Raw genomic sequence first — 55,309 nt, forward strand, 5'->3', positions numbered from 1 at the left:
AAAACAAACCCAAAAAAAAAAAAAAAACCTTTTTAATGATAAGGAGAAAAAAGAGATATAAAAATGGAAATTAGTAGGAAGAGTAAGATGTGTATAAGAGACAGGCTGCGGATCATCGGGGCGCTGCTCGCCCTGCTCGTCGTCGCGTTCGGCGCCGTCACCGCCTGGCAGACCAGTGAGCGGGCGGCCGCCGCCGACGACGTGCTGCACCGCAGCCAGCCGCTCTCCTCGGGCGCGGCCGACATCTACCGGTCGCTGGCGGACGCCAACACGGCCGCCTCCAGCGGGTTCCTCTCGGGCGGCCAGGAGACCGCGGCCTCCCGGGAGCGGTACGAGAAGGACATCAGGTCGGCCGCCTCCGGGCTGGTGACCGCCGCGGCGAACGCGGAGCCGGGCTCCGCCTCCGAGGCGACCATCGCCCGGCTGAACCGGCTGCTGCCCGAGTACAAGGGCCTGATCGAGCGGGCCCGGACCTACAACCGGCAGGGCTATCCGGTCGGCGGCGCCTATCTGCGGTACGCCAACGGCAAGATGCAGAAGGAGATGCTGCCGGCCGCGGAGGATCTCTACACCAAGGAGAACCAGCGGCTGGCCGCCGACTACGCGGACGCCACCCCCTTCCCGTGGCCGGCGATCGCGCTGGGCGTGCTCGCGCTCGCCGCGCTCGGCTGGGCCCAGCGCCGTATGTACCGCCGTACCAACCGGGTGCTGAACGAGGGCCTGGTGGCCGCCGCCACCGCCACCACCGTGGCCTTGCTGTGGCTGGTGGTGGGGCACGCGGTGGCCCGCTCGGAGCTGGACGGCTCCTACGACCACGGCGTCCGCTCGCTGACCGTCCTGCACGACGCCCGGATCGCCTCCCTGAAGGCGCGCGGGAACGAGAACCTGAGCCTGGTGGCGCGCGGCGCCGAGACGGTCACGGTCGACGGCGAGACGTACGACGCCTACTACTACGCCTTCGACAAGGACCTGGCCGTGCTCGGCAAGGGCCTGACCCAGGCGGACCGGCTCGCCGACGACCAGGGCGGCCGTACGCCGGTCAAGACGGCCCGGGGCGACATGGCGGTGTGGAAGCAGCGGCACACCGCGGCCCGCACCGAGGACGAGAACGGCAACTACGAACAGGCGCTGGACAAGGTGATCGGCGCCAAGGGCGCGACCGGCGAGTGCTTCGACGGCGTCGACAGCAGCATCGCCCGGGCCATCGCCTACGAGCAGGGCGAGTTCCAGCGGGCCGCCGGTGACGGGCGGGACGCCATGACCGGGCTGCCGGTCGGGGTGGCCGTCCTCGCGGTGCTGGCCGCGGCCGGGGCCGTGGCCGGTATCGGGCGCAGGCTTTCGGAGTACCGGTGACAGGGGGCAGGACGATGGACGCGACCCGTGCGCGGGCCTCCCTGAGAGGGTGGGGCGGGGTCGGCGCGATGGCGGTGCTGTGCGCGCTGGCGCTGGCGTTCGTGCTGCTGCTGCCGCGCACCCAGCGGGCGCCGGAGCAGCCGCAGCGGGCCGGCCAGGGTGTGGCGCACGGCGTCCAGGCCCGCGCCGGCGACTGCACGCCCGGCCAGGAGCAGAACCAGACCCTGGCGCCGTCGGGCGCCGACGGCCCGACCATCGAGGCGATCAAGGCGCGGACGGGCGCCAAGCGCAAGCTGGTCGTCGGTGTCGACCAGAACAGCTACCGCTGGGGCTACCGCAACCCGAACACCGAGGGCGCGGCGCTGGAGGGCTTCGACATCGACCTGGTGCACCGGATCGCACAGGACATCCTCGGCGATCCGGACGCCGTGCAGTTCAAGGCGATCCCGACCAGCCAGCGGATCCCGGCGATCCAGGACGGGCGCGTGGACATGGTCGTACGGACCATGACCATCACCTGCCTGCGGCTGGGCCAGGTCGCCTTCTCCGCCCCCTACTTCAAGACCGGGCAGCAGGTGCTGGCGCCCAAGTCCTCGTCGATCACCGGCTACAACGGCACCCTGGCGCACAAGAGGGTGTGCACGGCCGCCGGTTCGACGGCGTACACCAAGCTGTCCGAGGACCGGAAGACCGGTGTGCTGCCCGCCTCCACCGACATCTCCACCACCGTGCCGAACCAGCTGGACTGCCTGGTCCGGCTGCAACTCGGCGAGGTGGACGCGGTGGTGACCGACGGCGCGCTCGCGGCGAGCCAGGCGGCCCAGGACCCGACCGTCGAGCTGAAGGGCTCGGCGTTCACCACCGAGTACTACGGCGTGGCGATGAAGAAGGACGCCGACGATCTGGTACGCCGGGTCAATCGCATCCTGGTGGACTACCGCGCCGGTGGCTGGCAGGCGTCGTACGACAAATGGCTGTCGGCGACCCTGGGTAAGGACTCCTCGGCGTCCAGACCGCCCGCGCCGCGGTATCTGCGCGGCGGCTGACCCGCACCGACCGGAACACAAGCCAGAGCACATGAGCAGCGAGAGGTGATCGATGGGCGTCACGGACCCCGCCGGGCCGGTGATGGACCGGGACGAGGTGGACCGTGCGCTGGCGCGGCTCGGCCAGGAGCACGAGGCGATCGAGACCTCGCTGCTGGCGCTCCAGGACCACGCGGGCCGCAGACTGCTCGAAGGCGCCGCGCTGACCGGCGTCACCAAGGAACGCTGGCAGGCCACGGAGGAGCGGATCACCCGGCTGTGGGCGTACTTCGACGCCTACGCGGACGCGCTGCGCGCCGCCCGGGAGATCCGGGCCCGGCGCCGCTGGTCCAGCCGCGAGGACCTGGCGGAGCTGACCGAGCTGCTGCGCGGCACGGCCGTCACGGTGCCCGGCGGCGGTGCGGGCCGGCTGGCCGAGAGCTTCTCGCTGGCCGCGCTGGTCGACCGGATGAACGAGCTGTACGCGACCAGCCTGGACCTGGTGGTCGCCGCCGACGCGGTCTGGTCTGCGCTGCCCGCGCGGATCGATTTACTCGCCGCGGAACTCCAGCGCACCCGCGGGCTCGCGCACTCGGTCGGGGTGCGCCCCGGCGAGCACCCGGCCGGCGACGACCTGGAGCGGATCACCCGCACGCTGACCCGGCTGCGCGAGGAGGTCGTCTCCGACCCGCTCGCCTACTGGGTGCCGGCCGAGGGCAGTTCGGCGCCCGGCGGCGGCCGCCCGGACACCACGGTGTACGACCGTGAGGCGCGCGCCCTGGAGGAGGTGCGCCGGGAGATCGACGCCGTGCTGACCGTGCGCCAGGACGCGGAGCAGCGGCTGATCCGGCTGCGGGACGTCCTCTCGCGCGCGGACCGCACCCTCGCCGAGGCGCGGACCGCGCGCGGCGAGGTGCTGGCGAAGATCGCCGCGACCGAGGTGCCGGTGGTCAGCGGCCCGCCGACGGTGCTCCAGGAGCAGCTGGCGGCGGCGGCCGAGTACCGGCGGCAGGGCCAGTGGCACCGCCTGTCCCCGCTGCTGGAGTCGCTGGAGCGCAAGGCGGAGGAGGAACTGCTGCGGGCCCGCGAGCAGTTGACGGCGGTCACCGCGCCGCTCGCGGTCCGGGCCGAGCTGCGCGGCCGGCTCGACGCCTACCGGGCGAAGACCGCCCGGCACGGCCTCGCCGAGGACCCGCTGCTGGTGGAGCGGTACGACACCGCCCGCCGCATGCTGTGGAGCGCGCCCTGCGATCTGCGCGTGGCGGAACAGGCCGTGCTGCGCTACCAGCGGACCGCGGCCGAACTGATCGGCGCGGGCGCACCGGAGGACCGCGGGGAGGACCAGTCATGAGCCAGGCGGGGCAGTCCTGTCAGCGGCCGGGGTGCGAGGGGTCGTACGAGGACGTCGGCGGCGGCGAGCTGTACTGCGACACCTGTGGCCTCGCCCCGGTCGTCTCCGCGTCCGGGATGGTCGGCTCGGCGCCCACGGGGCTCACCCGGGGCTCGGCGCAGAGCGCCGGTTCCCGGGGTTCGGCGCGGACCTCGTCGCAGTCGTCGCGGTCGCGCCGCTCGGTGTCCGGGCGGCTGTCGCGCTCGCTGTCCGGCCGGTCCACCAGCCGTTCGGTGTCGGTGCGCAGTTCGGGTTCGTCGTCGGGGACGTCGACCCGCGGGCGGCTGGGCGCCGGACTGGTGCATGTGCCGCAGGTGCCGCGGCCCGACCCGCGCGCGATGGTGCTGGACAACCCGGAGGTGCCGGAGCGCAAGCGGTTCTGCTCGCGCTCGGACTGCGGGGCGCCGGTGGGCCGCTCCCGGGGCGACCGGCCGGGGCGCACGGAGGGCTTCTGCACCAAGTGCGGGCATCCGTACTCCTTCGTGCCCAAGCTGCGGGCCGGGGACATCGTGCACGGCCAGTACGAGGTGGCCGGCTGCCTCGCGCACGGCGGGCTCGGCTGGATATACCTGGCGGTGGACCGGGCCGTCTCCGACCGGTGGGTGGTGCTCAAGGGCCTGCTGGACACCGGCGACCAGGACGCGATGGCCGCCGCGATCTCCGAGCGGCGCTTCCTCGCGGAGATCGAGCACGCCAACATCGTGCGGATCTACAACTTCGTGGAGCACCTGGACCAGCGCACCGGCTCCCTGGACGGCTACATCGTCATGGAGTACGTCGGCGGCAAGTCCCTGAAGGAGATCGCCAACGCCCGCCGCGGCCCCGACGGCCGCCGGGACCCGCTGCCGGTGGAGCAGGCCTGCGCCTACGGCATCGAGGCCCTGGAGGCGCTCGGCCATCTGCACAGCCGCAACCTGCTGTACTGCGACTTCAAGGTCGACAACGCCATCCAGACCGAGGACCAGCTCAAGCTGATCGACATGGGCGCGGTGCGCCGCGTGGACGACGACGAGTCCGCGATCTACGGCACGGTCGGCTACCAGGCCCCGGAGGTCGCCGAGACCGGCCCGTCGGTGGCGTCCGACCTGTACACGGTGGGCCGTACCCTCGCCGTGCTCAGCTTCGACTTCCAGGGCTACACCCACGTGTACGCCGACTCGCTGCCCGACCCCGACACCATCGAGGTGTTCCGCCGGTACGAGTCCTTCTACCGGCTGCTGGTGCGGGCCACGGACCCGGACCCGGGCCGCCGGTTCGGCTCCGCGCAGGAGATGGCCGAGCAGCTGACGGGTGTGCTGCGCGAGGTGGTCGCGGTGCAGACCGGGCAGCCGCGGCCCGCGCTGTCCACGCTGTTCGGGCCCGAGGTGCGGGTCGTCGACACCGAGCTGTTCCCGCGGTTCGACGGCGAGGTGTCCCGGCTGGGCGCCCGGCCGGTGCGGAAGGCCGGTCCGGCCGCCGCGCCGTCCCCGCCGGCCGCCCTGGTCCGGCCGGTGGACACCGCGGCCGCTGCGCTGGCCCTGCCGGTGCCGCTGGTGGACCCCACGGACCCCAACGCGGGTTTCCTGGCCGGTCTGATGGCCTCCGCCCCGGCCGAGCTGGCCGCCGCGCTGGAGGCGGCGCCCGCCCGGACCGTGGAGACCCGGCTGCGGCAGTTCCGCGCCCGGCTGGAGAGCGGCGACCGGCACACCGCGCTGACCGGCCTGGCCGAGCTGGAGGAGGAGCGGCCCGAGGACTGGCGGGTCGTCTGGTACCGGGGGGTGGCCGCGCTGGTCACCGGCGACTTCGAGGGTGCCGCGCTGTCCTTCGACGCGGTCTACGACGCCTTCCCGGGCGAGACCGCGCCCAAGCTGGCGCTCGGCCTGTGCGCGGAGGTGCTGGGCCAGCTGGACAACGCGGCGGAGTACTACCGCCTGGTGTGGGCGACCGACCCGAGCCAGGTGAGCGCCGCGTTCGGCCTGGCCCGGGTGCAGCTCGCCGCCGGTGACCGGCCGGGCGCCGTACGGACGCTGGAGTCGGTGCCGGAGTCCTCCATCCACTACACGGCCGCCCGGGTGGCCGCCGTCCGGGCCCGGCTCAGAGGCCGTACGGCGAGCGCGGACGACCTGTCGTTCCTGGACGACCTGACGGCCGCGGCCGGGCAGGTGGAGGCGCTCCAGGCGTACGGCCTGGACCCGGCCCGGCGCGAGCAGTTGGCGGCGGAAGTCCTCGGCTGTGCGCTGGACTGGATACTCTCCGGTGGTCAGGCCGGCCGGCCCGCCGCCGGCGGCCGGGTGCTGCTGGGCAGCGGCCTGGACGAGCGGGGTCTGCGCTTCGGCCTGGAGCGCGCCTACCGCACGCTGGCCCGGCTGGCGCCCGGCGGCGAGGAGAGGATCGAACTGGTGGAACGGGCCAACCGTTACCGCCCCCGGACGTGGGTGTAGTTGATGTCGCAGATTCCCCCGCAGGCCGCACTGCCGAAGTGCCCGAGCTGCGCCGAGCCCGTGGAGTCGGGTGATCTCTTCTGCGGAGTGTGCGGGTACGACCTTTCGGTGGTGCCCGCCCCGCAGCAGGACCATCCGACCCTGGCCATCGGCAGCCCCCCGGCGCCCGAACCGGCCCCACCGGCGGGACCGGCGGGACCGGCCGGGCAGACCGGGCCGGCCGAGGCCGTCGGCGGTTCCGGGGTGCGGTTCGACCGGCCCGAGGAGCCCGAGGAGTACCCGCTCCAGGCTCCCGATCCACGTGCGGCGGAGGCCGCGGAGATCACGGGGACCGCGGAGGCCGCCGTACCGGCCGCGGAGCCCGCGCAGGTGTGCGTGGCCTGCCGGGCGGGCCGGGTGGACGACGACGGCTACTGCGAGAACTGCGGGCACGCCCAGCCCCGCGAACGCGACCACATGGAGCGGGAGTCCGGTCCGGTCGCCGCGGTCAGCGACCGGGGTCTGCGCCACCACCGCAACGAGGACGCCTTCACCGTCGGCCACACCGCGCTGCCCGACGCCACCCCGGCCTCCTTCGCGATCGTCTGCGACGGCGTCTCCTCCGCGACCCGCCCCGACGAGGCGTCGGCGGCGGCCGCCCAGGCGGCGGGCGACACCCTGCTGGCCGCGCTGCCGCACGGCAGCCATCCCCAGCAGGCGATGCACGAGGCGATCGTGGCCGCCGCGCAGGCCGTCAACGCCCTGGCCGACGAGCCCGCGGGCGAGCACGAGCACGCCCCGCACCAGAACGCCCCGGCCTGCACGATCGTCGGCGCGGTCGTCGCCGCCGGGCTGCTGGTCGTCGGCTGGGTCGGCGACAGCCGCGCCTACTGGGTGCCCGCCGACCGCTCGGCGCCGGCCGCCCGGCTCACCGAGGACGACTCCTGGGCCGCGCAGATGGTCGCCGCCGGACTGATGAGCGAGGCCGAGGCGTACGCCGACGAGCGCGCCCACGCGATCACCGGCTGGCTCGGCGCGGACGCCTACGAACTCGACCCGCACACCGCCGCCTTCAAGCCGGACCGGCCCGGAGTCGTGGTGGTGTGCACCGACGGCCTGTGGAACTACGCCGAGACGGCCGAGGAGATGTGCGAGGCCGTCCCGGCGGACGCGGCCGTGCGCCCGCTGCACAGCGCCCGGGTGCTGGTCGGGCACGCCCTGGACGGCGGGGGCCACGACAACGTAACAGTGGCGGTCCTGCCGTTCCCCGCGCCGCCGCAGGGGGCAGGATCGGCCTGAGGCCGCCTTCGGGCGACGGGGAGGCCGCACCGGACCGGAGGGGACCGGTCCACTCGACAGCCATGGGTTCAGAGGGGGAGCAGGACAGGCATGGCCAATCTCGTGAAGTCACATGTGCCGCAGTTCTCGATGGACGTCTACCAGAACGAGTACCTGCCGGAGGGCGGGCGCGAGGTCAACGCGATCGTCACGGTGACCGCGACCGGCGGCGGGACCATCGGCAGCGCCGTCGGCGCGCCCGTGCACCCGGCCGGGCAGCGGCCCTCCGCCGCCGTGGCGATCATGGTGGACTGCTCGGGCTCGATGGACTACCCGCCGGACAAGATGCGCAACGCCCGGGACGCCACGGCCGCCGCCGTCGACACCCTGCGCGACGGCACCCACTTCGCGGTGATCGGCGGCACCCATGTGGCCAAGGAGGTGTATCCGGGCGGCGGCCGGCTCGCGGTCGCCGACGCCGTCACCCGCGCCCAGGCCAAGGACGCGCTGCGCCGGCTCGGCGCGGGCGGCGGTACGGCCATCGGCACCTGGCTGCGGCTCGCCGACCGGCTGCTGTCGTCGGTGGACGTCACCATCCGGCACGGCATCCTGCTCACCGACGGCCGCAACGAGCACGAGTCGCCGGAGGACCTGCGGGCCGCGCTCGACGCCTGTGCCGGGCGGTTCACCTGTGACGCGCGGGGCGTGGGCACCGACTGGGAAGTGAAAGAAGTCACAGGGATCGCCTCCGCGCTGCTCGGCACCGCCGACATCGTCGCCGATCCCGCGGGCCTGGCCGCCGACTTCACGGGGATGATGGAGACGGCGATGGGCAAGGAGGTCGCCGACGTCGTCCTGCGGGTGTGGACACCGGTCGGCACGACCATCAGATTCGTCAAGCAAGTCGCGCCCGCGGTCGAGGACTTGACCGGCCGGCGCACCGAGGCGGGTCCGCGCGCCGGGGACTACCCCACCGGGTCCTGGGGCGACGAGTCCCGCGACTACCACCTGTGCGTACAGGTGCCCCCGGCCGGCCTCGGCCAGGAGATGCTGGCCGCGCGGGTCTCGCTGGTCGTCCCACAAGCGGACGGAACGGTACAGAACCTCGGCGCGCAGGGCCTGGTACGGGCGGTGTGGACCGACGACATGACGGCCTCCACCGCCATCAACCCCCAAGTCGCCCACTACACCGGTCAGGCCGAACTGGCACAGGTCATCCAGCAAGGGCTCGATCTCCGCAAAGCGGGCGATTTCGATGGGGCAACGGCCAAACTGGGGCGGGCGGTTCAGCTGGCCAACGTCTCGGGGAACGCGGATACTGCGAAACTGCTTGCGAAGGTGGTGGACGTGGTCGACGCCGCGACAGGTACTGTGCGGTTGAAGACGAGGGTCGCCGAGGCCGACGAGATGACGCTGGAGACCCGGTCCACCAAGACTGTTCGTGTGAAGAAGTGACCCTGTACCGACCTGTACCGACCCTGGAAGCGTAGGAGAAGGGGAAGCGCCGACATGCCGACCTGCCCGAACGGACACCAGTCGGGTTCCGACGACTGGTGCGAGGTCTGCGGTCACCGCATGGCCGGTGCCGTACCTCCGCCCCCGCCGCCGCCCCCGCCCGCCGGCGGGTACGGCTTCCCGCCGCCCGCGGGCGGCGCCGGTGCGCCGGGTGGCGGACGGCCGCCGGTGTCCGCCGTACCCGACCCGGAGCCGGAGCTGTGCCCGCAGTGCCGTACGCCCCGCGAGGGCGGCGCGCCCTTCTGCGAGGAGTGCCGGTGGAACTTCCTGACCAACACGGCCACGTCCTACACCCCGGCCGCCCCGCGCCCGCCGCAGCCCCGCTTCCAGCCGCCGAGCGCGACGTACGGCGGCGGTGACGGGTACGAGTACCAGGGCTCGCGGCCCTCGCAGGTGAACCGGCCGGCCGAGCCGATCCCGTCCTTCGGCAGCGAGCCCTCGGGCCCGACGCCGTTCCGCGGCCCGCAGACCTCACCGGGCCCGGGCAGCGCCCCGCCCTTCGGCGGCCCGCCTGCCTCCGGCTTCGGAGCGGGCGGCGGTCAAGGTGGCCAGGGTGGTCCCGGTGGCCAGGGTGGTCCGGGTGGCTTCGGGGGCGGCCCGCAGGGTGGTCCGGGTGCGCCCGGTGCGCCCGCTGCTCCGGGGAGTCCGTCCGGCACCGGCGGCTTCGGCGGCGGACCCGGGCAGCCGAACCAGCGGCCCGGTCAGGGACCCGCCGGCCCCGGTGGGCCTGGCGGTCCGGGTGGGCCTGGTGGTCCTGGTGGCTTCGGCGGCCCCGGTCGTCCGGGTGGCCCCGGTGGTCCCGGTGGCTTCGGCGGTCCTTCCGCGCCTCCGTCCGGCGGCCCGCAGCCCTCGGGCCCGCAGCCTTCCGGCCCCGCGCCTTCCGGGCCGGCGCCTTCCGGGCCGGCGCCTTCCGGCCCGCCGCCCTTCGGCCGTGAGGCCGGTCCGTCCGGCTTCGGCGCCGACCCCTCGCGTCCGGTTCCGCCGCCGCCCGCTCCGGCCCCGCCCGCCGGGGGCCCCGGCACCGGTCCCGGCGGCGGCCCGCAGGCGTTCCGGCCGGCCGGCCCGCCGGCCCCGCCCGCGTTCCCGGAGACCGGCCGTCCGCCGGCCGGGGGTCCGTCGGGTCCCGGCGGTCCGTCCGGTGGCCCCTCCTTCGGGGGCGGTGACGACGACTGGGTGATCCCCCCGCCGTCCTCCACCGGCCCGGCCGGCGGTCCGCAGCGCGGTCCCGGCGGCGGTTACGGCTACCCGCCGCCCGGCGGCAACCAGGCACCGGCCGCCCCCGGCTTCCCGCAGGCACCGCAGGCTCCGCAGCAGCGGGGCCCGTGGACCGCCACCATCGGCCCGGACCGCGAGTACTTCATGGCGATGATGCAGCGCTCCGGCCCCGAGGCCGCGGGCCTGAACCTGCCCGCGTACTCGCCCGAGCAGCAGCGCACGCTCACCGGCGACCAGATCACCATCGGCCGCCGCCGGCACTCCACCGGCGACACCCCCGACATCGACCTGTCGGTGCCGCCGGAGGACCCGGGCGTCTCGCACCAGCACGCGGTGCTCGTGCAGCAGCCGGACGGCAGCTGGGCGGTCGTCGACCAGAACTCGACGAACGGCACCACGGTCAACATGTCCGAAGAACCGATCCAGCCGTTCGTGCCGGTGCCGTTGCAGGACGGCGACCGGGTACACGTGGGCGCCTGGACGACGATCACCGTCCGCCGCGGCTGACGGCGGCGCCGGACACGTCTCACGGGAGGGGCCAGCGATACGGCCCCTCCGGGTCGTCCAGCCACGCCCAGGCGTGCGCGCCGGCGACCGTGACGCCGTACCTCTCCCGGTCCGGGCGGCCCTCGCGCTCCCACAGCGCGTAGGCCTCCCGCGGATCGAGGGCGCCCCGGGTCAGCGCGAGCAGGAAGCGGAACGGCTCCTGCTCGCGGGCCGGGGCCGGCAGGCCGCGCAGCGGCACCGGGTCCGGCTCGGGCCGGCCCCCGCCGCGCAGCGGTACGAAATAGGCGGCCGTGGGCAGGAACCTGCCCTCGGCGTGCTCCCGGTCCCGCACCGTCAGCACCAGCAGCCCGGTCGCCAGCGGCGTCAGCACCCGCGCGCCGGGACGGCACTGGGCGAGCCAGGGGCGCGGCACCGTGGGCAGTTCACAGGTGGCGATGATCCGGTCGAAGGGGGCGCGCTCGGGTACCCCGCGCGCTCCGTCGCCGGTGACCACGACCGGGTGGCAGCCCGCGGCGGCCAGGTGCTGCCGGGCCGACTCGGTGATCTCCGGTTCGAGTTCGACGGAGGTGACGAGGTCGTCGTCGCCGAGCCGGTGCGCGAGCAGGGCCGCGTTGTAGCCGGTGCCGGCACCCACCTCCAGGACCCGGTCGCCGTCCTCGACGCGCAGCTCGACCAGCATCCGCGCCATCAGGGAGGGCTGGCTGCTGGAGGAGAGCAGCTCGCCGTCGCGCAGCCGGGTGGCCAGCGGTACGTCCTCGTAGGCGCCCTTCAGCCAGCGCTCGCGGGCCTCGGGCTCGGGACTCTCGCCCCAGCGGCGCTCGTAGCCGCGCGCCCCGGCCACGTAGTAGTACGGCACGAACAGGTGCCGGGGGACGGCCGCGAACGCCTCCCGCCACACCGGGTCCCCGGCCCATGCCCCGTCGGCGTCGATCTCCCGCACCAGCGCGGCCCGCGCCGCGGCGGCCGGACCCTCGGTCTCGGCGTCGTAGGCACCCATGGCTCCACAGTAGGGGTGTCCGGTGGGCAGGGGTCCTAAGGCCGGAGTCCTCCGCCACCGCGTCTGAGACCATGGACGGGTGAATGAGATTCGGCGCGGCACGCTTCAGGAGCAGACCTTCTACGAGCAGGTCGGCGGGGAGGAGACCTTCCGTCGGCTGGTCCACCGTTTCTACGAGGGAGTCGCCGGGGATCCCCTCCTGCGGCCGATGTACCCGGAGGAGGACCTGGGCCCGGCCGAGGAGCGGCTGGCCCTGTTCCTGATGCAGTACTGGGGCGGTCCCACCACCTACAGCGACAACCGCGGCCATCCCCGGCTGCGGATGCGGCACGCCCCGTTCACGGTGGACCGCGCGGCGCACGACGCCTGGCTGCGGCACATGCGGGTGGCCGTGGAGGAGCTGGGGCTGTCCGAGGAGCACGAGCGGACGCTGTGGAACTACCTGACGTACGCTGCCGCGTCGATGGTCAACACCCCGGACTGAGGACGAAGCCGTTGCGCCGGGCTCAGCGGACGGTGACGGCCGGAGCCGGGCAAGGGGTGATGCCCGGGCTCAGCGGACGGTGAGGGCCGGGGGTGATGCCCGGGCTCAGCGGACGGTGACGCCCAGCGTGCCGAGCCCGGCCCGGCGTACGGCGACGGACCCGTAGGGGGTGCGCAGCCGCAGCCACGCGCCCGAGGTGAACAGCCCGGTGCCGGCCTCGGTCGTACCGGGCCGCAGGAAGCCCAGGGACTGGGCCGCGTGCACAGCCCGTACCGGAAGTCCGGTGGCCGCGATCTCCCGGGACCAGATGTCCCGCCCGATGGCGTCCAGCTCGGCCCGGGTCCGTGCCTCGGGCGCCAGCCCGGCGGTGCGCGAGCGGAACTCGCTCACCGCGGCGGAGACGGTCGCCCGCAGCACGTCCGGCGCGGGCAGGCCCGGCACCGGCCGCCAGCCGCCGCGCGGCGGCAGCACACCGGCCCACGGCGGCCCGGTGACCGCGCCCGGCACGGCCGCGGTGGCCGCCCGTTCGGACACGGACTCCAGGAACTCGCCGGCGGAGACGGTCATGTCGAGGGTGACGTCGAGACCGTCCTCGTACGGCTTCGCCAGCCGGACCGCGCGGACCGCCAGCACCTCGAAGGACGGGGGGCGGCCGAAGACGGCCAGTGCGGTGCCGGCCGCCTGGAGGCGCACCGCTGCTCCACGGTCGTAGTGGAGCAGCCGGGAGAGGAAGGCGGCGAGGTCCGCCGCCTCCGTCTCGTCGGCGAGGTGGAGCACCGTCATGCGGCGACGGCCTCCGACTCGTCGGCCTCGTCCATGTACCGCTCCAGGAACTCCCGCTCCTCGCCGGTGATCCGGCGCGGCCGCTGGGTCTCGAAGTCGAAGGGGACGACGACGGTGGAGGCCCGCACGTACACGACGTCCCCGTCCTTCACCTCGTACGAGACGGTGAAGGACGCGGCCCGGATCTGGGTGATCCACAGCTCCACGTCCACCGGCCGGGGCCGGTGGACGAGCTGCTGCTTGTAGTCGATCTCATGGCGGGCCACCACCGACCCCTGCCGGAAGTCCTTGTCCGGACCGGACAGGAAGTCGATCCGGGCCTCTTCCAGGTAGCGCAGGAAGACCGCGTTGTTGACATGGCCGTACGCGTCCATGTCCGACCAGCGCAGCGGGCAGGGATAGATATGGCGCAAGACCGATCAGCCCCGGGTCAGCTTCTTGTAGGTGGCGCGGTGCGGACGCGCGGCGTCCGGGCCCAGGCGCTCGATCTTGTTCTTCTCGTACGACTCGAAGTTGCCCTCGAACCAGAACCACTTCGACTCACCCTCGTAGGCGAGGATGTGCGTCGCGACCCGGTCCAGGAACCAGCGGTCGTGGGAGACGACCACGGCGCATCCGGGGAAGTCCAGCAGCGCGTTCTCCAGGCTGGACAGCGTCTCGACGTCGAGGTCGTTGGTCGGCTCGTCGAGGAGCAGCAGGTTGCCGCCCTGCTTCAGGGTCAGCGCCAGGTTGAGCCGGTTGCGCTCACCGCCGGACAGGACGCCGGCCGGCTTCTGCTGGTCCGGGCCCTTGAAGCCGAACGCGGACACGTACGCCCGGCTCGGCATCTCGACCTGGCCGACGTTGATGTAGTCGAGCCCGTCGGACACGACCTCCCACAGCGTCTTCTTCGGGTCGATGTTCTCGCGGCTCTGGTCGACGTACGAGATCTTGACGGTCTCGCCGACCTTGATGTCGCCGGAGTCCGGGGTCTCCAGACCCTGGATCATCTTGAACAGGGTGGTCTTGCCGGCGCCGTTCGGGCCGATGACGCCCACGATGCCGTTGCGCGGCAGCGTGAAGCTGAGGCCGTCGACGAGGACCTTCTCACCGAAGGCCTTGCTCAGCTTCTCGACCTCGACGACGACGTTGCCCAGGCGCGGGCCCGGCGGGATCTGGATCTCCTCGAAGTCCAGCTTCCGCATCTTCTCCGCCTCGGCGGCCATCTCCTCGTACCGCGCGAGACGGGCCTTGGACTTGGCCTGCCGCCCCTTGGCGTTGGAGCGCACCCACTCCAGCTCTTCCTTGAGCCGCTTCTGCCGCTTGGCGTCCTTCTGGCCCTCGACCTTGAGACGGGTGGCCTTGGTCTCCAGGTAGGTGGAGTAGTTGCCCTCGTAGGGGTACGCGCGGCCGCGGTCCAGCTCGAGGATCCACTGGGCGACGTTGTCCAGGAAGTACCGGTCGTGGGTGATGGCCACGACCGTGCCCGGGTACTTGGCCAGGTGCTGCTCCAGCCAGTTCACCGACTCGGCGTCGAGGTGGTTGGTGGGCTCGTCGAGCAGCAGCAGGTCGGGGGCCTCGAGCAGCAGCTTGCAGAGCGCGACGCGGCGCTTCTCACCACCGGAGAGGTTGGTGACCGGCCAGTCACCCGGGGGGCACCCGAGGGCGTCCATGGCCTGCTCCAGCTGGGCGTCGAGGTCCCAGGCGTTGGCGTGGTCCAGCTCCTCCTGGAGCTTGCCCATCTCGTCGAGCAGCGCGTCCGAGTAGTCGGTCGCCATCAGCTCGGCGATCTCGTTGAACCGGTCGAGCTTGCCCTTGATCCCGGCGACGCCGTCCTGGACGTTCTCCAGGACGGTCTTCTCCTCGTTCAGCGGAGGTTCCTGGAGCAGGATGCCCACGCTGTAGCCCGGCGACAGGAACGCGTCACCGTTCGACGGCTGCTGGAGTCCCGCCATGATCTGGAGGACGGTCGACTTACCGGCGCCGTTCGGCCCGACGACACCGATCTTCGCGCCCGGCAGGAAGCTCAGGGTGACGTCGTCGAGGATCACCTTGTCGCCGTGCGCTTTGCGCGCCTTGCGCATGGTGTAGATGTACTCAGCCAAGAGAAACCGTCCGGCAACTTGAAATCTGGCAGTGGGCAGATACACCCCATCTTGCCTGAACGCCAGGCTTGGGTGTTAACCCGTTCGGTGCGGGGGCTGTGACCTGGGGCTTCGGTCGGAGCGACGGTGGCTCGTCTGTCACTGTCGGTCGCCGTTGGGTGGCCTCGGGCACCCTCGCACCGCCCAGGGACGGCCCGGGAAGCGGGGGTCCCCGCCGGCACCGCGCCGGGCTATCGTGCCGCTGTGACCAGCGCAGCGGAGCGCCCCATCCTCTTCCTCGACGTCGACGGTCCGCTCATCCCGTTCGGGGGGTCCTACGGCTCCCCGGCGTCTGCCGCTCAGGGCAACCCGCTGCTCGACCGGCTCGATCCCGGGATCGGACCGCGCCTCCTCGCCCTGGGCTGCCCTCTCGTATGGGCCACAACGTGGTTGGAGGACGCGAACGAGGCCGTCGCTCCGCGCCTCGGGCTGCCGGCGCTTCCCGTGGTGCGGTGGCCGGAGGACTGCGCCGACGGCGGCCCCCGCGGCCTGCACTGGAAGACCCGCCCTCTCCTCGAGTGGGCCGGCCGCCGGCCGTTCATCTGGGTCGACGACGAGATCGGCGCCCTGGACCGCCTCTGGGTCACCGCCCAGCACCCCGCGCCCTCCCTGCTCCATCGCGTCGACCCGACCGCGGGCCTCGGGGACGCCGACTTCTCGGCGCTGGCCGACTGGCTCGCCGCCGAGGGGTTCGGTCATGGGTCGCAGTGGGCGGCGGACCGGATGTCAGTGGGCTGATGTTCACTGAGCGGCATGGAGGACTGGGGAGCGGGCCGCGCCGTCTCGGAGATCATCCGTTCGTCCGCTGCGGGCGGGCTGCCGGCGGTTTTCGAGGCGCCGGAGGGTATGGGGTTCCAGGAGCTGGTCGCCGAGGTGGCGCGGTGGGCGGGGCAGCCCCGCAATCTCGCCATGGGCGGCTACGTCGACCCGACGCTGACGGAGCGCACCGGGCTGCCGCTCGTCGAGCCGTTCGGGGATGAGCTGCTCGACTTGCGGGGCTGGGGGCGCCAGGCCCACTGGATCGGCTGCGGCCGGGTCGGCGCCTCGGGCGGGGAGCGGGTGGTCGTGGTGGTCGCGCGACGAGCCGATCCCGCGTTCACCGGGTTGCCCGAGGGGGGCTCCTGGGGCGAGAGGCTGTGCGCCCTCACCGGCTGGGAGCCGGTGCCGCGTCCGGCGGTCGACTGGGCCGCCGTGGAGGCCGATCTGGGCACCGCGCTGCCGGCCGACTACAAGGAGATCGTCGGCCTCTTCGGCCCGGGCGGCTTCGACGACTATGTCGATCTCCTGATCCCCGGGGTCCTGGGTATGGACCTCGTGGTCTGGGCCAGGACCGCCGCTCAGTACAGCGGCCTCTTCGAACCCTACGACTGCTACCCGGCGCCGCAGGGGCTGCTGCGGTGGGGCTCGTCGGAGCAGGAGCTGGACTTCGTCTGGCAGACCGGGGTGGGCGACGGCCCCGACGACTGGCCTGTGCTGGTGGGCGAGTTCGGCGCATGGGAACGGTACGACTGCGGGATGGGCGAGTTCCTCGTCCGGATGCTCGCGGACGTGCAGTACGGGTTTCCCACCTGCCGCCTGCCCGGTCACTACTTCCGGAGCCTCGACTCGGAGCCCTTCGAGGACTGACACGGGCGGCCCGTGCGTCAGGCGTCGTGCTGTTCCCGCTTGCGGAGGATCACCAGGACCGCGCCTCCGATCACCACGAAGCCGATGGCCACGCCCGCGATCACCGGGGTGAGGGCGGAGCCGCCGGTCGAGGCGAGGTTGGTGTCGGGGGCCATGGTGCCGCCCACGGAGGCGGGGCTGGGGTTGTTCTGGATCTCGGTGGTCTGCGTGGTGATCGCGCCCTGGGTCTTGCAGTCGAGGACGCCGGTGAAGCGGCGGCTGAAGCCGTTCGGGCCGGTGACCGTGAAGTCGTAGGCCTGGTCCTCCTGGAGCGGCACCGTCACCGTGCGGGTCGCGCCCGCGGGGATCGTGTGCTCGACCCCCATCAGCTGGAAGGTGAAGGGCTGGTCGCCCTTGTCGCTGACGAGGATGTCCAGGGCGCCCTTGGCGCAGTTCTTGTGGGCGGAGACGGCCGGTATGGCGCCCTTGGCGGCCCAGGCGGCGGTCACGGTCGCGGAGACCGTGGACTCGCTGGACCCGGCCAGGATCTGGGTCTGGCTGCGGCTGTCGGAGGTGAAGGCGCGGCCCACCGGCACGGTGGTGGAGGCCTGCACGGTCAGCTGCGCCGTGCCGCCCGCCGCGTCCTGGGGGATGTCGAAGTAGAGGCGGCTGCCGTCCTGTGCGGAGGTGAGCACCTTGCCGGTCTTGTCGATGATCCGCACCCCGCTGGTGGCGGCGTCGGCCGGCGGGACCACCGTGACCCCGCTCGCGTTGGTGTGCACGGTCACCGGTCCGAGCACATCGCCCGGCCGGCCGGAGACCGCGGGCGGGTCCAGGCTGAGCGAGGGCTGCGGCTCACCGGTGTTCCGGGCGCCCTTCTCCAGGTAGTCGGCGAGCTTCTCGGCCTGCGGATCGACGGCGTCCACCTTCGCGCCGTCCGTGTAGCGCCAGATGGCCACCTGGGTGCCGGCCGCCGCGTCCTGCTCGGTGAGGGTGCCCGCACCGGCCTTCCGGGCGAGCGCGGCCAGGTCGTTGACCTGCGGATAGGAGTTCTGGAGGATCCAGCGGACCCGGCCCGCGTTCCGGTTCGTCCCCAGCGAGGTGCCGCTCCAGGAGGTCTCCTGGTAGTGGGCACCGCGCTGGGTGGGGTTGTGCAGGTCGACGCAGTACGTCTGAAGGGTGCCGCCGCCGTCCACGGACATCTCGAACAGCCCCGCGGCCACCCGCTGGTCGCCGCCGTCCGCGTGGATCACCGCCTCGCCGAAGGTCTTCAGGCCGTCGATCGTGGCCGTCGCTCCGCCCTCGGTCTGCGGTGTGGTGTCGGCCGCGGCCGTACCGGCACCGGACAGCAGTCCGGCCGCCACCAGACCGGTCACCGCGGTGGTCCCGGCCAGGCGGGACAGCACGGCGGACCGGCAGAACCCAGACAGCGCAGCAAGCACAGAATTCCCCTTCGAGCAGGACCAGTTGGCTGTGGGGGGACGGTCCCACCTGCAGAATCGGCAACCCCTAGGGGCATGCCCGGCATCCTATGGACCGGGCGGGACCTCTCCCGCCGGTCCGATCGTCCGATGGCGGATCCGATCCGTAATCGTTATCGCCGGGACGGCCGGTGATCTGGGCTTATCGACAAATCCACCGGTTCGTACCAGCAGTTGAGGGTGGAACCGTCCGCGAGCCGGGAGCGGTGGCGGTCAGCGGCAGGACCCTGCCTGGAGTACGCGCCCGTCGGCTGACGTCACGTCACTGGTGCTGGTTCCTCGGCTGGTTGGGACTTCTCGGCCTCCTCCGGACGCGGTGTCTCCCAGTTCGGTTCCGGGCGGGGCGGGCCCGTCGGGGGTGCCTCCGGCTTGGCCGCGCGGCGGAAGAGGGCGGTGCCACGCGACAGGTCGTGGCCGATCGCGACGGCGTCGATGTCGGCGGACGCCCACTGCTGCTGCCCCTCGCGCACTTCCGTACGCACCTTCAGCCGGCCCTGGACGACGACGGGCTGGCCCACCTCCACCGACGCGGCCACATTGGCCGCGAGCTGGCGGTTGGCCCACACCGTGAAGAAGTTGGTGTGGCCGTCCGTCCAGGCGCTCCTCTCCCGGTCCCAGTAGCGCTGGGTCACCGCCAGCCGGAACCGGGCCGACGGTCCCGCCGCCAGCTCGCGATAGGCGGGCTGCGTCGCCACATTGCCCACCACACAGACGATCGTCTCGTTCATGATTCGCTCCCCTCCCCCGTCCGGCATCCTCCGGCCGGGCGGACACGCGTACGGGCCCGTCCCGTACGGCTGCGTCTGCCGTGCCGGCGCCTACGGTCGCCGCGGCTCTGCGCCCTGCGCTTCCGCACCCGATCCGTACACGCCCGCACGTCCCGCCGACCGCACCGCGCCCGCCGTATCCCGTATCTGCCGGCCGGGTCCGCCGTGCGATCGCCGTGACCTCAGACTGCCTCCGCCGGGCCGGGCCCGCTGAGCGCTGTGGACACCCCCGCGCCTGTGGACAACTCCGCCACCCGGACGGGTGAAAGCCCTCCCCCGCGTTGGTGATTCACCCTCCGTCACGCCCGGCCGCGGCCCTCACCTCACCTCACCCCAGCCCCGGTCCCGGCCGCGGTCCCGGCTGCTCCGCTCCGTACGACGCGGCCGTACTGCTCCCGCACCTCCCGGTATCGCAGCAGCTCGGCCGCCAGCGGATCCAGCACCCTGGCCCGGCCGCAGCTCGCCGCGGCCTCCCGCAGCCGCCGTTCCGCATCCTGGCCGTAGCGCCGTGCCGGGCCTCTGGCCGCGATCCGGCAGCCCCACTCGACCAGCGGACCGCCGGCGATCCCGCACACCATCAGCAGCACCGGAACCCCCAGGTTCGGCGCCATGACACCCACGATCTGGCCGGTCAGCCACAGCCCGCCCACGATCTGCAACAGCGTCATCGCCGCCTGGACCAGTACCGCGACCGGCCACCAGCCCGGCCGCGGCGGCCGCCCCGGCGGCAGTCCGGCGCGTGCGGCGAGCTGGTCCAGCGCCTCCGGCAGGCCGTGTGCGCCGCGCACCGCCGCCTCGCGCACCGCCTGCGCCCAGGGCGCCGGCAGTCCGGCCGAGGCCCGGTCGGCCACCGTACGGACCGCCTGTTCCACGCGCTGCCGGGCGGTGGCCTCCTCGTCCGGCTGCTGGCGTACGAGGTGCCGGCCGGTCGCCGAGCCGCCCCGCCGCTGGTACCAGCGCCACAGCCGCAGCCAGGGCGTGCCGCACGCCCGGTTGGCGTTGCGCAGCCAGGCGCGCTCGGCCGCCTCGCCCGCCGCCGTCGCGCCGACCGCGTCCGCGAGCCGAGCGGCGAACTCCTCCCGGGCCTCCTCGCTGAGCCCGACCCGGCGCCCGGTGGTGTAGACGGGGCGCAGCTCGGCCGCCGCGGCGTCCACGTCGGCCCCGACACGCCGGGCGGCGGCGCCGCGCTCGGCCACGAACTGGCCGAGTGCCTCGCGGAGATCGCCGACGCCCTCGCCGGTGAGCGCGGACAGCGCGAGCACGGTGGCGCCCGGTTCGTCGTACTCGCCGAGCGCGATGCCGTCCTCGTCCAGCAGTCGCCGCAGATCGTCAAGCACCTGGTCGGCGGCGTCGCCGGGCAGCCGGTCGACCTGGTTGAGGACGATGAACATGATCTCCGCGTGGCCCGCCATGGGCCGCAGGTAGCGCTCGTGGAGGACCGCGTCGGCGTACTTCTCCGGGTCCACCACCCAGATCACCGCGTCGACCAGCTTCAGCACCCGGTCGACCTGCTCGCGATGCTCCACGGCGGCGGAGTCGTGGTCGGGCAGGTCGACCAGGACGAGACCGCGCAGCTGCGCCTCGGACTCCGGGCTGTGCAGGGGGCGGCGGCGCAGCCGGCCCGGGATGCCCAGCCGGTCGATGAGGCCCGCGGCGCCGTCGCTCCAGCTGCACGCGATGGGTGCGGCCGTGGTGGGACGCCGGACGCCGGTCTCCGAGATGGCCACCCCGGCCAGGGAGTTGAACAGCTGCGACTTGCCGCTGCCGGTGGCGCCCGCGATGGCGACGACCGTGTGCCGGCCGGACAGCTTGCGCCGCGCGGCCGCCTCGTCCAGCACGCGGCCCGCCTCGGCGAGGGTACGGCTGTCCAGGCGGGCCCGGGAGAGTCCGACCAGCTCGCGCAGGGCGTCCAGGCGGGAGCGGAGGGGTCCGTCGTAGGCGAGCGGGACCGGGTTCTGGCCGCCCGGGCCGCGGCTCGTGACCTCCAGGGCGGCCCGTTCGGCGGCGAGGGCGGCGGCGGTGACCTCGGTGACCCGCCGGGCGATCAGACCGTCGTCCCAGGCCTCGGCGGAGTCGCGGTCGCTGGAGTCCCGGTCGGTGGAGTGGCGGGCGAGGGAGTGGCGGGCGAGGGAGTGGCGGTCGGGGCCGGTGTCCGTGTCGGCCGGCGCGTCTGCTGAATCCGCCGAACTCGCCGAACTCGCCAAACTTGCCGAACTCGCCGAACTCGCTGGTCTCGCTGAATCCGCTGCGTCCGAGGTGGGGCGGGGGGCCGGCCCTGGGGGGTGCGGGGGCTGGGGGATGGCCGGATGGATGCCGGGGGGCTGGGGAGCCGGATCGGTCTGGTCGCCGGTGAGGTCGTCGCTGTGCTTGTCGGTGTACTTGTCGCTGGGCTTGTCGTGCGCTCTCTCGGGGGACTTTTCCAGCACGGGCTTCTTCTCGGCCGCGGGCTTCTCATCGGCCGCGGACAGGTCGGACGCCACAGGCCGGTCAGCGGGTACGAGGCCGTCGGGCTGGGGGGTTCCCTCCCGGCCCCCTGCATCCTCCACGCGCGCGTGCTCCGCGCCGCCCTCCCCGCCGGTGGCCGGAGCCTCACCGGACTTCGGGAGGGCGTCGGGCTCCCCGGCCGGATGACCGATGGTGTCACTGCCGTACGCACTGCCCTGAGGGCCGTGCTTGCCCTGATTGCAAGAGTTGCTGCGGTGCTCGGTGGGCCCCATGTGATCGGTGTGCTCCGTGTGGTCGTGGTCAGTGAGGGCGGTCACCGGTCACCTCTCCTTTTGCAGTACTGACAGCGCGGCGATCAGTTCGGCCTGGGGCTCGGGATGGACGTCCAGGGCGTCGAGCGGGGCGAGCCGCCGTTCGCGTTCGGCGTGCAGGACGCGGTCCACGTGCTCGTTGAGCAGCCGCCCGGCCCGGTCCCGCAGCCGCAGCGCACCGTGCGCACCGAGCCGCTCGGCGAGCCCCTCGCCCGCGCTGCGCGCCCGCCGGCCGCCCAGCAGCGCGGTGGCGACCAGCGCGGCGACGGCCTCGGCGTCGGGCGCGACGGTCCGTTCCAGTTCGCGCACCTCGTCCTCGGCGTACTCCTCCAGCTCGCGCCGCCAGCGCCGTACCGCGATCCCGATGCGGTGCTCGGCGTTCTCCGGGGAGGCGTCGCGCTCGGCGAGCGAGGGGGCGTCCGCGGCGGGCTCGCGGCGCCAGGCCTCGTCCACGCGCTCGTCGGCGGCCGTGACGGCGCACAGCAGCAGCGCGGCGAGGCTCTCCACGAGGGCGTCGAGCAGCTCGCCGGCGGCGCAGTCCAGCGGGAAGGCGCGCCAGCGCTTGAGGGCGTCCCCGGCGAGTACGGCGCCGGACTGGAGCCGGCCGCGTACCCGCGCGTGCTCGCTGTCGTAGGCGGCCTCCACGGCCGAGGTGAGCCGGAGGGCGGCCGCGTACTGGGCGGCGGCGGCGCTGGCCAGCTCGGGCATGCGCGTGTTGAGGGAGTCGAGGATGCCCTGGGCGGTACGGGCCATGACCTGGTGCCGGGCGGCGGGGTCCTGGGCATGGTGGACGAGCCAGTTCCGCAGAGGCGCGACGGCACTGGCGGGCAGCAGCCCGGCACCCCACGCGGACTCGGGCAGCTCCGGCACGGTGAAGCGGGGTACGTCGCCGAGTCCGGCCTTGGTGAGCAGGGCGCCGTACTGCCGGGAGACCTCGGAGACGACCTGGTGGGGCACCCGGTCCAGGACGGTGACGAGGGCGGCGTCGTACTCCTTGGCGGTGCGCAGCAGATGCCAGGGCACGGCGTCGGCGTAGCGGGCGGCCGTGGTGACCATGATCCAGATGTCGGCGGCGCAGATCAGCTCGGCGGCGAGGACACGGTTGTCGGCGACGAGGGAGTCGATGTCGGGGGCGTCGAGGAGGGCCAGGCCCCGCGGGAGGGTGTCGGCGGTCTCGACGCGCAGCACGCGCGTGGGTTCGTCGCCGGAGAGCAGGAAGTCGTCACCGGCGTCCTCCTGGGGCACCCACACGCGCGCGAGATCGGGCAGCACGCGCATGCCGCTGAACCAGTGATGATCCTCCGGATGGCAGACGAGGACGGGCGTCCGCGTGGTGGGCCGCAGCACGCCCGCCTCGCTCACCCGGCGTCCGACGAGGGAGTTGACGAGGGTGGACTTGCCCGCGCCCGTGGAGCCGCCGACGACGGCCAGCAACGGCGCCTCGGGCTCCCGTAGGCGGGGTACGAGGTAATCGTCGAGCTGCGCGAGGAGTTCGTCGCGGTTGGCACGCGCGCGTGGGGCCCCGGCCAGGGGCAGCGGAAAGCGTGCGGCGGCGACACGGTCGCGCAGAGCGGAGAGTGTGTCGAGCAGCTGAGGCCGAACGTCCAAGGTCACCACATGCGAAGAATGCCCAATTTTAGGGGAATTCTGAAGCATATGGCGTTGTCTGCGCGCCGACGGCACAGAAGGGGCAGAAGGGACTAGTGGGACACGGGCGCGGCCCAGGCATAACGAGTGCACAACACCCGGTGGCGCCGGACGCCAAAAGCACTGCACGATTCGTACCTGCCTGCGATTATCAGGACCGCTTCACCGAACCTCCACATCGAGCCACGGAGGCGAAGCGACAGGGTCGAGGAACAGGGAGCTTTATCCTTGGTCCCGTCCACCAGGCCCCCGTAGCTCAGCGGATAGAGCAGGCGCCTTCTAAGCGCTTGGCCGCAGGTTCGAGTCCTGCCGGGGGCGCCGCGACAGCCCTCCCACCTGGGAGGGCTTTTTGCTGGTCAGGGCGGGTTCGGGGTGGCGCGCCGCGGTCTTGGACGGCCCCTTGGTGATCAAGGAGAGACCCCGAGCAGCTCCGGCTGCCCCCAAGCTTTCACGGGCGCTCGTGTCGCCTGCGCGCCGGAGTCCTCGACCGGTGCAAGATCAGCCAGCACCCGGCAGCTCCGTGTCCGGGAGATCGCCCGCGGCTTCCAGCCGCCGCTTCAGGTCCGGCAGCTGCCCGTCGATGCACCGGGCGTACGTCGCCAGCAACACGGCGACGCTGTTCCCGGCCCACTCGGCCACCTGGGCACCGTGAGCGTCTCGCCCTCCGCACGGCCCTTCAGGTCGCGTTGCACGCGGATCCGCCCCGCGCGTCGGTCCACTGCTTCCCGACCTCCGGAGTCGCCGTGTGGATCAGCAGCTCGCACCACTGGTCGCCGACGCCAGGCTCGGGCAGGTCACGTCCTCCACCCACATGGCGACGGCTACCTCGGGCCGGGGGCCGCAGTAGTACAGCGTGACGAAGAAGGCGTGGAGCCGCTTGCCGCCGCACGGCCGGCGCCGTATCCAGTCGAGGATGGCCGCCGTCTGCTCGGGGTTCAGCAGCGACCGCTTGTCCATGTGGGCATCGCGAGTCCACTGCCGTCTCCTTGCTCACTCCTCAGGATCAGCGAGCGCATGATCGAGGCCTCGTGATGAGACTGCCGGACGCCTTGAACCGCATGGCCTGCACATCCACAGCCACGACGACGAGCACCTCATCCCAGGGAAATAAAGGCCTTCTCTCCTCCCAACAAGGCAACTCGCTCCGCTCACCGCGCGCAAGGCAGCCGACCGGCCCGCCCGCACAGCAATCAGTCGCCTTCCCGTCGGAGAAGGGGTACGTCGTGGCAACATGCGCTCAGCTAGAGGTAGGGGCAAAATAATAGTAGATCTGATTTGCACGACCAGGCGGAAGCTGGTATGGCGACGATAGGCGACGCCGCAGGCCGCGTCATTGCCAGGCGCTACCGATTGCTGGGCAACCTAGGCGCCGGTGGTATGGGTCGTGTCTGGCTCGCCCATGACCAGGAGCTGGACTGCGAAGTCGCCCTCAAGGAACTAGCCCTCCCACCAGACCTCTCTGAACACGAGCTGAATGCACGCATCGCCAGAGCCCGCAGCGAGGCACGGCACGCAGCACGACTCCGCGGTAATCCTCACGTGATTACCGTGTATGACTGCGCCGTCGACGAGGATTTGCCGTGGATCGTCATGGAGTACGTGCCTGGTGCGCGAGATCTTGAGGCAGTGGTCCGCGATGACGGTCCGGTGTCGCGAGCTGTTACGGCTCGTATTGGCCTGGCTCTACTTGATGCTTTGACTACGGGCCATCAGTTGCACATTCTGCACCGGGATGTCAAGCCATCGAACGTCTTGGTCACCAGTCTCGACCCTCACGACGTCAGCAGTGCAGGGGATGGACGGATACTTCTGACCGACTACGGCATTTCGCTTCGGGAGGACGCCGGTGAGCCTCGCTTGACCACGGTCACGGGAATCATCGGGACCCCCGGTTACCTGGCTCCGGAACGTGCCCGCGGTGAGGACCCGACGCCCGCATCGGACATATTCTCACTCGGAGCGACTCTCTACTTTGCGGTCGAGGGGCGAGGCCCCTTTGACCGTGGCACTCCCGTCGGCACGCTCACCGCACTGCTCACCGAAGACCCCACGCCACCACGCCGAGCGGGCAACCTGGCGCCCATCCTTCTGGAGCTGCTAGCGAAAGACCCGGCCCAGAGACTTCGCCCCGACGCAGCAACAGACCTGCTCACGCGACTCACAACCGAAGGCCCACGAACGCTACAGACAACCGTCACACAGACCAGCCACCCCGCGGCAAAGCACTCGAACTCAAAGCAGCATCCAGTCAACTCTCATATGCCAACATTGCGTTGGCCGCAGCAGCGTAAATCAGCCGAAGACAGACCCGGTCGAGCGAAGAAGCGAATTTCCCGCCGCGCAATTTTCCTCACAGCGGCAACACTTGCCGTCGGCCTGGTTTCATGGTTGACAGTAACGCTTGGTTCCACAACACAGCCACCCAATTCCAGGCCGCCACAAAGCCCCTCGGTGGCTGGCCCTCTTAAACCATACGGAGACGCCGTCGGACTGCTACAGGAGTTGCGCCCCGGCGACTGTGTTACAGTTCACTGGAGAAGTGGAAAATTCACAGAACTACCACAACTGACTCTGGTGGACCGCACGAACGATATCCCTGACGGGCAAGTGCTAGCGTCCGATGTCGCCACATCGGTCTCGGACGCCCAAGCTAATGGCTATAACCGATGCATGTCAGACGTGAAGGACACGGTCAACGCAATGGCCGATGCCCAGCCCTACTCATTGCCACCAACAGACCAGGGTTGGCGAAACGGGGTACACAAAACCGCCTGCCTAGTCTTCGACAAAACGGTACCCATAACCGGAGATGTGGGTAAATTCCGTAAACTAGGAGAACAGATCTACCTACAGAACTCGCAGATCGGTGACTGCTATGTCGACCAAACAGATAAATCGGGCAACATTACCGCCTCTTATCTGGCTAAATGCAGCTCGCCTCATGATGAGCAAACGGTAGGCTTCGTAAAGGTTCCCGCAACGACCCCGTACAAGACGGCCAACGATAACAGTACAGCACTCTGTCAGCGACGCTACCGCACCTACAGGACGGGAAATTACGATCTACTCGCCGGAATGAATGACCAGAGTGATTGGAATTCAGGCTTTCGGTATATTCAATGTGATGTTTATCGAATCGACAATCAGAAACTTACCTCCAGCCTCATACCAGCTTCACCATAGGCAAGCTGTGGCCGGCTGGGCAGCACGGAAGCCCGCAGGGACCCTCGGCGACGCGGGTCCGGGCGAGTGTCATGAACCGCATGGCCGTCGTCGAGATCACCGTCAGCCACGCCGTGGAGCAGCCCGAGCCGAGGCAGGCTACCGCCGAGAAGGCGTCGCTGCCGGCCGGGAGTTGCCGTCCGGCGGTGACTGTGCGTTCTTCGCCCGGGCTCTGCAAGCGGCGACCGTGTGCGAGTAGACCGCGCCGCATCCGAACGACGCCGGCACCGGGCGCATGCCGGCCGTCACACATGCCCCAGCCCCATACGGGCCGTTCCTGTATGCGTGTAGCTTTGTGTTGTCCAACAAGTTGAGCAACAAGTAGGCCGACTTGTTGCTCAACTTCGGCCTGGGGCACCACAGTCCCGCAAGGTCGGCTCCCGAGCACGGTCCGGACCGGTTGCCGCCAGACCGGACCATGCCCGTGGAGCGGCGGTGAGTCCGGCCGTCTACGACACAGCCGGGCTCACCGCGTCATCTGCTCCACGAGAGCGGCGACCGCCACGAGAAGGCTGAGCGCCGACAGGGTCACCTGACAGCGGTCCTGCCCCGGCCAGCGCTTTCCGGCCTTCCTGAACGATCGAACCCTCATGGCTGCTCCCCTCTTCCAGGGCACTCCTTCTCGGAGTGCTCCAACCACCCCGGCCGTCAGCCGGGACATCAGGGGGAACAGGAGCAGCGGGCACAGCCTAGCGCGCCAAGTAGTCGCAGGTGGACGGGACTTGGGAGTAGCGGGCGGCGTGCTGAATTATCGGCAGTACTTATGCGCGTACTTATTCAGAAAGCTCTCCGGGTTCGGGGGGCGTTTTTGGCCTCCGGTCACCGAAGAGGCCGTCAGGCGGCCGTACAGCGATTGAGCGCGAGCAGACAAGGGGGGTGAGGGTGGGTGGGCGGCGGCACCCACCGGGGGTGAGGGTGTGGCGCTCATCACATCAGGGTCGCGCGCAGACAGGGCCCGTAGGGTGCCCGCGGCCGCCGGCCGGCCCGCCGCCGTACGCCGTGCGCAGTAAGGTCGTACACCGGCGCCCCGTTCGTCGCGACCTCCCCGCGGGACCCCGGGTCGCCCACCACAGCTCCCCCAGCCCCCTCCCCCACGCACACACGACCCTCGCGCCTACGCATTAGACCGCACCTCGCGCCGGTTATCAGCGGGTCGGCGGTGGGACCTTGGTCCTATTGATGGGGTGCGAGCAGCCCTGCCACGCTGTCCCGTCATGGACGCAGCGAAAGCGGAGATTCTCTATAACCCGCGTGATCCCAGGATGCGCAGCGACCCCTATCCCTTCTATGCGCGACTGCGTGAGGCGGAACCGGTCCATCAGACGCCCTTCGGGTTCTGGGTCGTTTCCGGATATGACGAGGCCGCGCAGCTCCTCCGCGATCCGCGACTCACCAGTGAATTCCACCGGGACAAGAAGTGGGCGGAGCATCGGGGCGGCTGGGAGAGTCCCGTGGTGACGGACACCCGGATGTGGATGCTCATGCTGGACGGCGGATCACACCGGCGTATCCGCGGTCTGGTGAATCCGGTGTTCAATGCGCGTTCCATCCTGGACATGCGTCCCCGTATTTCACAGATCCTGGAGAAGGTGCTGGCCGATATGGGCGCCGGGGAGGGTATCGATCTCATCGACGCCCTCGCGCTGCCCCTGCCGGTGACCGTGATCTGCGGGCTCGTCGGGCTGCCGGTGGAGGACCGGGACCAGTGCCGGCGGTGGACCGAGGCCATCGGGCATGTCGTCGACCCCGCCCTGGACGACGCGACGCAGCAGGCCATGAACACCTCGGTGGTCGAGTTCCGCGCCTATATCGCCGAGCATCTCGCCAAGCGGCGCAGCGAACCGCAGGACGACATCCTGTCCCGGCTGATGCTGGCGGAGGTGGACGGCGAGCGGCTCTCCGACGACGAGATCATCGCCAACGTCCTGCTGCTGTTCAACGCCGGTCACGAGACGACGGTCAATCTCATCGGCAACGGCACGCTGGCCCTGCTGCGGCACCCGGAGCAGATGCAGAAGCTGCGGGAGAATCCCGATCTCATCGAGGAAGGCGTCGACGAATTCGTCCGGTACGACGCCCCGGTGCAGCTCGTCGCCCGGATCACCACCGCGGATGTCGAGGTCGGCGGCAAGACCATTCCGGCCGGGTCGAAATTGATGATCCTGCTCGGTGCCGCCAATCGCGATCCGCGCCGGTACGAGCGCCCGGACGCCCTCGACATGACCCGTACCGACATCAAGCCGCTGGCTTTCGGCGGCGGTCCGCACTACTGCATCGGCGCGCTGCTCGGGAAGCTGGAGGGACGACTCGTCTTCAACGAGCTGCTGCGGCGCTACAGCCGGATCTCCCTCAGCACCGAGGACGTCGTCTGGCGCCCGCACGTCAATTTCCGCGGACTGACCGAGTTGCGTGTCGATCTGGTGCCCTGATTTCACACGGCTCAGGGAAGAAAGGAACCCCCCTTGCGCAGCCCCCTGTTGTCCGGCGACACCCTCACCGAATGCTTTCTGAACCACACCAAGGCCTCGCCCGACGCCGTGGCCGTCTTCCCCGGCAGCGAGGAGCGCATCTCGGCCGCCGAGCTCGCCGAGTCCTCGCTGCGGTGCGCGCTCGGTCTGATGGAGCACGGGGTCGGTCCCGGCACCATCGTCGGCCTCCTCGTCCCCACGGACGCCCGCTTCCTCAGCCTCTTCTTCGGGGCGCAGCGGGCCGGGGCCGCGTGCAGCGTCCTGCCGCTGCCCGCCGGCTTCGGCGACGAGCAGGGCACCGCCCGCCGGCTGGCCCGCATCCTGGGCGTCGCCGGCATCCGCCACCTCGTCCTCGGTACCGCCTTCCAGAGCCTCGGCGCCCTCCTCGCGGAGCAGATACCGGGCCTGGTCCTCATCGACCCCGAGGTGTCCGTCCCCGGTGACGCGCACCGGCTGCCCGCCGTCGATCCGGCCGCCCTGTCGGTCGTACAGTTCACCTCGGGCAGCACCAGCGCCCCCAAGGGCGTGATGCTCACCCAGAGCGCCATGGCGGCCGGTGTGCTGGCCTGCGCGGTCTCCGGGGAGTTCAGCCCGGACGACGTCTTCATGCAGTGGGTGCCCACCTTCCACGACATGGGTCTGGTCGGCCTCTTCTCGCATCTGCTCAACGGCGCCGACGTGCACGTGTTCACCCCGACCGCGTTCCTGCGCCGCCCCGCGCAGCTGCTGAGCTACTTCGCCGAGCACCGCGGCACGGTGATGACCGGCCCCAACTTCTCGTACGAGCAGTTCGTGGACTCCACGCCACCGGAACTGGTCAAGGAGCTGGACCTGTCCGCCTGGCGGCTCGCCTTCAACGGGGCGGAGCCGGTGAGCGCCGCCACCGTCGAGCGCTTCACCACCCATCTCGCGCCGGCGGGCCTGCGGGACACCGTCATGTACCCGGTGTACGGCATGGCCGAGGCGACCCTCGGCATCACCTTCCCCCGGCCCGGCACCACGCCCCGCATCCTCTCCCTGGACCGGGCCGAACTGGCCGCCACCGGACGGGTGGTGCCCGTGGAGCGCGGTGCGGAGGGCGCGAAGGACGCGGTGGCGCTCGGCAGCCCGGTGCACCAGCTCGAGGTGCGGCTGGTCACCGAGGACGGCCGGGTGTGCGGGCCCGGCGAGCTGGGCGAGGTGCAGATCGCGGGACCGGCCGTGACCTCCGGCTACTACAACGCGCCCGAGGCCACCGCGGCCGCCTTCGACGGGCGCTGGTTCCGCACCGGGGACGTCGGCTTCCAGCACGACGGCGACCTGTTCGTCACCGGGCGCACCAAGGACATGGTCATCGTCCGGGGCCAGAACTACTTCCCCGACGACATCGAGGCCGTCGCCCGCGAGGTGCCCGGCGTCTACCGCAAGCGCTGCGTGGCCTTCTCCGATGTGGCGGAGGACGGCCGCGAGGTGGTCCGTGTGGTCGTCGAGGCCGACCCCAAGCAGGACGGACCCGGCCTGGAGGCCGAGATCGCCGCCCGGGTCGTACGGGAGATGGACTTCACCGACGTCCGGGTGCATCTGGTCAAACCGCGCTGGATCACCCGTACCACCAGCGGCAAGTGGCAGCGCTCCCGCACCCGGGAACGGCTGGCCGAGCTGGCCGCCGAGACCGCCGGCACCGCCGCCGAGAACGCCTAGCGACTGTCGTCCGGGCCGCCGCCGGCCCCGGACCGAGGACCGATCGAACCGGCACGACCCGGAACCGAACCGGAGGACACCCGTGACCACCCCGTACAGGATCGAGGCCGCCCGCGACCCCGACGCGGAGCCGCTGCACAGCTACGACGTCTTCCCCGTGTACCAGTCCGCCTCCTGGGAGATGAGCGACATCCCCTGGGACGAGTTCCGGCCCGACCTGGTGAAGCCCGAGTACGTCGCCTTCGCCATGGGTGCCGTCATGGGCGAGTCCAACTCGATCGCCGCGCAGCACGGCTTCTTCAACGAGTTCGTGGACGACTACGACTTCTCGGCCTTCGTCTGCCTGTGGGGCTACCAGGAGCTCCAGCACCACCTGGCGTTCAAGAAGTGGCTGCGGCTGGCCGGCACCGATGTCGGCTACGAGCAGATCAACGCCATGCGTGCGCCGTACCCGCCGGGCATCACCCCGTCGGCGACGCTCGCCACCAACATCATCTCCGAGATCGCCACCAACCACATGTACAAGTGCGTGAGCCGGTTCGCCGAGGAGCCGGTCATCGCCAAGATCATGAAGCGGGCGAGCGGTGACGAGGCGCGGCACGCGCGGGAGTTCATCCACTACACCGCCCGCCGGCTGGCCCAGCGCCCGGAGGAGCTGCCGTCGGTCCTGGAGACCTTCTACGTCTACATGGCCGACCCCGAGGGGCGTTACAACCACCCGGTCAGCAAGTTCAAGGGCAACCTCCCCGAACTCGACGGCCATGTCACCATCGACGAGGTCTTCCGCTACTTCGGCGAGGTCGACGACGGCACCGAGTGGGACCGGATCCACCGGCAGCTGTTCAACACGCTGACCGAGCTGACCGGCCGCCCGGTGGAGAAGCTCCGCGACATCCGGCGCCTGCTCGCCGAGCTGGCCACCGCCGGGAACGAGGCGTGATGGCCGAGCAGGGCACCCCCACGGCCACGGCCACCGCCCTCCCCGAGGGCACCCCGGTCGAGCTGCCCTGGCTGGAGGAGCCCCGCTTCGCCTGCTTCGGCTGCTCGCCGCGGAACCGGATCGGCCTGGCGCTGAAGATGTTCCGCCTGGACGACGGCCGGCTCGCCACCGACATCACCTTCTCCGACGAGTACGCCTCCTACCCCTCGGTGGTGCACGGCGGCATCGTCAGCGTGCTGGTGGACGAGCTGATGGGCGATCTGATCGCCCTCGACCTGGGCATGCTGGCCTTCTCGGTCACCCTGCGCACCAAGTTCCTGCGCCCGCTCCAGGTCGGCGTCCCCTACCGGGCCGTCGCCCGCATCACCCGGGAGGCCAACGGCGTGGTGCACGCGGAGGCGGATGTCCTCGACGCGGACGGCACCCCGCACGTCATGGCCAGTTCTGCCTACCAGCCCATCAGCTCGGAGCAGGCCGAGGGCCACATGGGCCTGGCCGGCGCCGACCGCGACCGGCTCGCACACTACTTCGACCACGCGATTGGATGACCATGTCCCAGCAGACCGACCCGCGGTCCGTGTCCCTCCAGGAGTCCGCCGTACTGGACGAGGTGCGCTCCCAGACCGCCAAGGAACTCGGCATCGACATCGGCGAGATCGCCGCGGACACCGTTCTGAAGGAGCTGCCCGGCGCCGACTCGGTGCGCCTGCTCCGGGTGGTCGCGCAGATCGAGCGGGTCTACGACGTCGAGTTCGAGGACGAGGACATCTTCGACGTCCGTACCCCGCGCCAGCTCACCGGCCTGGTGCTCGCCCAGGCCGGCACGGAGGGCCGATGACCACCCACGCGGACGCCGGCCCCACCCTCCACGCGGGCCGCGACGGCGACCTCGCGCTGCCTCCGGAGGAGGCGAAGCGGGCCACCAACGAGCACTACGAGCTGCCCCCCGAGGTCTTCCGGGCCTTCCTGGACGAGCGGGTCAAGTACAGCTCGGGCCTGTACCGCACGCCGGACGCGACCCTGGAGGAGGCGCAGACCGCCAAGCTGCACTTCGTGGCCGAGCGCCTCCAGCTGCGCGGCGGCGAGTGCCTCCTCGACATCGGCTGCGGCTGGGGCAGCCTCACCCTGTTCATGGCCCAGGAGTACGGCTGCGAGGTCACCGGTGTGACCCCCAGCGGGCCGCAGGCCGAGTACATCCGGGAGCAGGCCGCCAAGCTCAAGCTGGCCGGCCGGGTCGACATCCGGGTCGGCTCCTACACCGACCTGGAGATCGACGGGCGCTACGACGCGGCGACCATGCTCGGGTCGATCATCCACATGCCGGACCGGGTGGCCGTGCTGCGCAAGGTGTACGGCTCGCTGCGCCGCCAGGGCCGGCTCTACCTCTCCGAGAGCTGCTTCCGCAGCGCGGAGGTGTACCGGGAGTTCGCCGACCGGCCGGGCACCAAGCACGTCACCGAGACCATCTTCGGTTTCGCCGACATGGTGCCCTTCTCCCACCTGGTGGGGGCGGCCGAGTCGGCGGGCTTCAGCCTGGAGGCGCTGGACGACCTCACCGCCCACTACCACCGCACCATCGAGGACTGGCACCGCCGCGCGGAGGCCAACAGCGACCGGATCGAGGCGGTCGCCCCCGGGATGACCGAGCCGCTGCTGCGCTATCTGCGCACGGCCAACGCCGGCTGGGGCTACACCTCCAAGCACTACGCCCTCACCGCCTCGAAGACCCGGCTCGGCCCCAGGACGGCGACATGACCGAGACGGCCGTGCTGGACGATCTGCTGCCCGCGCTGGAGATGCACGAGCTCGTCGACCAGGCGGTGACCCGGGCCGGGGAGCGGACCTGGACCCTCGCCGAGCTGGACTGGGACGGGCTGCGGCCGGAGCGGCTCACCGAGGCCGACCGGTCCGCGGTGCGGTTCATCACCTTCGTCGAGGACCACATCCCGGGCTATCTGTCCCACTTCCTGGAGGCGTTCCCGGTCGGCGGTGCCGAGCAGGAGCTGGAGCGGTTCGGGTTCAACCGGGAGTACTTCCGCTTCCTGGTCGCCTGGGCCAACGACGAGGAGCGGCACGCCTCGGCGCTCAGCCGCTACCAGGTCGAGACCGGCATGGCGACCCGGGAACAGGTGCTCGCGGACCTCGCGGAGGAGGGGCGCAAGAAGTTCACGCTGCCCTATGAGCATCCGGTGCAGTCCTTCACGTACACGCTGGTGCAGGAGAAGGCGACGCAGCTGTTCTACCAGCGGTTCCGGGAGACGGTCAGCGAGCCCTTCCTGAAGGACCTGCTCGGCCGGCTCGCCCGGGACGAGGCGCGGCACTTCGCCTTCTACAGCAACCTGGTCGGCGCGTACGTGGCCAGGGACGGCGCCGCGGCCGTCCCCGGGCTCAAGGACGTCATCGCCACCTTCCGGATGCCGCTCGCCGACACCATGAAGGGGTACTGGCGCTGGTCCCTGAAGGTCGCCGACGCCACCTCCTACGACCACACCGAGTCGTACGACGCGGTGGTGCGGCTGGTGCGCGGCTTCGTGGACACGCCCGGCGAGCCGAGCGTGGCGGATCTGGCCTCCTTCGTGCAGGCGATCCGGCGCGTGCGGTGAACCCGGACGGCGCCCGGACCCTGGTGGTCGGCTGCGACTGGGCCGGCCGGTCCGCGCCCGAGGAGCTGCTCGGGGAGCGGGAGCGGGCCCATGCCGCGGGGCTGAGCGGCGGCCGGCGCGCCGAGTGGGTCCGTACCCGGCTCACGGCGAAGGCGGCGGTGCGCTGGGCCACCGGGGTGCCCGGCGCCCAGATCCTGCCCGGCCCGGGTGGTGCTCCCCTGCTGTGGGGGGCGCCGCCCGGGCTGGTCGTCTCGCTGGCCCACTCCGGGCATCTGGCCGCCTGCGCGGTCGGGTACGGGGAGCCGGGCCGGCCGGTCGTCGGGGTGGACGTGGAGCCGGTGGACGCCCGCAACGGCATCCTGCTGAAGAGGCTGCTCGGTCCGGACGAGACGCCGTGCGTGGTGCCGGGGAGGCCGCGCCGGCCGCTGCCGCCCGGGCTGCTCGCCACGGTCCTCGCGGCCTGCAAGGAGGCCGCGCTCAAGGCGTACCGCGGGCCTTCCCCGTCGTTGCGCGACTATCCGCTGAGCCGGGGCGCCGACGGCCGGCTCCGGGTGCGGGTGGCCGGCGCGCGGCACGGTGAACTCCGTGTGTGGTGGTCCTGCCGGGCGGGCCGGGTGACCGCGGTCTGCGCCCCCGGCCGGCTGCCGCCGGTCCGCCGCACCGTCCCCGCCGACCGCGTCCTCGCGGCCCTGCGGGACGCCCGCCCCCGGCCGCCGGAGCACTGAGGTGCCCCGCCGGCCGAACGGCGTACGACGCACCGGGCGCCCTGTTCCCGTGACGGCCCGGAGATGGACCCTGCGGGGGCAGCGGAACCGTGGGGCGAAGAGGCGGGGGTGGCGTGACATCGCCCCGGCGAAGCCTGAGTCCGGCGTGCCGGTGGGGCGTCGGGGGCTCGCGGGCGGCCAGGGGTGCCCGGCACGAGGTGGCCGGGCGGAGCGGCGGGGGGCGTCAGTGGCGGATCACGCCCGTGCTGTCGCCGCGCAGCACCGTCTCCCCGTCCTGGTTGAGGATCTCGATGTCGAACTCCACCGCCGTCCCCGAACGGACCTCCTTCAGCGCGCGCACGGTCACCTCCGCGGTGATCGTGTCGCCCGACCAGACCGGCTTCAGGAACTCCCAGCCCATGCGGCGCGCGATGAAGTGCAGGCTGCCGCCGATCTTCGTGGCGAGCGAGGCGGTGAGCAGTCCATGGGCCATGGCCCGGCCCTCGTCGGGCAGATGGTGCCGGCCGCGGTCGCCCGCGAGGTCGGCGAAGGCGGTGATGTCCTCGACGGTGATGAGCCGCTGTTCGCGCAGCACCTGGCCGACCACGAGGTCGGGCGCCGCGCCGCTCATCGGTCTCCCTCCGGGCCGGCCGGGGCCGCGGGGCGCTTGGTCCGCACCAGGCAGCTGCTCTTGCCCACGGCGCACAGCTTGCCGTCGGAGTCCACCACGCGGCAGCTCGCCAGGCCGCGGTTGCGCCCCAGGTGCACGACCTCGGCGTCGACGGTGACCAGACCGGACGCCTCGTGCACCGGGCGCAGGAAGTCCACGTTCAGATCGAGGGTGACGATGTCCTTGTCCTCGGGGATCGCGGAGAGGATCGCGCAGCCGAGGGCGGAGTCGATGAGGGTCGACAGGATGCCACCGGAGAGCAGTCCCAGATGGTTGGTGAAGAAGTTCTTGACCGGCATGGTGAACTGCACGGTGCCGGGGTCGGCTTTGACGACGGCGATGCCGAGGACTTGTGCGACGGGCGGCGCGACGATCTCACCGGAGACCAGCCCACGCAGATATGACAGTCCCGTCGCGTCGGCCTGGGTGGCGAAAAGCGGCCCCTGGTCCCGCCATTCGAGCGTGGCGGTGTGTGTGGTGGGGGCATGTACCTCTGACACTTCGCTCCTCCATGTGAGCGCCGGACATGAGGCCGCCAGTCTGGCAGCACCTCCGATGAGCCGCAACACGCCTCTCCATGCTGTGAGTTGGAAACCTGAGAAGCAATGAGACAAACGTCCCGGCCTTTTCTTCCTTGACAGCCGCCAATGGGCCGACGTTTGATGAAAAAATGTCCGGGGGCACCGATCCACGATTGGATTGATGACGTCGATGATCACTGAAATCGAATCCTCACCCAGCCGATATGCCCGCCTTCTGGGGGTGGGCTCGTATCGCCCGGGCCGGGTGGTCGGAAATGAAGAGATATGCAGGTTCATCGATTCCGACAGCGCATGGATCGAGGCCCGGTCCGGGATTATGACCCGGCATTTCGCCGAGCCCGGCGAAACAGTGCCCGTCATGGCGGCACGGGCCGCCGAGAAGGCGCTGAGCGCGGCCGGTCTCACCCCGGCGGACGTCTCCTGCGTCACCCTGTGCACGATGTCGTACCTGCACCAGGCGCCGCCCGCGGCGGCGGCCTGCGCCGCGGAGCTGGGGGCGCGCGGGGCGGCCGCCTTCGACCTCGGCGCGGCCTGCGCCGGGTTCTCCCACGGCCTGGCCGTGGCGGGCAGCCTGGTGGCGAGCCGGCAGGCGGAGTACGTGCTGGTGGTGGGCGCGGAGCGGATGAGCGACATCGTCGACCCGTACGACCGCTCGACGGCGTTCATCTTCGGTGACGGGGCGGGGGCCGCCGTGGTCGGCCCCGCGGACGAGCCGGGGATCGGGCGCGCGGTGTGGGGCACCGACACCGACCATCTGCGGGCCATCGAGCAGAGCCGGTCCTTCGCGGAGCTGCGCGAGGACCGCCTGGTGCGCTGGCCGTTCCTGGAGATGGCGGGTCAGGAGGTCTTCCGCTGGGCGATCGGCGCCGTCGGCGAGGTGTGCGAGCGGGCGCTGCGCGCGGCCGGGGTGACGGTGCACGACATCGAGGCCTTCATCCCGCACCAGGCCAATGTGCGGATCATCGACGCGGCGGTGAAGGCGATGGGGCTGCCGGCCTCGGTCGAGGTGGCGCGGACGGTACGGGACGACGGGAACGTCTCCGGCGCCTCGATCCCGCTCGCGCTGGACACCCTGATCGCCGCCGGCCGGATCAGGCCCGGGGCGCTGGTGCTCACGGCCGGCTTCGGGTCGGGTCTCAGCTACTCGGCGCAGGTGCTCGTGGCCCCCTGACGCGGGCTGCCCACGGGTGGGCGCATGGGCCGGCTCCTCCCCGGTGCGGGGCGGGGAGCGGGCCCCTTCGCGTGTCCGGCGCCTGTCGTGCGGTTCGCGCAGGCCTGGCGACGGACAGCGGCACAGCCCCGGCGACGGTGGTGGCCGCGGCTGTGTACGGGCGCCTTCGGTCCTCGGGCACCCTTCACTCCTCAGGCGCCTTCGGCGCTCGGGCGTCCCGGGCCGTCCTGCCCCGGCTCCAGCCCCTCCATCTCGCGCAGCTGGTCCAGAACCGCCTTGGCGAATTCCAGGCCTTTCGGCGACAGCCCCACCGCCCGCATGGCCACACCGGTGACCCCGGCACGGTCCAGCGACTGCACGTCCTGCTGGGTCAGGCCGGCGTCCCGCCAGGCCGCGAGTTCCTCCAGTCTCTTCTCCGTGCGCGCGGCCGACTCGTCGTCGAAAAAGTACGAGACGGGAACCCCGAAGAACGTGGCCAGGGCGTCGAGGTGATGGAGGCGAGGATTTCCTCGTTCACCCTTGCGCAGATAGGCGATGTACTGCTTGGAGATATCGCTGCCCTGTTCCCGGATGGCGCGGGCGACCTCCTCGTTACTGAAGGGGCCGCGGCCACGCGGGTGGACGGTTTCGAAGAGGCGGTTCAGCCGCTGAGCCAGCGATCCGATCGCTTCTGTCCCCATTTGTCCCTGCTCCTCTGGTCTCTGCGCTGACAACTGGAGGCGTGCGTGGGGGGTCTTGGCGGCCACACCAGTTGACGAGGTGATGACGGCGACGTAGGCTCCACGAGAGTTCGATGAGCCTTTCATGGTACATCGCTCGAAGACTACCGCAAGTAATGAGCACGTCGAATCTGCTTGCGTGCACTGGTCGTTGAGTGCATCTGCGTCCTACGGCAGGGACGGCCGGAGACGAATCCCGAAGAACAGCGCGGCTTTCGAGTGGCGCCCGGCGCCGTGTGCGGTCATATTCCGCGTGCATTCGCTGGGTCGCTGTTTCTCATGCCCTTACATCGACAAGGGGGAAGCACGACGTGGAAGAAGCACTGACCACGGAACTCACCTGCCGGGAATCAGGTGTTCTGCGCTTACTGGCCGAAGGGCTGAGCAACCGGCTCATCGCCCGCAGACTCGGCATCTCCGAAAAGACCGTCAAGAACCACCTCAGCGGCATCTATCCGAAGATCGGGGCCGACGACCGGACCCAGGCCGCGCTCTACGCCCTGCGGCTGGGGCTGACCGGAGCCGACGCGGACGAAGCCCCCGCCGACTGCGAACTGACCGCGCGCGAGCGGGGCGTATTGCGGCTGCTGGCCCGGGGGTTGAGCAACCGGCTGATCGCCCGCAGACTCGGGATCTCCGAAAAGACCGTCAAGAACCACCTCAGCGGCATCTATCCGAAGATCGGGGCGGGCGACCGGACCCAGGCCGCGCTCTACGCCCAACGGGTCGGTCTCGCCGCCTGACCGAAAACCGGCGGCCGGGCCGGATCTTTCTCTGTGGGCATCCCCTGTCACATGATGGAACCCTGAGCAGTGTCGTGTGGATGGGGGATCGATGATGAATCGCCGAGGTCTGCGCCGGAAATGCACCCGCCTGATCGAGGGTCTGAATCTGAGCGTCCCCTTTTCCCTGGAGGACCTCTGCCGTCAGACGTCCGAGCGGCGGCAACGCAGGATCCGCCTGGCGCCACTGGCCTTCCCGGCCAGTGGCCCGGCCGGACTCCTCGTCTCGACGGCCGACGTCGACTACGTGTTCTACGAGGCGCACACCACGCCCACCCACCAGAACCACGTCGCCGTCCACGAGCTGGGCCACCTGCTGCTGGGCCACTCCGGCACCGACCCGGCCGGGGACGGCGGCCAGGTCCCCGGCGGCACCCTCCTCCCCGACGACATCGACCCCGCGCTCATCCGGCACATGCTGGGCCGCACCCACTACAGCCGCCCGGACGAGTACGCCGCCGAGTACTTCGCCACCCAGGTGCTGCGGCTGGTCAGCGGTCCCCCGCTGGACACCGCCGCCGTACCGCCCGACATGCGCGACCTGGTGGGCCGGCTGGAACGCTCGCTCCGCCACACCACCGGTCCGCTGAGGTGACCAGCACGCTGGAACACGTCTTCAGCTGGACCCACACCCTCAGCGGGGTCATCAGCCTGAGCGCCTTCGGCTACAAGTGGCGTGACCTCAGGCGCGATCCGGGCAACCTGGCGCTGCGCGCGCTGTGCGGCACCCGCCTCTTCAACGGCATCGCCTATCTCTTCCTCGCCCCGGTGTCGTACCGCATGCTCGGCCGGCTGACGGGGGTGCCCAACCTCGGCACCCTCCTCGGTCACAGCTCCATCGTGCTGGCCGCCCTGTCCGCGCACGTGATGGTGACCGGCTGGTTCCACTCGCCCGAGGAGGCCAGACGCCGGCTGCCCCGGGTGGCCGCGCTCTACCTGTCGGCCATCGCCGCGATGACCGCCCTCTTCCTCGCCGCCCCGCTGCCCGGCGCCCACCCGGTCGACTTCGAGGTGCACTTCGCCACCCGCCCGGCGGCCGGCGCCTATGTGCTGCTGTTCCTGCTCACGTACGGGCTCAACCTCGCGAACACGGCACGGCACGTCTGGCCCTCCTCCCGTGCCGTGGCCCGGCCCCGGATCGCGCAGTCGCTGCGGCTGTCCGCGGTCGGGGCCTTCTTCGTCCTCGGCTTCATCCTAGGAAAGCTGGTCGGACTCGTGGGCCGCTGGTGCGGGCAGACCGCCTGGGACCAGGCGGCCGTCCTGTGGAGCCCGGTCATGGCGAGCACCGGCTCGCTGGTGATCGTGCTCGGCTACACCCTGCCCGGCTGGGGGACGGGCCTCGCCACCCGGCTGGAGCACCACAGGTCCTACCGCACCCTGCACCCCCTCTGGTCGGCCCTGTGCGAGGCCGCCCCGGGCATCGCCCTGCTGGAGCCCCGCTCCCCGCGCTTCGCCCTGTGCGCGAAGGACCTGCACACCCGGCTCTACCGGATGGTCATCGAGATCAGGGACGGCCAGCGGATGCTGCGCCCCTATGTGTGCGACGTCTGCGAGGACCGGCTGCGGGCCGGGCTGCGCGCCTGGCGCCCGGGGCAGGGGGACGACACGGACGTCCTCCTGGAGGCCGCGGTCCTCGCGCTGACCGTACGCCGGAAGCGGACCGGCCACCAGCCCTCCGGCACCTGGTCCGGTCCCGGCTCGCGCCAGTCCGGCAGCGAGTTCGCCGACGAGCTGGCCTGGCTGCGGCAGGTGGCCGAGGCCTACGCGCGCGTGTCGGCCGACCGCGGCCCGCTGTCCGCGCTCCCGCCCTGCGACTGCACGGTGGCACCCGGCCCGGACGGCACCGACGGGCCCCCGGCCGAGGAGCGGCCGGACCCGCGCACCACCGACCCCAGCCGGAAGGCATGAGCCGCGCGGCGGACGTCGACCCCGGCCGCTACCGTGCCGTCACATCAGTCAGAGGGGCCCCGGTGCGCGGAACCCACGGCCGGGGCAGCAGTGCCCGAGGGGAGCCGATGGACACCACAGAGCAGACCGGCGGTACGGCGCGAAGCGGCAGCCGGGACTTACCGTCCCGGCTGGTGGCCCGCGGGCTGCTGCCCGAGCCGGGCCCCAAACGCGCCCTGGCCGCCGCCACCTTCGTCAACATGATCGGCAACGGCCTCTTCATGACCGGCGCCGCGCTCTTCTTCACCCGCTCGGTCGGCATACCGGTCGCCCAGGTCGGCGCGGGCCTGGGCATCGCGGCCCTGGTCGGCCTGGTGGCCGGCGTCCCCGTGGGCCACCTGGCGGACCGGCGCGGTCCGCGCGAGGTCTACCAGGGCGCGCTGGCCGTCCAGGCCGTCGCGATGGCGGCCCTGGTCCTGGTCCACTCCTTCGTCTGGTTCGTCGTCTGCATGTGCCTGGTCGAACTGGCCAACTCGGCCGGTACGGCCGCCCGGGGACCGCTGACCCGCGCGGTGGGCGCCCCCCACCCCACCCGGTACCGGTCCTATCTGCGGGCCCTGAACAACATCGCCGCCGGGTGCGGCGCCCTCGCCGCCGGTGTCGTCGTCCAGCTGGACACCCGCGGCGCGTATCTCGCGCTGGTTCTCGGCAACGCCGCCACCTTCCTGGTCTGCGCGGCCATCGCCACCCGCATCCCGTCCCTGCCGCCGGTCGGCGCACCGGCCGAGGGCGACCGCTGGACCGCCCTGAAGGACCGGCCGTACCTGGTGCTCACCGCCCTGGACGGGATCATGTCCATCCAGAACCAGGTGCTGGTCTTCGCCCTGCCCCTGTGGATCATCGGGCACACCCAGGCGCCGCGGTGGTTCGTCGGGGCGAGCGTGGCCGTCAACACGGTGCTGGTGGTGTGCCTCCAGGTGCGGGCGAGCCGGGGCATCGACGGCAACGCGGCGGCCGGCCGCACGGTGCGCCGCGCGGGGCTGGCGTTCCTGGTGGGCATGGCCCTGATGGCAGTGGCCGGCGGGGCGCCCGGCTGGCTGGCCGCGGCCGTCGTCGCGGTGGGCGTGGTGGTGCACACCTTCGGCGAACTGTGGCACACGGCGGCCTCGTTCGAGCTGTCCTTCGGCCTCGCCCCGGCGCACGCCCAGGGCCAGTACTCCGGCCTGTACGGCATCGGGCAGGGCCTGTCGAACGCGGTGGGGCCGCCGCTGCTGAGCATGGTCTGCATCGCCGGGGGGCGTCCCGGCTGGCTCGCCATGGGCGGTGTCTTCCTGGTCGTCGGGCTGCTCATGCCGTACGTCGTGAGCTGGTCGGACCGCACCCGGCCGCGGACCGCCCCCTGACCGCGCTCAGCATGGGCGCGTGTGCGGACGCAACCCTTCCGCAGCAAAGGACAGTTGGGACTTAGGTCCTATTCTGGGGGCGCTGCTCAGCTGACAGGATGAGGGACGCCGCGAGCACGACGGCGGCGTTGTGCCGGAGTCGAGCCGACCTGCCGGCGTCGCCGACCGGCCGCACCTGTCACTGGACACCGCGAGCAGTGAGGGCTGGCATTCTCCATGTCGGGCAAGATCCTGTTCCTGAACCGGTGGTCCCGGCACCCTGACGTCCGCCGCTGGGAGAACCGACTCGCCTCTCCCGAGGACCTCTTCGACCCGGACCGGGACCACGTCACCTATGTCTGCGACGACAAGGGGCGAAGCGGTATCCCGGCCGACGCGGACCGCGTGCACGTCGTACCGGACTTCACCGACCTGGACGACGTGCTGGCACGCGTCGACGGCATCGTCCGCGCCGAGGGCCCGTTCGACCATGTCATCGGGTTCTCGGAGTTCCTCCTGGAGCTGGCGGCGACGATCCGCGAACGGCATGGGATCCCCGGTGCCACGGTCGAGCAGACCGCCCGGTTCCGCGACAAGACCGTCATGAAGTCCGTCCTGGCCGAGGCCGGGCTGCGGGTGCCGCGCTGGACGGAGTGCCGCTCGGCGGACCAGGTCCTCGCGGACGCCGAGGAGCTGGGCTTCCCGCTGATCGTCAAGCCGAAGCGGGGAGCGTCCAGCCTCGGGGTGCGCGAGATCGCCTCGGCCGGTCAGCTGCGTGCCCTGTGCGCGGAGCAGAGCCTGGACGGGTACGAGATGGAGGAGTTCGTCCAGGGCGACATCCTGCACGTGGACGGCGTACTGGACCAGACGGGCAAGCCGCTGTTCCTGTGCACCTCGCGCTATCTCTCCACCTGTCTGCGGTTCGAGCTGCTCGGAGAGCCGCTGGGTTCCGTGCTCCAGACGGACCCGGAGGTCCGGGCGCGCTGCGAGGACTTCGCCCTGCGCTGTCTGAGCGCGCTCGGCCTGCGCGGCTCCGCGTTCCATCTGGAGCTGTTCGACACCGGGCGGGAGCTGGTGTTCCTGGAGGTCGGCGCGCGGGTGCCGGGAGCGGACGTCCCTTACGTCATCCACGACGTGCACGGGGTCAACCTGTTCCGGCTGTGGGTCGACGTCCTGCTGGGCCGGCCCGTCCAGCCGCCCGCGCCCGACCTGTCCCGAAGCGGGGGCTGGCTGACGATCCCGGGGCCGCGGCCGCTGCCGCAGCGTGTGCTCTCCGCGACCCCGCTCCTCGGCCGGGTCCCCTTCCTCTACCGGGAGCTGGTGCCCGAGCCGGGGGATGTCCTGGTCGAGCAGGCGGGCTCGTACGCGACGCTCCAGGGCGGGCGCTTCCTCTTCCGGGGCGGGCCGCAGGAGCAGATCGAGGCCGCCGTACAACGGGTGCTCGACGACTACCGGCTGACGGCCGAACCTGCCGCCTAGCCCTGGGGGAACCGTCCGTCCCTCGACCGCAGTATCGATTCACCACAGCGCCGTTCCGCAGTACCGGTCCGCAGTCCAAGCATCGATCCGTGGAGGAAGACGCGTGAGTCAGCCGAACCATGCCGAGCTGGTCGACAAGAAGCTGGTCGTGTTCGCCGAGGAGTGCTTCGGCCTGTTCACGAGCAAGGTCGCGGCCTCCCTCCTCCGCTACCGCGCGGACCGTGTCGTCGCCGTGATCGACAGCGCCCAGGCGGGCAAGACCGTGCAGGACGTGCTCGGTTACGGCGGTTCGATCCCCGTCGTCGCCCGGCTGGAGGACGTGCAGCACCTGCACCCCGAGGTGCTGGTCATCGGCAAGGGGCTGCACTCCGCCGACCTGCCGGAGAACTGGCGGCCGCATCTGCTGTCCGCGCTGCGGGGCGGCCTGCACATCATCAACTCCATCCACTTCCGGCTGCGCACCGACCCGGAGCTGGCGCGGGCCGCGGACGAGAGCGGCAGCATCATCTGGGAGACCAAGGACGCCCCCGAGGTCCCGCTGAACAAGGCCCGGGTGCTGGATCTGGACACCTGGATCATCCACACCTGCGGCAGCGACTCCAACATCGGCAAGAAGACCACGGGCCTCCAGATCTGGCAGGAGGCCAACCGCCGGGGCATCGCCACCGGGTTCGCGGCGACCGGGCAGAGCGGCATGATGATCTCCGGCCACGGTGTCGCCGTCGACGGGGTGCCGGGCGACTTCATGGGCGGCGCCGTGGAGCAGGTGGTGCTGGGCGCCGCGGCCGGGAACGACTGGGTGGTCGTGGAGGGGCAGGGCTCGCTCAACCACATCGGCGCGAGCGGTGTGGCCCTGGCCATCCTGCACGGCTCCCTGCCGAACGTCCTGGTCTTCTGCCACCGGCTGGGCGCGGAGCGTACGAAGGTCTGGGACACGCCCATCATCCCGCTGCCGGAGCTGATCCGGATGAACGAGGAGCTGACCGTCTTCGAGCGGCCCGCGAAGGTCGCCGCGGTCAGCGTCAACAGCGCCGGCTTCTCCGACGAGGACTTCCGGCGGGAGGCGGAGAAGCTGGAGGCGGAGACCGGGCTGCCGGTCGTCGACCCGTGCCGCGACGGCGGCGCCGGCCGGCTGGTGGAGATCCTCCAGGAGCACCAGCGCACCACCGCGGAACTCCAGCGCGCCCGGATCACCCGGGTCCTTCGCTGACCGCCCGCCCTTCGCTCGCTGCGCCCCCGCGGTGCAGTGCGTATGCAAAGGAAGTGCACACGTGGAGAAAGCAGTTCTGCTGCTGATGCACCAAGGCAAGTCCTTCACCGAGGAGGCCGCGGCGGCGGCCGCGCGGCTCGGTCTGCCGCTGGTCGCCGTCAGCTCCCGCCCGGAACACCCCGAGGCGCTGGCCGAGTCCCGCCGGCACCTCGCGGACTGCGTGGTCACCGAGGACCCGGTGCTCGGCTTCGGCGACGTCGAGAAGGCGGTGCGCGAACTCGCCACGCGTGGCTACACGGTCCAGGCGGCCCTCGCCACCTTCGAGGGCTACCGGCTGCTGATGGCCGAGCTGAACCAGCTGCTCGGCGCGCACGACTCGGCCGTGGCCGCGCTGCGGCTGTGCCTGGACAAGTTCGAGCTGCGCCGGTTCCTCTTCGAGCGCGGACTGAGCGAGGTGCGCGGCACCCGGCTGACCCCCGGCACGGTCCCCGACCTCGACCCCGCGACCCGGTGGTTCGTCAAGCCGGTGCGCGGCGCGTCGTCCTTCGCGGCCTTCACCCTGGAGGATCCGAAGGACCTGGCGGACCTGCCGGCGATCCAGCAGCAGATGCGCAGTGACCGCCGTATGCAGGCGATCTTCATGGAGCAGTACGACTTCCTGGTCGAGGAGTACGTCGAGGGACCGGAGTTCAGCTTCGAGACGGTCGTCCTCGGCGGCGAGGCCCGGCATCTGTGCGTGCACGAGAAGGCGCGGGTGGAGCGGCACGCGCGGACCACGCTGGAGGCGATGTCCATCAGCCCGCCGGTCTGCCTGGACCGCGAACTCGTGCTGGAGGGCGCCGAGTTCGTCTCCAGCTGCCTCGGCGCGCTACGGGAGCTGGGGCTCAGTGCGGGGGCCTTCCACATCGAGGCCAAGTACTGGGCGGACCGGGGACGCTGGGAGATCATCGAGATCAACCCGCGGATGGGCGGCAGCCTGATCGACGCCAGCGTGCAGGCGGTGACCGGGTGTTCGCTGCTGTCGCTGTGGACCGAGTCGCTGCTGCTGCCCGCCGACGGCACGGACGCCTTCCTGGCCCGCCTCACCGAGGTCTCGCAGCTGGAGGCGCTCCGGGCCGGCACCGCCACCAGGGGCACCCTGTTCCTCAGCAAGTACGGGGAGAAGGGCCGGACCGTCGACGCCATCGGCTTCGACCCGCCCACGCGCCCGCCCCGGATCCTGAAGCTGCACGTCGAGCCGGGCACCCGGCTGGACGAGTCGGACCGGGCGATCTGTCTCATGGACGCGCTGTGGGACGTGGCGGCCGCCGACCTCGCCGCCGAAGTTGACTTCCTCGACCGCCACGCGACGGAGCATTTCCATGTCCGCTACCGCTGAGCCGACCGGCACCGACGACCCCAACGACCCGGTCTTCGACCTCCACACCGGCGGCAAGCTGGAGATCCGTGCCACCGTCCCGCTGCGCGACCGGACGGACCTGGCCCGCGTCTACACCCCGGGCTTCACCCGGGTCGCCCAGCGGATCGCCCGCGACCCCGAGGAGGCCCGCCGCTTCTCGGTCAAGCGGAACACCGTCGCCATCGTCACCGACGGCACCGCCGTGTCCGGCCTGGGCGACCTCGGGCCGCTGGCCGCGCTGCCCGTCATGGAGGGCAAGGCGCTGCTCTTCAAGGAGTTCGCGGGCATCGACGCCTTCCCGCTCTGCCTCGACACCCATGACGTGGACGAGATCGTCCGCACGGTCGCCTGCGTGGCACCGACCTTCGGCGGCATCATGCTGGAGGACATCGCCGCGCCGCGCTGCTTCGCCATCGAGGACCGGCTCCGCGCCGAGCTGGACATCCCCGTCCTCCACGACGACCAGCACGCCACGGCGGTGGCCGCCACCGCCGCGCTGATCAACGCCGCCAAGGTCGTGGACAAGGACCTCGCCGGCCTCAAGGTCGTCATCGCCGGCACCGGCGCCGCGGGCACCTCGACGGCCCGGCTCTTCATGGACGCCGGGGTGCGCCGCATCGTCGCCTGCGACCGCCAGGGCGCCCTGCACCGCGGCCGCCCCGACCTCGCCGGACTCGGCGACGCCAAGCGGTGGTTCGCCGAGCACACCAACCCCGGGCAGGAGACCGGTTCGCTGCGCTCGGTGCTGGCCGGCGCCGATGTGTTCGTCGGCTACGCCGGGCGGGGTGTGCTCGCCCCGGAGGACCTGCGCACCATGGCCGCGCGGCCGGTCGTCTTCGCCCTGTCCAACCCCTCCCCCGAGTTCCTGCCGGACGAGGTCGACGGCATCGCCGCGATCCTCGCCACGGGCCGCAGCGACCTGCCCAACCAGATCGACTGCGGGCTGTGCTACCCCGGCATCTTCCGGGGCGCCTTCGACGCCGGGGCGCCCCGCATCACCGAGGCGATGAAGACCGCCGCCGCACGGGCCATCGCCGAGCTGGTCGACGAGGCCGCGCTCGAGCGCGGCCGGATCGTCCCCGACATCTTCGACGGGGTGGCCCCGCACGTGGCGAAGGCGGTCGCCGAGGCCGCCGCCGCGCCGGACGCCACCCACCCGTCCTTCCCGCTGTGATCCGTCCCTCCGCCCGTCCGCCCGCCGACCCGAGCGGGGCGGACCGGCGACACCACAAGGAGACCGCGATGAACCGCGTGCAGAACACCGGGATCACCCATCCGAAGCCGTACTTCGCCGACGAGGAGCAGAGCCGCAAGGCGAAGGCGGAGCTGGACGCCTACATGGACAAGAAGATGGAGGAGTGGAAGAACACCGTTCCGTTCGCCTCCCACATGACGGACCCGGAGCTCCACGAGGCGTACTACAAGCGCACCCTCATCGAGCACGTGTGGCGGATCCGGCTCTCCCGCGTCAGCCAGTCCAAGGCCATCTACAAGATCGCCCAGATCTCGCCCAAGGCCGCCCACGACTACGCGCACTACCAGGCCGACGAGATGCTCCACGACAAGCTGTACATCAGCGACTGCGAGTCGGCCGGCATCACCCTGGACGAGATCTACAACACCGAGCCGTACCTGTCCACGCGCCTGTTCGAGGGCTTCTTCTACTACGCGCTGGAGCACGAGGGACCGCTCGCCCCGGTCGTCTCCAACTACCTGGTGGAGTACACCCAGGCCAAGCTCCAGCCGGCGATCGTGAAGAACCTCCAGGAGCGGCTCGGCAAGGAGAAGGTCAAGGGCCAGGCCGCCCACCTCCACGTGGACACCACCGAGGACCACTCCATGGAGATGTGGAAGGTCCTGGAGCAGCTGATCTTCAGCGAGGAGGACTACCGCAAGGTGTTCAAGTACCTGGACGACGTCCAGGAGATCCTCGCCATGTTCTTCCGGGAGATCTACGAGGACACCGTGGCCAAGCACAAGGAGTCGGCCGCCGTCTGACCCGGCCCGACGGGACGGGCGGCCCCCGCCCGTCCCGGTCCTCGTCCACGACCGAGAGCACCCGGAGACGGAATGCTGCTGAGGGTTGAACCCATCGCGAAATTCTCGGGGACGTTCCGTGTCCCCTCCTCGAAGCCGGAGACGCAGCGGGCGATCCTGGCGAGCACCCTCGCCGAGGGCCGCTCGCGCATCGCCAACGACCTGCGCTGCGACGAGACCGAGACGATGAAGAACGCCTGCCGTGCGCTGGGCGCCGAGATCGTCGAACACGACGGCCACCTGGAGATCACCGGGTCCGGCGGGCTGAAGCACCCCGGACGGACGATGATCCAGGCCAAGGGCTCCGGACTGGTGTTCCGGACCCTGACGGCCCTGACCTCCATGCTGTCCGAACCGGTCGTGGTGACCGGTGACGAGACCCTGTGCAAGCGCGTCATGTCACCGCTGCTGGACGCCTTGCGCGAACTCGGCGCGGACATCGAGTCCGTGTGCCGCGACGGCAACGCGCCGGTGGTCAACTGGGGCGGCCGGCTCAAGGGCGGCAGCTGCCGGCTGCCCGGCAACGTCAGCTCGCAGTTCATCACCGCCATCCTGTTCGCCGCGCCGTTCGCCGAGCGGCCGGTGGAGATCGAGGTGGCCGGCCAGGTCCACTCGAAGTCGTACATCGAGCAGACCCTGCACACCCTGCGGCAGGCGGGCGTCAAGGTCACCGCCTCCGACGACTACCGCAACTACCGGGTGGAGCCCTCCCGGTACCGGGCGCAGGACGTCCATGTGCACGAGGACTACACCTCGGCCTCCTATCTCCTGGCCGCGGCCGCCCTGTACCCGGGGCGGACGGTCTTCACCCATGTGCACGGCACCACCACCCAGGGCGAGTCGGCGATCATCGGCATCCTGGAGCGGCTCGGGCTGCGGATGACGCTCGACCGCGCCGCCGCCACCCTGACCGTGGACAGCCCCGCCGAGGGTCTGCGCGGCGACTTCCACGTCGACGCCACCGACTGCCCGAACATCGTGCCCACCCTGGCGGCCATCGGCGCCTATGTCGAGGGCACCCTGCGGGTCACCGGCGCCCGCGTCACGGCCTTCCACAAGGCCTCCCGGATCGAGGCGATGGTCACCGAGCTGACCCGGGCGGGCGTCGACATCGAGCCCCTGTACGTCGACGGCGTCTGCGACGGCTTCGAGGTGCGCGGCGCGCCGACCTACCCCGGCGGCGTCACCTTCTCGCACTGGGGCGACCACCGCATCTTCATGTCGCTGTTCGTGGCCGGCCTGCGCATGCAGTCGCCCAACCGGTACACCGGCTCCGAGGAGGTCCGACTCTCCTTCCCGGAGTTCTTCGCGGAGTTCGCCAAGGCGGGCGTCACCACGTCGGTCGTCGAGGAAGCCGGGGAAGCCGCGCAGGCCGGGGAACCGGCGGTAGCCGTCGGCTGAGCAGGCCGAGCACACCCACCAACCGAGCCCCTCTGGAAGGAACCGCCACCGATGTCCGGATACGACCCGGCCGCGCTCGCGAAGGACTATCGCGAGCAGGGCTTCGCCGTGGCCGAGCGCCTCTTCGACCCCGACGAGGTCGCCGAGCTGAACAACGCCATCACCGAGATCCTGAGTGTCCCCGACATCGGGTCGGTCGCCGAAGTGGAGCCCGGGGACCGCGGCATGGCCCGGCGGATCTGGTCGCCCACCAAGCAGCACGCCGCGTTCGAACGGGCGGCGGCCGCCCCGAAGCTGCTCGACGCCGTCGAGCAGCTCATCGGCCCCGACATCCTGTTCCACTACAGCAAGCTGCACCTCAAGGCGCCGCAGGTCGGCAGCGAGGTGGACTGGCACCAGGACTTCGCCTACTACCCGCACACCAACACCGACCTGGTGACGGCGCTGATCTACCTGGACGACACCACCGTCGAGAACTCCTGCCTGCGCGCCATCCCCGGCTCGCACCGGCAGGGCATGGCCGACCACTACGTCGACGGCTGGTTCCGCGGCAAGGTGAGCGGCGACGCCGCCCCCGACCCGGCGCTGGCCGTGCCGATCGAGGCGCCGGCGGGCAGCGTGGTCTTCATCCACTGCCTGCTGCTGCACTACTCCGCGCAGAACCTCTCGGACCGCTACCGCCGGGCCTTCCTGCCGGCCTACCGCGCCGCCGACGCCTACCCCATCTACTTCGGCCCGCACGCGGCGCACAACGAGCCCGGGGTGACCCTGCTGCGCGGTAGCCTGTCCCACACCGCGCGGGTGGAGGCCGGGGCCTGGCGGCTGCCGCTGGCCGAGCGCCCCTTCGGCTCCCTCTTCCAGCTCCAGGAGGGCGCCCACACGTCCGACAAGGCCGCTGTCACGGGGTACGCCACGTTGGAGGACAGCAAGTGACCGACGCCCGTCCGGGGCACCGCCGATGAGCACGCCGCCCGTGACCCTCGTCCACGCCTGCCTGCGCGACGGCACGGGCGGCAGCCCCACCGCGGTGGTGCTGGAGGAGCGGCCGCTGAGCGACACCGAGCGCCGTCGCGTCGCCGCCGAGTACGGCACCTCGCACGCCGTGTACGTGCGGGTCCGGCCCGGAGCCCCGGAGGCGGACCTGCGCTTCTTCACCGCGGAGGAGGAACTTCCCGCCTGCGGGCACGGCACGGTCGCCGCGCTGGCGTTCCTCGCCGCGCGGGCCGGCACCGGGGACGGGGAGCCGTACCGGGTCACCCTGCACACCGCCCGGCGCGTCTTCGACGGCCGCGCCGAACGGCACGGGGACCGGCTCACGGCCGCCTTCCCGGCCGGTCCGGTGGAGCTGCGCGAGGCGACCGGCGCCGAGCGCTCCTCGGTGCTGCCCGCGCTGGGTCTGGGACCGGACGCGGCCGGGCCGGACCTGCGGGTGGCCGGGGTGGGCCGGGAGCGGATCCTGGTGCCCGTCGCCGACCGCGCCGCGCTCGCCGCGCTGGCCCCGGACCAGGACCGGCTGCGCGCCGCCTGCGACCGGTTCGGCCTGCTCGGCGCCTACGTCTACTCACCGCCCTCCGACCGGGGCTCCCTCGCCGCCCGCATGTTCGCGCCGTCCATCGGCGTGCCGGAGGACATCGCCAACGCCAACAGCACGGCGTGCCTCGCCGCGCACCTGGCCACCCGGGGCGTCACCGAGATCGCCGTCGACATGGGCGACGCGCTCGGCAGCCCCGCCACCGTCACCGCCTCCTGCCCGGACCCCGGGCGCCCCGGCGTCCATGTCGGAGGCGCCGCCCGGCTCGCCGCTGGCTGACACCCGGGCGACACGGCGATGAAAGGGTGATCCCCGGCCGCTCACCGTGACCGCCTTCGCGCAGCGACGTTGAACGGGAAGTGCGGCGGCTGGCTTTGCCGCCGCACTTTTCCGAGCAACGAGCTCTTCAGAGCGGACAGAAGGAGAACGTGATGTCTCGCATCGCGAAGGCGGCCGCCGTCGCCCTCGGTACCGGCGCCGTGGTGATCAGCGGGGCCGGCCTGGCCCTGGCCGACGCAGGCGCCCAGGGTGCTGCCGTCGGCTCGCCCGGCGTGGTGTCCGGCAATGTGCTCCAGGTGCCGGTCGACATCCCCGTCAACCTGTGCGGGAACACCGTCGACATCATCGGCCTGCTGAACCCGGCGTTCGGCAACACCTGCGTCAACGGCGTCCACAAGAGCGGCACCCCCGGCCAGCCCGGCCCGGGCCACTACGGCGACAACGGCTACGGCAACTGATCCGTTCCCGCGCACACAGCAGAGCCCCGGCACTCCGAGCGCCGGGGCTCCGGTGTGTGCGGGCCCGTCACGCGTAGCGGTAGATCCCGCTCACGTCCTCCAGCTGGTCGGGCGTCTCGTCCCACGGCGGCAGCTTCTGGTGCCGGGCGACGACCCGGGCGTGCTGGTCGTCCGCGAGGCCGGGCGGCTCGGCCGGCAGGTAGCGGTGGTCGCGGTGGGCGTGCTGCCAGCGCTGCCACTGGAGGTCGATGAAGGCGTGGTGCAGCCAGAACACCGGGTCGTTGACGGAGGCGGCGCCCACCATCGCACCGCCGACCCAGCGGTGCACCCGGTTGTGGTTGTGCCAGGAGGCGTTGCCGGTGCCCGTCCCCCAGCCCTCCAGCCGGTTGCGAAAGCCCCGGCCGGCGGTCGAGTCCCAGGGCCAGGCGTCGTACACGGTCTCGTCCAGCGCCCACTGGAGATCGCTCCGGGTGGGCAGCTCCAGCGGTGCGGCGGCGCGGCCCAGGTCCCGGGTGAGGAACCTGCCGTCGGTGACGCCCACCTTGAGGGTCCAGTGGCCCGCCGAGTAGGCGAACGGGCCGGTCGTCACCTGCCGGTCGGAGCGCCGCCCGGTGCCGCCGAGCAGGTCCTTCGTCCAGGGCACGGAGGTCTTCGTACGGTCCCGGGTCCAGTCCCAGTACGGCACCGTCACCGACGAGTCGACGCGGCGCAGGGCCCGTTCCAGCTCCAGCACGAACCGGCGGTGCCAGGGCAGGAAGGAGGGGGCCATGTGCGCGGTGCGCAGACCGGTCTCGCCGTCGGGGTTGAAGTGGTCGATGTGCATGCGCACGAACTCGTCGTACTCGCCGCGCCGTTTGAGCTCCAGCAGCGCGTTCACGAACCGCCGTCGCTCGCTCGGGGTGAGCGTGCTGACGTCCTTACGCACGTACGCCATCGGAGCCCCCCATGTGCGCATGGTCCATCGGCCCCGGTGCGAGGTCGCGCAGGTGCCGGCCGGGGCCGATCTCGTCGACGGCGGCGCGGGTCGCCTCCAGCGGGGTGGCGTACGACGTGTAGTGGTCGAGCATGCTCAGCCAGGTGCCGTCGGCCCGCCGCATCAGGTGCAGCGGGTGGCCGTCGATGGTGATCCGCCAGTCGCCGTCGGCGGTCCTGCGCCCGGCGACCGGCACCGCCACGCCCTGGATGCGACGGCCCCGGTAGGTCTCGTCGAAGGAGGTGCTGCCGGGGCCGGGGGCCGGCGGCAGCGGGCGGGAGGCGGCCACCAGCGGGGCCAGGGCGAGCGCGGCGGCCGAGGCCAGCAGGCCCCGGGCCGCCTCCCGCCGGGACGGTCTGGCCGCCCCCGTTCTGGTCTGCTGCTCCGTCCCCACCGCCATTGCACCGACACCGACGACCATCGCTCGCTCCTCGTCCGGGTTCTGCTGTCCGTACCGGCTAACCGGTCGAGGGCGGGCGGGGTCACCGCCGGGGGGCCATCCGGCGCATCACCGCCTGGCCGGGGTCCTATTCCGGAGCGGCTCTACAGGCCCGGGCCGGTGCCCAGGTCGCCGCCGGCGACGGTCCGGACGACCGGGGCGAGGACGCCGAGCTGGGGCAGCTTGAGGTCCGGCAGGCCGAAGTTGTCGGGGTTGGGCGCGGTGAGGGGGAGGTCCGCGCTCAGACCGGGGGCGAGGGTGTGCAGGTCGTTGGCGGGGGCGTTCAGGGCGACGTGGTCGAACCGGTCGCCGAGCAGCCGGGGCAGCGGGGCCCGCAGGTCGACGCCGGGCAGCGCGCCGCTGACCGGCACCTGGGGCAGGGTCCGGTCGGGCACCAGGCGGCCGGTGACATAGCGCGGCCCGTCGGGTGCCTCCGGCATGATCAGCGGCAGCTCCAGGGAGGCCTTGGGCACTTCCATGCCCAGCGACTGCGACACGCCCTCCAGCGGCACCGGGACGGGGACCGTGCCGACCGCTGCGGCGGGGGTGGCTGCGGCACCCACCGCGGCCGCGACTCCCGTGACGACTGCGGCAAGGGTTCCTCGGGTGGTCGGCTTCATGTCAGCTACGGTCCCTTCCGGGGTGTGGGGGTTCGACGTCCGTACCGCGTAACTGGCGCCGTCCGAGCGGGAAAACGGCATCCGTCCGCAATTCCCCCGAGTGCCGTAATAGTCAGCTCGTCCAGAAGTCCCACCAGCGGGTCAGGATCAGCATGCCGACCACGCCGATGTGCAGCAGCGGCGGCACCCAGGTGAATTCGGCGAAGAAGGTCCTGAGCCAGGCGGGGGCGGGCAGATAGCCGTGGCGGACGACCAGCGCGGTGGCGTACCAGAAGATCAGGATGGTGGCGACCCAGGCCAGGCAGCACCACAGGCACAGCGCGTCGATCCGGTACAGCGACTGGAACTGGAGCCAGGAGACGAAGCCGATGCCGAACGCGCTGCCGGCCTCGAACAGCAGCCAGTACCAGCCGGGGAAGCGGGCGTCGGCCAGCAGGCTCACCCCGACGCAGACGACGATGCCGTAGGCCACCAGGCCCAGCATCGGGTTGGGGAACCCGAAGACCTGGGCCTGGTGGCTCTTCATCACGCTGCCGCAGGACACCACCGGGTTCAGGCTGCACCCGGGCACGAACCCCGGGTTCTCCAGCAGCTTGAACTTGTCGAGGGTGATGACCCAGGAGGCGAGCAGTCCGGCGGCGCCGGTGAGCACCAGCAGCACACCGAACCCCCGGCCGCCGGCCAGGGCCTTGGGCATCAGCCGCGCAGGCTGGTGGCGGGCAGGACGACGTGCGCGGCGGCGTTCAGGGTCTCCTCGGCGCCCGCGAACGCGGCCAGGTCGGCCGCCTCGACGGGCTGTCCGGGCCGTCCCTCGGGCCAGGCCCGGGTGGTGAAGACGAGGTAGGCGTAGCCGCGTTCGGCGACGGCGGCGAGCCACTCCGGCGGCGCGTCGGCCTGGGCGACCAGCTGCGGCATGCGGACCACGGCCTGGCCCGCCTCGACCAGCAGGCTGACGGGGAGGCTGGGCCGGCTGGCGCCGTCGACGAGTTCGCCGCCGACCGGCAGTCCGTTGCCGGTCAGCAGCTGCTCGACCGCTGCCGCCGTCGCCTCCGGGCCACCCTCGGCGTCCCCGAGGGAGTAGGCCAGCAGATAGGGCATGTCGGAGCCGTCGGGGGCCTCGCCGCTCCAGGCCAGGACGACCAGCGTGCCGAGGTCGGCGGGACGGGTTTCGGTTGAGGATGAGGTCACCGCGCGACCCTATCGACGCCTCCGGGCGCCCCCGGGCGGCTTCTCACCCTTCCGGACCAGTGCCGGCGGCCGCTCCACACGAACGAGGGAAAGACCCCCAAAACACCGGGGGCCGGTGCCGCGGGTGCGGTACCGGCCCGGCGCACGGGAACGGCGTCAGCTCTGCAGGGGCAGGCCGCCGAGCAGGGGGTTGTGCTGGT

At 71.7% G+C, this 55,309-nt stretch carries 53 protein-coding genes, 1 tRNA gene and 1 pseudogene (1 of these 55 cut by a window edge); 35 read left to right on the forward strand and 20 right to left on the reverse strand.

Annotated elements, in window-relative coordinates; genetic code table 11:
- Window positions 1-87: 87 nt before the first annotated feature.
- The 7 genes from ACFVIU_RS34630 (at window position 88) to ACFVIU_RS34660 (ending at window position 10,682) form a co-directional block, all read left to right on the forward strand.
- Window positions 88-1,353 carry a hypothetical protein gene (locus ACFVIU_RS34630; RefSeq protein ID WP_385847454.1) on the forward strand — a complete coding sequence of 422 codons (1,266 nt, stop codon included), beginning with the start codon at window positions 88-90 and terminating at the stop codon, window positions 1,351-1,353.
- A 14-nt stretch (window positions 1,354-1,367) separates the two neighbouring features.
- Window positions 1,368-2,399: a glutamate ABC transporter substrate-binding protein gene (locus tag ACFVIU_RS34635; RefSeq protein ID WP_385847456.1), complete on the forward strand. Its 1,032-nt coding sequence runs from the start codon at window positions 1,368-1,370 to the stop codon at window positions 2,397-2,399.
- Between the two features lie 52 nt (window positions 2,400-2,451).
- On the forward strand, window positions 2,452-3,729 hold the full coding sequence (locus ACFVIU_RS34640) for a hypothetical protein (RefSeq protein ID WP_385847457.1): 1,278 nt from the start codon (window positions 2,452-2,454) through the stop codon (window positions 3,727-3,729).
- Window positions 3,726-6,188: a tetratricopeptide repeat protein gene (locus ACFVIU_RS34645; protein WP_385847458.1), complete on the forward strand. Its 2,463-nt coding sequence runs from the start codon at window positions 3,726-3,728 to the stop codon at window positions 6,186-6,188. Before ACFVIU_RS34640 ends, ACFVIU_RS34645 begins: the two co-directional genes overlap by 4 nt.
- A 3-nt stretch (window positions 6,189-6,191) precedes the next feature.
- Window positions 6,192-7,466 carry a PP2C family serine/threonine-protein phosphatase gene (locus ACFVIU_RS34650; protein ID WP_385847460.1) on the forward strand — a complete coding sequence of 425 codons (1,275 nt, stop codon included), beginning with the start codon at window positions 6,192-6,194 and terminating at the stop codon, window positions 7,464-7,466.
- Window positions 7,467-7,556: 90 nt separating this feature from the next.
- Window positions 7,557-8,900, forward strand: a complete 1,344-nt coding sequence (locus ACFVIU_RS34655) for a VWA domain-containing protein (protein ID WP_385847461.1) — start codon at window positions 7,557-7,559, stop codon at window positions 8,898-8,900.
- A gap of 228 nt (window positions 8,901-9,128) precedes the next feature.
- Window positions 9,129-10,682 (forward strand): FHA domain-containing protein, encoded by a 1,554-nt coding sequence (locus ACFVIU_RS34660; protein WP_385847540.1) that lies wholly within the window; start codon window positions 9,129-9,131, stop codon window positions 10,680-10,682.
- Between the two features lie 19 nt (window positions 10,683-10,701).
- On the opposite strand, the gene ACFVIU_RS34665 is transcribed toward ACFVIU_RS34660, so the two are convergent.
- Window positions 10,702-11,679, reverse strand: a complete 978-nt coding sequence (locus ACFVIU_RS34665; protein WP_385847463.1) for a methyltransferase domain-containing protein — start codon at window positions 11,677-11,679, stop codon at window positions 10,702-10,704.
- Between the two features lie 79 nt (window positions 11,680-11,758).
- On the opposite strand from ACFVIU_RS34665, the gene ACFVIU_RS34670 reads away from it, so the two are divergent.
- Window positions 11,759-12,163 carry a globin gene (locus ACFVIU_RS34670; protein ID WP_385847465.1) on the forward strand — a complete coding sequence of 135 codons (405 nt, stop codon included), beginning with the start codon at window positions 11,759-11,761 and terminating at the stop codon, window positions 12,161-12,163.
- Window positions 12,164-12,268: 105 nt separating this feature from the next.
- Here ACFVIU_RS34670 and ACFVIU_RS34675 read toward each other — a convergent pair whose 3' ends face one another.
- From ACFVIU_RS34675 to ettA, 3 genes are read right to left on the reverse strand one after another with little or no spacing between them, the layout of a single operon-like run.
- The gene (locus ACFVIU_RS34675) at window positions 12,269-12,946 is read right to left on the reverse strand and encodes a hypothetical protein (protein ID WP_385847466.1); all 678 of its coding nucleotides are present in this window, start codon (window positions 12,944-12,946) and stop codon (window positions 12,269-12,271) included.
- Complete coding sequence (locus tag ACFVIU_RS34680) at window positions 12,943-13,359, reverse strand: acyl-CoA thioesterase (protein WP_385847467.1); 417 nt, start codon at window positions 13,357-13,359, stop codon at window positions 12,943-12,945. The genes ACFVIU_RS34675 and ACFVIU_RS34680 overlap by 4 nt, the downstream gene beginning before the upstream one ends.
- 6 nt (window positions 13,360-13,365) lie before the next feature.
- Window positions 13,366-15,030 carry an energy-dependent translational throttle protein EttA gene (gene ettA / locus ACFVIU_RS34685; protein ID WP_385847468.1) on the reverse strand — a complete coding sequence of 555 codons (1,665 nt, stop codon included), beginning with the start codon at window positions 15,028-15,030 and terminating at the stop codon, window positions 13,366-13,368.
- 243 nt (window positions 15,031-15,273) lie between these two features.
- On the opposite strand from ettA, the gene ACFVIU_RS34690 reads away from it, so the two are divergent.
- Both ACFVIU_RS34690 and ACFVIU_RS34695 read left to right on the forward strand, forming a co-directional pair.
- On the forward strand, window positions 15,274-15,807 hold the full coding sequence (locus ACFVIU_RS34690) for a hypothetical protein (protein WP_385847469.1): 534 nt from the start codon (window positions 15,274-15,276) through the stop codon (window positions 15,805-15,807).
- 15 nt (window positions 15,808-15,822) lie between these two features.
- Window positions 15,823-16,695 (forward strand): hypothetical protein, encoded by an 873-nt coding sequence (locus ACFVIU_RS34695; protein WP_385847471.1) that lies wholly within the window; start codon window positions 15,823-15,825, stop codon window positions 16,693-16,695.
- Between the two features lie 17 nt (window positions 16,696-16,712).
- Here ACFVIU_RS34695 and ACFVIU_RS34700 read toward each other — a convergent pair whose 3' ends face one another.
- From ACFVIU_RS34700 to ACFVIU_RS34715, 4 genes are all read right to left on the reverse strand, one after another.
- Window positions 16,713-18,068, reverse strand: coding sequence for a Cys-Gln thioester bond-forming surface protein (locus tag ACFVIU_RS34700; RefSeq protein WP_385847541.1), 1,356 nt, complete (start codon window positions 18,066-18,068; stop codon window positions 16,713-16,715).
- 344 nt (window positions 18,069-18,412) lie between these two features.
- The gene (locus ACFVIU_RS34705; protein WP_385847472.1) at window positions 18,413-18,883 is read right to left on the reverse strand and encodes a single-stranded DNA-binding protein; all 471 of its coding nucleotides are present in this window, start codon (window positions 18,881-18,883) and stop codon (window positions 18,413-18,415) included.
- Window positions 18,884-19,245: 362 nt separating this feature from the next.
- Window positions 19,246-21,684: a GTPase gene (locus ACFVIU_RS34710; protein ID WP_385847473.1), complete on the reverse strand. Its 2,439-nt coding sequence runs from the start codon at window positions 21,682-21,684 to the stop codon at window positions 19,246-19,248.
- 3 nt (window positions 21,685-21,687) lie between these two features.
- Window positions 21,688-23,295 (reverse strand): dynamin family protein, encoded by a 1,608-nt coding sequence (locus ACFVIU_RS34715; RefSeq protein WP_385847475.1) that lies wholly within the window; start codon window positions 23,293-23,295, stop codon window positions 21,688-21,690.
- Window positions 23,296-23,570: 275 nt separating this feature from the next.
- Here ACFVIU_RS34715 and ACFVIU_RS34720 point away from each other — a divergent pair.
- Window positions 23,571-23,643 (forward strand) — tRNA-Arg (locus ACFVIU_RS34720).
- 180 nt (window positions 23,644-23,823) lie between these two features.
- Here the strand turns inward: ACFVIU_RS34720 and ACFVIU_RS34725 are convergent.
- Window positions 23,824-23,964, reverse strand: a complete 141-nt coding sequence (locus tag ACFVIU_RS34725; RefSeq protein WP_385847477.1) for an integrase — start codon at window positions 23,962-23,964, stop codon at window positions 23,824-23,826.
- 111 nt (window positions 23,965-24,075) lie between these two features.
- Window positions 24,076-24,282, reverse strand: coding sequence for a hypothetical protein (locus tag ACFVIU_RS34730; RefSeq protein WP_385847478.1), 207 nt, complete (start codon window positions 24,280-24,282; stop codon window positions 24,076-24,078).
- A 342-nt stretch (window positions 24,283-24,624) separates the two neighbouring features.
- Between ACFVIU_RS34730 and ACFVIU_RS34735 the strand changes: the two genes are divergently transcribed.
- Together ACFVIU_RS34735 and ACFVIU_RS34740 are read left to right on the forward strand one after the other, a co-directional pair.
- Window positions 24,625-26,508 (forward strand): protein kinase, encoded by a 1,884-nt coding sequence (locus tag ACFVIU_RS34735; RefSeq protein WP_385847479.1) that lies wholly within the window; start codon window positions 24,625-24,627, stop codon window positions 26,506-26,508.
- Between the two features lie 62 nt (window positions 26,509-26,570).
- Window positions 26,571-26,669: pseudogene (locus ACFVIU_RS34740) on the forward strand (GntR family transcriptional regulator); the annotation flags it as partial.
- Between the two features lie 344 nt (window positions 26,670-27,013).
- Here the strand turns inward: ACFVIU_RS34740 and ACFVIU_RS34745 are convergent.
- Window positions 27,014-27,139: a hypothetical protein gene (locus ACFVIU_RS34745; protein ID WP_385847481.1), complete on the reverse strand. Its 126-nt coding sequence runs from the start codon at window positions 27,137-27,139 to the stop codon at window positions 27,014-27,016.
- A gap of 592 nt (window positions 27,140-27,731) precedes the next feature.
- Between ACFVIU_RS34745 and ACFVIU_RS34750 the strand changes: the two genes are divergently transcribed.
- From ACFVIU_RS34750 to ACFVIU_RS34785, 8 genes are all read left to right on the forward strand, one after another.
- The gene (locus ACFVIU_RS34750; RefSeq protein ID WP_385847482.1) at window positions 27,732-28,976 is read left to right on the forward strand and encodes a cytochrome P450; all 1,245 of its coding nucleotides are present in this window, start codon (window positions 27,732-27,734) and stop codon (window positions 28,974-28,976) included.
- 33 nt (window positions 28,977-29,009) lie between these two features.
- Entirely contained in the window at window positions 29,010-30,695 is a 1,686-nt protein-coding gene (locus ACFVIU_RS34755) for an AMP-binding protein (protein ID WP_385847484.1), read from the forward strand.
- Window positions 30,696-30,777: 82 nt separating this feature from the next.
- On the forward strand, window positions 30,778-31,635 hold the full coding sequence (locus tag ACFVIU_RS34760; RefSeq protein ID WP_385847486.1) for a ferritin-like domain-containing protein: 858 nt from the start codon (window positions 30,778-30,780) through the stop codon (window positions 31,633-31,635).
- On the forward strand, window positions 31,635-32,183 hold the full coding sequence (locus ACFVIU_RS34765; RefSeq protein ID WP_385847487.1) for a PaaI family thioesterase: 549 nt from the start codon (window positions 31,635-31,637) through the stop codon (window positions 32,181-32,183). Before ACFVIU_RS34760 ends, ACFVIU_RS34765 begins: the two co-directional genes overlap by 1 nt.
- Window positions 32,184-32,185: 2 nt before the next feature.
- On the forward strand, window positions 32,186-32,473 hold the full coding sequence (locus ACFVIU_RS34770) for an acyl carrier protein (RefSeq protein WP_385847489.1): 288 nt from the start codon (window positions 32,186-32,188) through the stop codon (window positions 32,471-32,473).
- A complete protein-coding gene (locus ACFVIU_RS34775; protein ID WP_385847491.1) occupies window positions 32,470-33,390 on the forward strand; it encodes an SAM-dependent methyltransferase in 921 nt (306 codons plus the stop codon). The genes ACFVIU_RS34770 and ACFVIU_RS34775 overlap by 4 nt, the downstream gene beginning before the upstream one ends.
- Window positions 33,387-34,238 (forward strand): acyl-ACP desaturase, encoded by an 852-nt coding sequence (locus tag ACFVIU_RS34780; protein WP_385847493.1) that lies wholly within the window; start codon window positions 33,387-33,389, stop codon window positions 34,236-34,238. Before ACFVIU_RS34775 ends, ACFVIU_RS34780 begins: the two co-directional genes overlap by 4 nt.
- On the forward strand, window positions 34,235-34,963 hold the full coding sequence (locus ACFVIU_RS34785) for a 4'-phosphopantetheinyl transferase family protein (RefSeq protein WP_385847494.1): 729 nt from the start codon (window positions 34,235-34,237) through the stop codon (window positions 34,961-34,963). Before ACFVIU_RS34780 ends, ACFVIU_RS34785 begins: the two co-directional genes overlap by 4 nt.
- Window positions 34,964-35,186: 223 nt before the next feature.
- On the opposite strand, the gene ACFVIU_RS34790 is transcribed toward ACFVIU_RS34785, so the two are convergent.
- Together ACFVIU_RS34790 and ACFVIU_RS34795 are read right to left on the reverse strand one after the other, a co-directional pair.
- The gene (locus tag ACFVIU_RS34790; protein WP_385847495.1) at window positions 35,187-35,573 is read right to left on the reverse strand and encodes a MaoC family dehydratase; all 387 of its coding nucleotides are present in this window, start codon (window positions 35,571-35,573) and stop codon (window positions 35,187-35,189) included.
- Window positions 35,570-36,112 carry a PaaI family thioesterase gene (locus ACFVIU_RS34795; RefSeq protein ID WP_385847497.1) on the reverse strand — a complete coding sequence of 181 codons (543 nt, stop codon included), beginning with the start codon at window positions 36,110-36,112 and terminating at the stop codon, window positions 35,570-35,572. Before ACFVIU_RS34795 ends, ACFVIU_RS34790 begins: the two co-directional genes overlap by 4 nt.
- A 211-nt stretch (window positions 36,113-36,323) precedes the next feature.
- Between ACFVIU_RS34795 and ACFVIU_RS34800 the strand changes: the two genes are divergently transcribed.
- Window positions 36,324-37,325 (forward strand): beta-ketoacyl-ACP synthase 3, encoded by a 1,002-nt coding sequence (locus tag ACFVIU_RS34800; RefSeq protein WP_385847542.1) that lies wholly within the window; start codon window positions 36,324-36,326, stop codon window positions 37,323-37,325.
- Window positions 37,326-37,516: 191 nt separating this feature from the next.
- Here the strand turns inward: ACFVIU_RS34800 and ACFVIU_RS34805 are convergent, their stop codons facing one another.
- Window positions 37,517-38,005 carry a helix-turn-helix domain-containing protein gene (locus ACFVIU_RS34805; RefSeq protein WP_385847499.1) on the reverse strand — a complete coding sequence of 163 codons (489 nt, stop codon included), beginning with the start codon at window positions 38,003-38,005 and terminating at the stop codon, window positions 37,517-37,519.
- Window positions 38,006-38,355: 350 nt separating this feature from the next.
- Between ACFVIU_RS34805 and ACFVIU_RS34810 the strand changes: the two genes are divergently transcribed.
- The 13 genes from ACFVIU_RS34810 to ACFVIU_RS34870 all read left to right on the forward strand — a co-directional run bounded on the left by ACFVIU_RS34810 (window position 38,356) and on the right by ACFVIU_RS34870 (window position 51,889).
- Window positions 38,356-38,787 carry a LuxR C-terminal-related transcriptional regulator gene (locus ACFVIU_RS34810; protein WP_385847501.1) on the forward strand — a complete coding sequence of 144 codons (432 nt, stop codon included), beginning with the start codon at window positions 38,356-38,358 and terminating at the stop codon, window positions 38,785-38,787.
- A gap of 91 nt (window positions 38,788-38,878) precedes the next feature.
- Entirely contained in the window at window positions 38,879-39,421 is a 543-nt protein-coding gene (locus tag ACFVIU_RS34815; protein WP_385847502.1) for a ParH-like protein, read from the forward strand.
- Window positions 39,418-40,734: an MAB_1171c family putative transporter gene (locus ACFVIU_RS34820; RefSeq protein WP_385847503.1), complete on the forward strand. Its 1,317-nt coding sequence runs from the start codon at window positions 39,418-39,420 to the stop codon at window positions 40,732-40,734. Before ACFVIU_RS34815 ends, ACFVIU_RS34820 begins: the two co-directional genes overlap by 4 nt.
- A gap of 107 nt (window positions 40,735-40,841) precedes the next feature.
- Window positions 40,842-42,116, forward strand: a complete 1,275-nt coding sequence (locus ACFVIU_RS34825; protein ID WP_385847504.1) for an MFS transporter — start codon at window positions 40,842-40,844, stop codon at window positions 42,114-42,116.
- 216 nt (window positions 42,117-42,332) lie between these two features.
- A complete protein-coding gene (locus ACFVIU_RS34830; protein WP_385847505.1) occupies window positions 42,333-43,574 on the forward strand; it encodes an acetyl-CoA carboxylase biotin carboxylase subunit family protein in 1,242 nt (413 codons plus the stop codon).
- Window positions 43,575-43,677: 103 nt separating this feature from the next.
- Window positions 43,678-44,784 (forward strand): DUF1611 domain-containing protein, encoded by a 1,107-nt coding sequence (locus ACFVIU_RS34835; RefSeq protein ID WP_385847506.1) that lies wholly within the window; start codon window positions 43,678-43,680, stop codon window positions 44,782-44,784.
- A gap of 61 nt (window positions 44,785-44,845) precedes the next feature.
- On the forward strand, window positions 44,846-46,162 hold the full coding sequence (locus tag ACFVIU_RS34840) for an acetyl-CoA carboxylase biotin carboxylase subunit family protein (RefSeq protein ID WP_385847507.1): 1,317 nt from the start codon (window positions 44,846-44,848) through the stop codon (window positions 46,160-46,162).
- Entirely contained in the window at window positions 46,146-47,357 is a 1,212-nt protein-coding gene (locus tag ACFVIU_RS34845) for an NADP-dependent malic enzyme (RefSeq protein ID WP_385847508.1), read from the forward strand. The genes ACFVIU_RS34840 and ACFVIU_RS34845 overlap by 17 nt, the downstream gene beginning before the upstream one ends.
- Before the next feature lie 68 nt (window positions 47,358-47,425).
- The gene (locus ACFVIU_RS34850) at window positions 47,426-48,181 is read left to right on the forward strand and encodes an iron-containing redox enzyme family protein (protein WP_385847509.1); all 756 of its coding nucleotides are present in this window, start codon (window positions 47,426-47,428) and stop codon (window positions 48,179-48,181) included.
- Window positions 48,182-48,253: 72 nt separating this feature from the next.
- Window positions 48,254-49,621 carry a 3-phosphoshikimate 1-carboxyvinyltransferase gene (gene aroA, locus ACFVIU_RS34855; protein WP_385847510.1) on the forward strand — a complete coding sequence of 456 codons (1,368 nt, stop codon included), beginning with the start codon at window positions 48,254-48,256 and terminating at the stop codon, window positions 49,619-49,621.
- 51 nt (window positions 49,622-49,672) lie between these two features.
- Window positions 49,673-50,554 (forward strand): phytanoyl-CoA dioxygenase family protein, encoded by an 882-nt coding sequence (locus tag ACFVIU_RS34860; RefSeq protein WP_385847511.1) that lies wholly within the window; start codon window positions 49,673-49,675, stop codon window positions 50,552-50,554.
- Between the two features lie 25 nt (window positions 50,555-50,579).
- The gene (locus ACFVIU_RS34865) at window positions 50,580-51,431 is read left to right on the forward strand and encodes a PhzF family phenazine biosynthesis protein (protein WP_385847512.1); all 852 of its coding nucleotides are present in this window, start codon (window positions 50,580-50,582) and stop codon (window positions 51,429-51,431) included.
- 152 nt (window positions 51,432-51,583) lie between these two features.
- Complete coding sequence (locus ACFVIU_RS34870; protein WP_385847513.1) at window positions 51,584-51,889, forward strand: chaplin; 306 nt, start codon at window positions 51,584-51,586, stop codon at window positions 51,887-51,889.
- Window positions 51,890-51,956: 67 nt separating this feature from the next.
- Here ACFVIU_RS34870 and ACFVIU_RS34875 read toward each other — a convergent pair whose 3' ends face one another.
- The 6 genes from ACFVIU_RS34875 to ACFVIU_RS34900 all read right to left on the reverse strand — a co-directional run.
- The gene (locus tag ACFVIU_RS34875) at window positions 51,957-52,823 is read right to left on the reverse strand and encodes a tyrosinase family protein (RefSeq protein ID WP_385847514.1); all 867 of its coding nucleotides are present in this window, start codon (window positions 52,821-52,823) and stop codon (window positions 51,957-51,959) included.
- Entirely contained in the window at window positions 52,807-53,283 is a 477-nt protein-coding gene (locus ACFVIU_RS34880) for a tyrosinase family oxidase copper chaperone (protein WP_385847515.1), read from the reverse strand. The genes ACFVIU_RS34875 and ACFVIU_RS34880 overlap by 17 nt, the downstream gene beginning before the upstream one ends.
- A gap of 122 nt (window positions 53,284-53,405) precedes the next feature.
- Window positions 53,406-53,921: a hypothetical protein gene (locus ACFVIU_RS34885; protein WP_385847516.1), complete on the reverse strand. Its 516-nt coding sequence runs from the start codon at window positions 53,919-53,921 to the stop codon at window positions 53,406-53,408.
- A 112-nt stretch (window positions 53,922-54,033) separates the two neighbouring features.
- Window positions 54,034-54,618: a vitamin K epoxide reductase family protein gene (locus ACFVIU_RS34890; protein ID WP_385847517.1), complete on the reverse strand. Its 585-nt coding sequence runs from the start codon at window positions 54,616-54,618 to the stop codon at window positions 54,034-54,036.
- Window positions 54,618-55,109, reverse strand: a complete 492-nt coding sequence (locus tag ACFVIU_RS34895; RefSeq protein WP_385847518.1) for a DUF5949 family protein — start codon at window positions 55,107-55,109, stop codon at window positions 54,618-54,620. The genes ACFVIU_RS34890 and ACFVIU_RS34895 overlap by 1 nt, the downstream gene beginning before the upstream one ends.
- 156 nt (window positions 55,110-55,265) lie before the next feature.
- Window positions 55,266-55,309 carry the final stretch of a hypothetical protein gene (locus ACFVIU_RS34900; RefSeq protein WP_385847519.1) on the reverse strand. 247 nt of this gene lie beyond the right edge of the window, so the window shows 44 of its 291 coding nt (coding positions 248-291); its start codon lies off the right edge, out of view — the gene reads right to left on this strand; its stop codon occupies window positions 55,266-55,268.

The sequence above is a fragment of the Streptomyces sp. NPDC127190 genome, from assembly GCF_042672505.1.
Lineage (GTDB): Bacteria > Actinomycetota > Actinomycetes > Streptomycetales > Streptomycetaceae > Streptomyces.

What these genes read in the sequence shown, in the direction of transcription:
- ACFVIU_RS34630 (WP_385847454.1), top strand. Translation starts at nt 88, where the DNA reads ATGTGTATAAGAGACAGGCTGCGGATCATCGGGGCGCTGCTCGCCCTG.
- ACFVIU_RS34635 (WP_385847456.1), top strand. Translation starts at nt 1,368, where the DNA reads ATGGACGCGACCCGTGCGCGGGCCTCCCTGAGAGGGTGGGGCGGGGTC.
- ACFVIU_RS34640 (WP_385847457.1), top strand. Translation starts at nt 2,452, where the DNA reads ATGGGCGTCACGGACCCCGCCGGGCCGGTGATGGACCGGGACGAGGTG.
- ACFVIU_RS34645 (WP_385847458.1), top strand. Translation starts at nt 3,726, where the DNA reads ATGAGCCAGGCGGGGCAGTCCTGTCAGCGGCCGGGGTGCGAGGGGTCG.
- ACFVIU_RS34650 (WP_385847460.1), top strand. Translation starts at nt 6,192, where the DNA reads ATGTCGCAGATTCCCCCGCAGGCCGCACTGCCGAAGTGCCCGAGCTGC.
- ACFVIU_RS34655 (WP_385847461.1), top strand. Translation starts at nt 7,557, where the DNA reads ATGGCCAATCTCGTGAAGTCACATGTGCCGCAGTTCTCGATGGACGTC.
- ACFVIU_RS34665 (WP_385847463.1), bottom strand. Translation starts at nt 11,679, where the DNA reads ATGGGTGCCTACGACGCCGAGACCGAGGGTCCGGCCGCCGCGGCGCGG.
- ACFVIU_RS34675 (WP_385847466.1), bottom strand. Translation starts at nt 12,946, where the DNA reads ATGACGGTGCTCCACCTCGCCGACGAGACGGAGGCGGCGGACCTCGCC.
- ACFVIU_RS34695 (WP_385847471.1), top strand. Translation starts at nt 15,823, where the DNA reads ATGGAGGACTGGGGAGCGGGCCGCGCCGTCTCGGAGATCATCCGTTCG.
- ACFVIU_RS34705 (WP_385847472.1), bottom strand. Translation starts at nt 18,883, where the DNA reads ATGAACGAGACGATCGTCTGTGTGGTGGGCAATGTGGCGACGCAGCCC.
- ACFVIU_RS34730 (WP_385847478.1), bottom strand. Translation starts at nt 24,282, where the DNA reads ATGGACAAGCGGTCGCTGCTGAACCCCGAGCAGACGGCGGCCATCCTC.
- ACFVIU_RS34735 (WP_385847479.1), top strand. Translation starts at nt 24,625, where the DNA reads ATGGCGACGATAGGCGACGCCGCAGGCCGCGTCATTGCCAGGCGCTAC.
- ACFVIU_RS34745 (WP_385847481.1), bottom strand. Translation starts at nt 27,139, where the DNA reads ATGAGGGTTCGATCGTTCAGGAAGGCCGGAAAGCGCTGGCCGGGGCAG.
- ACFVIU_RS34765 (WP_385847487.1), top strand. Translation starts at nt 31,635, where the DNA reads ATGGCCGAGCAGGGCACCCCCACGGCCACGGCCACCGCCCTCCCCGAG.
- ACFVIU_RS34770 (WP_385847489.1), top strand. Translation starts at nt 32,186, where the DNA reads ATGTCCCAGCAGACCGACCCGCGGTCCGTGTCCCTCCAGGAGTCCGCC.
- ACFVIU_RS34775 (WP_385847491.1), top strand. Translation starts at nt 32,470, where the DNA reads ATGACCACCCACGCGGACGCCGGCCCCACCCTCCACGCGGGCCGCGAC.
- ACFVIU_RS34780 (WP_385847493.1), top strand. Translation starts at nt 33,387, where the DNA reads ATGACCGAGACGGCCGTGCTGGACGATCTGCTGCCCGCGCTGGAGATG.
- ACFVIU_RS34790 (WP_385847495.1), bottom strand. Translation starts at nt 35,573, where the DNA reads ATGAGCGGCGCGGCGCCCGACCTCGTGGTCGGCCAGGTGCTGCGCGAA.
- ACFVIU_RS34800 (WP_385847542.1), top strand. Translation starts at nt 36,324, where the DNA reads ATGATCACTGAAATCGAATCCTCACCCAGCCGATATGCCCGCCTTCTG.
- ACFVIU_RS34805 (WP_385847499.1), bottom strand. Translation starts at nt 38,005, where the DNA reads ATGGGGACAGAAGCGATCGGATCGCTGGCTCAGCGGCTGAACCGCCTC.
- ACFVIU_RS34815 (WP_385847502.1), top strand. Translation starts at nt 38,879, where the DNA reads ATGATGAATCGCCGAGGTCTGCGCCGGAAATGCACCCGCCTGATCGAG.
- ACFVIU_RS34825 (WP_385847504.1), top strand. Translation starts at nt 40,842, where the DNA reads ATGGACACCACAGAGCAGACCGGCGGTACGGCGCGAAGCGGCAGCCGG.
- ACFVIU_RS34830 (WP_385847505.1), top strand. Translation starts at nt 42,333, where the DNA reads ATGTCGGGCAAGATCCTGTTCCTGAACCGGTGGTCCCGGCACCCTGAC.
- ACFVIU_RS34845 (WP_385847508.1), top strand. Translation starts at nt 46,146, where the DNA reads ATGTCCGCTACCGCTGAGCCGACCGGCACCGACGACCCCAACGACCCG.
- ACFVIU_RS34850 (WP_385847509.1), top strand. Translation starts at nt 47,426, where the DNA reads ATGAACCGCGTGCAGAACACCGGGATCACCCATCCGAAGCCGTACTTC.
- aroA (WP_385847510.1), top strand. Translation starts at nt 48,254, where the DNA reads ATGCTGCTGAGGGTTGAACCCATCGCGAAATTCTCGGGGACGTTCCGT.
- ACFVIU_RS34860 (WP_385847511.1), top strand. Translation starts at nt 49,673, where the DNA reads ATGTCCGGATACGACCCGGCCGCGCTCGCGAAGGACTATCGCGAGCAG.
- ACFVIU_RS34865 (WP_385847512.1), top strand. Translation starts at nt 50,580, where the DNA reads ATGAGCACGCCGCCCGTGACCCTCGTCCACGCCTGCCTGCGCGACGGC.
- ACFVIU_RS34870 (WP_385847513.1), top strand. Translation starts at nt 51,584, where the DNA reads ATGTCTCGCATCGCGAAGGCGGCCGCCGTCGCCCTCGGTACCGGCGCC.
- ACFVIU_RS34875 (WP_385847514.1), bottom strand. Translation starts at nt 52,823, where the DNA reads ATGGCGTACGTGCGTAAGGACGTCAGCACGCTCACCCCGAGCGAGCGA.
- ACFVIU_RS34880 (WP_385847515.1), bottom strand. Translation starts at nt 53,283, where the DNA reads ATGGTCGTCGGTGTCGGTGCAATGGCGGTGGGGACGGAGCAGCAGACC.
- ACFVIU_RS34885 (WP_385847516.1), bottom strand. Translation starts at nt 53,921, where the DNA reads ATGAAGCCGACCACCCGAGGAACCCTTGCCGCAGTCGTCACGGGAGTC.
- ACFVIU_RS34890 (WP_385847517.1), bottom strand. Translation starts at nt 54,618, where the DNA reads ATGCCCAAGGCCCTGGCCGGCGGCCGGGGGTTCGGTGTGCTGCTGGTG.